Here is a 55613-nt window from a genome sequence, read left to right as displayed (position 1 = left end):
CTTCTCGTTGACATCCATGTCTCGGCTTTGGCTTCCTGCGTCGCACTAACACCTACATCCATGTAGGTGTCCGAGAGTCTCGAACCGGTATACCGCCTGCCCGCCTCAGTGCCAACCTGAAATCCTGCAGTAACGTCTCAACCAGTGGAGACAGACAGTATGAAGCTCATCGGTTGGCACGTAGGCCTCGGCAAGGTGAACCCTTTGGAGACTCTCGGAGGCAGGGAGCCGACGAGAAGCCTACAGGGATGTATTCACGGCGGATCTCCAAAGGGTTCACCTTNCCGAGGCCGGACGCTCCAAGAACCTCGAAGTCACAAAACCGAACCACATTGATAAACCGCCAACGATCACTGACAATGAAGGCATTGTCACCGTTTGGTTAGGGGTTGTCCACGACCACCCACCGAACGACTCAACCAACCGCGACAGGACTCCTATGGCTACCACCGCCCCCTACGGAAGTTGGGCCTCGCCCATCAAAGCCCAGACCCTCACCCAGGGCACCGTCCGCCTCAGCGAACCCGCCATCGACGGCGACGACATCTACTGGCTCGAATCCCGNCCCAGCGAAAAAGGCCGCAGCGTACTCGTGCNGCTCAACGCCCANGGCCTGCGCCAGGATGTTACCCCCCATCCCCACAGCGTACGCACCCGCGCCAACGANTANGGCGGCGGCAGCTACTGCGTNCAGGACGGCGTCGTCTACTGCGTGCTCGACAGCGATCANCGCATCTACCGGCTNATCGGCAAAGAGCTCACCGCTATCTCCCCCGAAGGCGATTATCGCTANGCCGACCTCACACTGGATAGCGAGCGNCAGCGTCTGATCTGTGTGCGTGAAGATCACACCGACAGCGGTACCGAGGAGAAAGCGGAGATTGTCGCCATCGCACTGGACGGCAGTGGCGAAACCCGGGTGCTTGCCTCCGGTGCGGATTTTTACAGCAACCCGCGCCTGAGCCCCGATGGAACCCAGTTCTGCTANCTGTGCTGGAATCACCCCAATATGCCCTGGGACAGCACCGAGTGCCATCTGGCGGAGGTATCCGAGGATGGGGCACTGAAGAATGTCCGGATGATCGCCGGGGGCGAGGACGAGTCAGTGTTTCAGCCGCAGTGGGCCCCGGATGGTGAGCTGTATTTTGTCTCGGACCGCAACAACTGGTGGAACCTGTACCGCTGGACCGGGGAGGATGCGGAAACCCTGTGTCACCTGGACGCGGAGTTTGCCACGCCCCAGTGGGTGTTTGGCATGTCCACTTACGATTTTCTCGGCCCCAATACCGTACTGTGCACCTACACCCAGGAAGGCTACTGGCTGTTGGCGCGGCTGGACCTGACCCACGGTAGTCTGACCCGGATCGAGACCGGTATGACCGATATCAGCTCGGTCCGCTGTGGCGGCGGCAAGGGGCTCTTTCTGGGGGCCAACGCGCAGCACAACACCTGCCTCTGGGCTTTCCGCCCCGAGGGCACCGAGGCGCTGGTGCCGCTGGCCCGTTCAGCGTCNACGGACCCGGACCATCATTACCTGTCCAACCCGGAACCCATGACCTTTGAAACCGCCGATGGCGAAGAGGCGCACGGTTTCTATTACCCGCCCCACAATCCCGACTTTGTGGCACCGGAAAGCGAACGCCCGCCGCTGCTGGTGATGTGCCACGGCGGCCCCACCGGAGCGACCCAGACCGCCCTGAACCTTAAAATCCAGTTCTGGACCAGCCGCGGTTTTGCCGTGCTGGATGTCAATTACCGTGGCAGTACCGGTTACGGCCGCCGTTATCGCGAACGACTCAAGGGCAACTGGGGTGTGACCGATGTGATCGATGTGAGCAGCGGCGCCGAGGCCCTGGCGCAACAGGGGCTGGCGGATCCGGAGCGCTGCGCCATTCGCGGCAGCAGTGCCGGCGGATACACGGTATTGGCCGCCCTCACCTTCCGCGACACTTTCCAGGCCGGCGCCAGCCTTTATGGCATTGGCGATCTGGAAGCCCTGGCTCGGGATACCCACAAGTTTGAATCCCGCTACCTCGACACCCTGGTGGGCCCCTACCCCGCACAGCAAGCCGTGTATCAGGAGCGCTCCCCGATCAGACACATCGAACAACTCCAGTGCCCGGTGATTTTCCTGCAGGGTGAAGAGGACAAGATCGTTCCCCCCAACCAGGCCGAAGCCATGGTCAAGGCACTGACCGACAAGGGCATCGCCAACGCGCTGGTACTGTTTCCCGAAGAGGGCCACGGTTTCCGCCAGGGCCCGAACATCGAGCGAGCCCTGGAGGCCGAGCTGTATTTTTATGGCCAGGTTTTCGGTTTCACGCCAGCCGACAACATTGAACCGGTGCCCATCGCTCACCTGAAGGAGATTCACTGAGTATGGGCCGCTGGCGTCCCCCCGCCCCCCGAAGCTCGCCCTACATCACGCCGACGGGCGCCCGTCGGCTCAAGGAAGAGCTGACCCAACTGTGGAAGGTTGAACGCCCGCAGGTCACCCAGACCGTGCACGAGGCCGCAAAAAACGGCGACCGCTCGGAAAATGGCGATTACATCTACGGCAAAAAACGCCTGCGGGAAATCGACCGCCGGGTGCGCTACCTGAGCAAACGCCTGGAAAACGTGACCATTGTCGATCGCCTGCCGGAGGACCGGAGCAAGATCTTCTTCGGCGCCTGGGTGACCCTGGAAGATGAAGACGGTGAAGAGCGCACCTACCAGATCGTCGGGCCGGACGAGTTTGATCTCAGCAANGGNCANCTCAGTGTCGACTCGCCGCTGGCCCGGCAGCTACTCGGNAAGCGGGTGGACGATGAAGTGGTGGTGCGCACCCCGGAGCATGGAGAGCTGGTGTACTGGGTGGCGGCNATTGAATATCGGGCGTATGAGGATGCNCTTCCGTAGNGCCCCGCGAGCCNGNAGCCCTATTGGTGCACNTCCCTGTGCCGCTTCCCTAACTCTCCCGCTTGCGCAAAGTCTCCCGCACTTCCAGNGCATCGTAGCTGTCGCCTTCGGTGGGACGCACTCCCTTNCCCAGGCGGATTTCCAGGATCACCTCCGACTCNGCTCGATCACCCGAACGAATCTCGGCACNGTAGGTGGTGGAGGGGCGGGAGCGAGTGGAACAGCCGAGCAGACCGCAGCTGCGCTCCCACTCCNGGGTGCGGCTTGCGNCCAATTTGCTTCCTGACTCCCGCTTNTCNCCATCCANNTGCCGATCNACAACGACNAACCAATCGTGGTCCGCCATCAGGGTCAGTTCGGCGGCCCGCAGCAGAGCGTAATCCATGGCTTCGAATTGGGTATCACCGCGCATTTTAAACGACACACGGTAGCGGTTATCGGCAATCTGGCTTTCCCGGTAGCCGTAGCCGCCGTCTGAGGCAGGTTGGTAGACCTCAGGTGCCGCGCAGGCACTGATCAACAGAGCCATCATCAAAGCGAGTATTGGCTTTTCCATACACTACCTCCCGGTTATCTGGTCAAGGGCTTTAACGATTGTCCCGATGGCCTCTGGCTACGGCTGCCAATCGCCTTCAATCAATTGTTTTTCCTGCTCCGGTTCAATAATGCCGTCGTCCATCATCTGGTCCAGCGCACTGTCCAGCAATGAACCACCGCTGGCGGTCTGATAACTGCCGGGCGCTGCGGCCGGCTGCCGAACACTGGCCAACTCTTCCCAGCCGGCATCCGCCTGTTGGGCTCGGCAGGCAATGTGTTCCGAACGCTCTCCCGCACCGGTCACCGAGTACTGCCGGCAATGCTGCCCATCGCGGTTGACGAAGGTGAGGCGGGGAGTGATTTCCCGACCGTCGGGCAGAGTTTCACTGGTGCCGCTGGGCAGCGTTTCCAGACGCTCGGCGACAGACTGGAACGCATCGGCCTGCGGATTCCCGGCGTTGTCGGTGATCTCGGCCAGTCCGAACCCGAACGCCAGCGCAATAGCAGCGGCAATACCGGTTTGCGCATTCAGGGCCTGACGGGCCCGGCGCCACAGGGGAAAGGCAATCACCTGGGCGGACTCGGCCTTGGTGTCGTCCTCCGCCAACAGCTTTTGTACACCGCTCGGCAGCGGCCGTTCATCAATGGCGTGGGCGCGCTCGCGTACGCGTTTGTCCACGGCACTCAGCTCCGCGAGGCGGTCTGCCAGTGCCGGGTCTTCGGCCAGCCGGGCGCGAACCTGCTCCATTTCGGCCGGGGGCAGTTCGCCGTCCAGAAAGGCCGACAGGGTTTCATCGTTGATGTTCATGCGCTGGTCCTCGCAACAGGTGAATTCAGGCTTTGTATGAGAGCGGTTCGGGCGCGAGCCAGGCGGCTCATCACCGTGCCCGGGGGTATTTCCAGCGTGGCGGCCGCCTCCTTGTAGGACAGGCCCTGAACCGCCACCAGCGACAACACCAGGCGCTGGTCGTCCGGCAGTTGATCCATTGCGCGGCTGACCTGGTCGAGTTCGACTTCGCTCGACATGGCCCGCTCTCCATCGACGATTTCGCGCTCCTGCAGTTGCGGATCAAAGGTCGCTTCCTGACGGACCTTCCGGGAGCGGTAACCGTCGATCCACAAATTCCGGCAAACCCGGAACAGCCATTTCGTCAATTCCACTCCTTCGGGTACCGTGCGGTTCAGCGCTCGCTCTACCGTGCTCTGCAGCAGGTCGTCGGCATCGTCCATCGACCCGGTGAGCGAGTAGGCAAACCGCCTCAGTTGAGGCAATACCTCGGTCAATTCGCTTTTCATAGACAGCACCTTTCTGTTGTACCCTGTTAACGGGCCAGCGGTTTTTTTATTCCCGGCCCCAGGAATTTTTTATCGGGTGAGGCCGTTATAGTAACAGGTACCCCACTAGCTTCTTCACCGGATATGCGATTATGAAAGCCAAACGCCGACCCGCCAGATTGACCCGATTGCGCCCACTGGTGCTGTGCCTGCTGGGCTTGGGCAGCGTCGCCCAGGCTCAAATCGGTTTGCCATCGGCGGTGACCGACCGGGTGGAGCGCTCCGTTGATTCGGTAGAGCGCCTGCGCCGGGACTCCCTACCCGATGTCACCAGTGCCCTGGAGCGCCGGTTCACTGCCCCGTTGCCGGAGCAACTGCCAGACAACCTGCGCCCTCCGGAAGAACCCCTGAGCGCCCTACCGAGCCGCTTGCCGATACTGGATTCCCGGGGCGCCACCCTGTTTATGGAGGTGGAAGTGGAAAACGGCTGGCGCGCCGTACAGAGCGAGTGGCTGCTGATGCTCGCGCCCGAAGAACGGGCGCTGTTGGAACCGCTGAATGTCGAAATCCTGGAGCAGAAGCGTCTGCCAAAACTGGGGTTGGAGATGGTGCGCTTTCGGGTACCGGCACGACTGGATTCCTACGCCGCTCTGCAGACAGCCTTGCCGGCCGACTTGGCCGAACGGCTGGACCGCAACCATATCTACAACCCCCAGTCCGACAACCCATCGTCGACACCTGTCGAGCGCCCGCGCAAACCGCTGTGCGAACAACCGGTGAAGGTGGGCATGATCGATACCGCCATCGCCACGGAACATCCGGGGCTGATCAACAGCCGCATCGTGGAACAAGCCTTTTTACCGGACCCCGAGGGCACCGGAGAGCAAGGTCCGCCCACCGGCCATGGCACGGCGGTCGCCGGGCTCATGGTAGGGAGCTTTGACGACGTTCCCGCACGCTTGCCGGAGGCGAGGCTCTATAACGCCTCCGTGTTCTACAGCCGCAATCAATACGCCCAGGGCGCCACCATGATGCATCTGCTGTCGGGCCTGGAATGGCTGGCCGAGCGGGAGGTGAGCGTGATCAATATGAGCCTGACGGGGCCTGACAACCGCATACTCGCCACCGCCATGGAACGGATCACCGCTGGGGGAACCGCCGTGGTCGCGGCGGCAGGCAATGAGGGGCCCGCAGCCTCACCGCTTTACCCGGCGGCCTACCCCGGCGTAATCGCCATTACCGCCGTGGATGCGGACAGGCAGGTGTATCGCTGGGCCAATCGAGGAGAGCACATCGATTTTGCCGGCCCCGGCGTGTCGGTACGCACCACCCGGGGCAATGGGGAATTTGGCCACGAGAGTGGCACCTCCATGGCCGCGCCGACGGTGACCGCTCATGTGGCCTGTGCCCTGGCCAAGCAACGGGCCTCCAGTGAAGAAGTGGTGCACTATCTGGCCGGGCAGGCAAAAGATCTGGGAGAGAAAGGCCGCGACCCGATTTTTGGCCACGGCCTGTTGGAGTAGCGGGCTAACCTCAGAACTCCACACTCAGCAACGCCGACACCCCGGTTTCCCGGTAATCCGCCGCGTCGAAGTTCGATTGGTAATTACCGTGCTCGACCTTGGTTTCCAGCGCCAACCACTGCGTAAAACTCAGCGACCAGATCGCTTCGACCACATGACTGCGGTCATGCCGAGTGCCCGTTCCGGTCGGCGACATGGCGCTACCCGTTCCGGGCAAGCCTCCGTCGCTTACGTTGTCGTAGTCCCGATCCTGATACCGCCAACCCAGCTGTATCCGGCTTTCCTTACCCGCTATCGAGCCTGTGTAGGAATAGCGAGCCCGCAGTTTAAGAGCGGCATTGTCGAACGCCAGCGAACGGGCCTCCTCCACCTCGCGGCCCACGCCCAGTGACCAGAAGCTACGGGCACCGTTGAAAAAGTAATAGACATCGGCGGCCAGTTCTTCGCCATCGGCGTTGCGTTCGCGGTTGTTCTCAAACCGTTTTTCGCTGTCGGTATAGGCACCGCGAACATACAGGCCCTCGCTGAACAGTTTGGCGGCGTAGAGGCTGTCTCTGGTCAGATCCAGCAAGGGCTCGGACGCGAGCTCGGCGTCCGCGACATGCCGACTCAGGCCCCAGGTAATGCCCGCCAGATCAATGGCAGCATCAAGCGAAGCGATGCCCAGATCCTGGTCGAATTCGCTGACCTCGTGATACCGGCGTGAGGACAGACTGTAACTGCCTTTCAGGGTGATCCGCTCGGTCGGATAAAGCTCACCACCGACCCGGCCGTAAAACACATTTGCCGAGTCGCCCTGGTTGGATGTCTGGTCCAGCGACGCAACCGACAGCGTCGAATCATAGGCACCGCCGGCCTGGAGTTTCACGTTGAAGTCCGCCTTTTTATCCGACGTGCCATCATTCTGAGCAAGGGCGGGAACACTGGAAAAAACGGCGGCAACGGTCAGTACCATTCGGGGTAATGTATTCATATTCATGGGAATGACTCCGAAAAAAAGCACCGGTCGGACTGAGGCCCGCCGGTGCTGACTGGAAGTGGGTGTTAGCGGGTGATACTGGCATCGAGTACCTGTTTGACGGAGGCTTCAGCGGCCCCGGCCGCTTCGCCGGCCACCTGGTCGGCCACCGTTGCGCTCACCTGCTGGGCAACCTCCGCATCAACCGCCGTCGCCGTTGCCGCGCTTACCGAGTTGGACACTTCATTGCCAACCGCCTGGCTGACTTCCGCGGCCACATCGGCACCAGCCGCCGCCGTAACGCTGGCCGACTCCACAGCCGCAGCGGCCTGCTCCTCTGCCTGGGCGCCAGCCTCTGCAGCGGTATCAACGCCACCCTGAACAGCGGCTTCGGCCGTGCCCTGCCCCTGTTCCATACGCTCACCGGCTTGCTCACCGACGGACGCCGCCGTGGTCAGCCCCGCCTCGGCGCCGGCATTGGCTTCGCCCTCGACATTCTGTGCAGCCGAGGTAGCAACCTCGCCAGTGCCTTCCAGCAGAGTGCGGGACTCAGCAGTCAGGTTGGAAGCGCTACCGGATGTTTCATCAGCATCGTCGTTGATAGCATCCCCGTTATCGGAAACCTCATTGCCCGTTTCGGCGGGCTCATCCTGGGAAGACGGCTCTTCGGACCGCAGGCTCACAGTGGACGAGCCGCCCGCATCGCCGCGGGCTTCTGTAGACGCCGCGTTCTGCTGATCCTGTTCACCTGCCGGCTCACCGGCGTCACGAGTTCCTGAGGTTTGCATCTGCGCATCGGCGCTAACCCGAGCGTCAGCCTCGGCCTCAGAATTGAAGGTTTGAGCGGAGCTTGGCAGAGCCAAAACAGAAGCGATTGCGAGAACGAGTGTTGATTTTTTCATGACTAAGACCTCCTACTGATTGGGTTTCAACCAGTTAACGTCTTAGCGGGAGTTTTATTCCATTAAGGGGCTCAGAGTAGATTTCACGGCCATTATCATGGTGAGGGATTAGCCAGAGACGGGGCTACGCTTAGGGCGCAGTAAGCTAATGTCCGTCAAAGTGGTGCAAGTTCACGCAGCGGAAAACCAGTCCGACAACATGCGCTTGTTAGGCGATACACCGACCATACCTATACCAGACAACATTTTTTGTACTTTCTTTGACTACCACAGGGACATGGATCATTACGACCTATCTTCTTTTCATTTCGCCTTTTTGTCGAAAAGTTCACTCGGCCACCATTCTTAAGATTCTGGGGCTTTGGAAGATCTTTAATTGCTTGATCCATCTCATCAGATTGCACCCAGTCAAATTTCATCTCAAGACCGAATTTAATTTTTCTACTTGTAGGATCTAGGCAAAGTCCAAACCAAGTATCGGCTTTTAAAGCGTATTTTCTTTTTTCACAGTGATTTTTTAACCTAGGACCAGCAATATTTACCTTGTCACCATTGCAATGGATAGTTAGTCCGGTTTTACCTTGATCTATACCCAAGGTTAAATCATGATGCTTTCCATCCACACTATGTAATTTACATAGCTGATCAATCCCGTCATTAATTTGTTCTATGGTGTCTCCACTCAATGAAAGGAGCAGAAAGCCAAGATCAATGGTCGCGGGATCGTCTAGACCATCAATTTCAGCTATTAGCCGGCCATAAGTGGTATCTTTGTACTTTGTCAATATACCTTCTGGGGTTTGAATTCCTGGGGCACCATTCCTCCTTGTGAGCATAGCCAAGTCTAGATCGGCACAAATATCATCGCCTAACTGGATCATAGAAATATCACTATCAATCCATAAGTTCTGCTTTAAATGATAGGAAAGGATTGTTAACTCATGATTAGATAAAATCCTTTCCGCGTATTCGACCCTTCTATTTACATAGCTCAGAAAATGTAGTGGAGACTGTAGCATCTCAGTCATAACATCCAGAAGGAAAACATCCATGACAAATGGAGGCTTAATCTCTTTCGTCGTTTGATATGTTAAAAACTGACGTGCTTGAAAACTAAGAGCGGGATAATGATCAGAGACTACGCAGAAAGGATATATGCTTTCAAATTCTCTATATATCTTTAGCTCGCTTCCAGAAGAGTCCTGCAGCCGGTAGCTTTCATCATTTAAGAACTCGGCGCATTGGTATGCTTGATCATAAGCATCTTGAACCGCTTTTTTAAAGTCTTCCTTAAGACTATTGTCGTTCCCTTTTCTTGCGGCAATTGTTAATTTTTTTGATTTTGCTTGAAGAACAATTGCCCTATTGGCAAAAATAACAAGTACATCTATTTCTCCAACTCTAGTTTTCTTATCTTTATAAATATCAATATTGGTAAAAACCCTATTTTTACCAAATACGAGATTAAGCCTTTCTTCTGAGAAACTTTCAGTGAATAACCCTCTGTTTTCTCTAGCTTTAACTTTGTAATTATTGTCCGCATTGAACCAAAAGAAAGGCGTTTCATACAAGGCCTCTAGCAGTCCGTAATTTTGAAACAAAATGAACTCACTTTCGCTCACCCTTATAATTGGGTAAGCATTCATAGGGTTGAAGTCATCTAAAGCGGAGAACTGATTTTTATCAATGTCCGGCGGACAAGTAAACGACTCAAGAAAGAATTTCGTGACCTCTAGATCTACACCGGATTTTTCTGACAATTCCTTATCGGTAAAGACGAATCCAGGAAGCATTGTCCAATCTTCCGGCGATAGCGTCTTTAGTTGAGAGGGAATCACATCGCTAATTTTAGTGTTTTGCAAAAGAAGCAAAGAAGATACTATCTGTTCTGCTTCTTGAATTGAATACCCCTTATTCTTCTGGAACCAATCGCTATCATTTTTATACTTTATTAATGCGAGATCTCGATATTGAAAGTTATAGGCGGCCTCTCCTCCATAGAATATCGATTCTCTCAACGCTTTTCCTGTCCTGAAAGGATTAAAGCTAGGGTCTCCAATTTTGCTTTTATCAAATATTTCTTCTAGTGGAGGCATCATAGCCTTATGCAAACTTTTTAATAGAGATTCGGTTTTATCAATATATTCCTGAATGCTTTTCGGTCCTGGATGAGTAATATTAAGTTGGCCTTTACACGCCAAACCTATTAATGTCGAAATTTCAGTACGAACAAGCCTTTCAAATGAAAATTGCTGAATCACATCATCAACAACCATCTCGCCATCTTTATACCGAATAGTGTTATCTCTAAAGCAAAAGTAAGCTATAGCATGTAGGTAGCCCGGAGATCTGCATAGCGACTCCAGCTCATCAAACAATTCCTGCTCAGTTTTTATTACATCATTCATTGATATACACCGATTTTGGGCTGGCGCCTAACGCTCGGCTCTGCGGCTGCCAAAAGTGGCGCTGTTTTTGCGACAGCAAAAGGAGTGACATTATTGGCAGTCGGAAAGCAGCCGCTTGTTATGGCCTCCCAAGGCTAGATGAGGTCATTGAGAGAGCCGAATGCCTGTCTGAACCTGTCAAGCTGCGAATCGCTTAGATCCTTTTTTAGTTCGCTAATCTTTGACGCAAAATACTTGGCAGGACGATAGTGGTTGAATTTAATCCCATTTGGTAGAGGGTGTTTTTCTAGATATTCCTCTACTTTCTTTACTACTCGCCCTTTGCCTTTTCTTAGGTCAGATACAGATATATTTATTCCATATTCCTTATTTACTAGTTTTAGGTAAAACCCCTCGTTAAACATATCCTCCACATCAGCCTCGTCTCCATCAGTAAAATCCGCATAAGTAAGCACGGACTTCTTATGAAGAAGCTTTTTCTTGAATATATTTTCGATGCTTTGCTTATCCTTTTTTTGGTAGTCGATCAGAACTGCAACATTTAGACTTCTCTGGGAGCCAATCAACGAAACAAAGGTCGATACCTTGTCAGATCCGCCCACTGGAGTAATTGTCCACTGGTCACTAAGCCCGTCCTCACCGCTCTCCTGCAACAACGACGAAATTGTTTGCAAATACAGAAGATCAGAAACACCCTCCACTACAAGATTATTTGGTCCTACAAATAATGTTTGATGAATTTCATAGCCTAGAGCACCTTGTAGCGGAAATAGGCTATCCTCAGTGGCCTCTAAAATTTCTGTAGTGACCTTGGTTCCCTCTTTCTCTTTAGGCACTAATTCGTCAGATTTTTCGACACTAATGTCTTGCACAATGCGAACTCGATCAAACCTCGTGGAATCCACAAGAAACGGAGAATGCGTCGAGTAAATAACCTGATGGTGTGGCCGCAACTCTTTCTCAAAATACTCCAGAAGATCTGCTTGCGCCTTTGCATGCAAGGATAATCCTGGCTCATCCAGAAGAAGAATTAGATTTTCCTTATTCCTTTTCAGATCAGAATACCAGGCTAGAAAAGAGAAAAACCATACAAAACCTCTCGAACGAGTCCGCAAAGGGGTACTAACCATGTGCTTGGTGTCTACAACACGGCCCCAGATATTGGTTCCGGATCTCATTCCTTCTGGGTCTTCTGGTTGAGCAGGTCTAATATCAAATTTCAGCCGTATGTGCTTATTTTGCGACCAATACTTGAGCACTCGTGAGGTAAGCTGGTTTTCAGCTGCTTCTAATTTTGATAGTAACGCTTCGGTGCGCTTTGGATCTGAAAGCTCGTCTAGTTTTAACTTTGCAAGAGAGAGCAAGCCAAGCAAGGGGTGATCCGATTCAATTAACGTATTCTCTGCACGCCTTTTTTGGAGCGCCTCTACATTATCTTGGCCTTTCATCTGGTAATAGTCGTCGAAGTACAAGAACTTGGGAATTCTGCTTCTTAATATGTCGTTGTAAACGACGTATCTAAGTCCGTTTTCCTTTATAGGTTTAATCTTGCGTAACAACGACTGTGCAGCATCTGTTTGCTCAGCAACTTCGATAATAGAGCAGACCTCAGTAACAGAGCCAGCTGCCAGCGCTTGCTCATTTACTGTAGCGGATAAATCTGTTGATTTTATCAGGTATTGCAGTGCCTTTTCTTGGTTTAGCTTAAGCTCTCCGAATGTTCGCTTATTATCGTAGTCTTTTGAAAGTGATACTATCGGGTTGCTAGAGGCGAAGCACTCCTCACCATAGATAGCTTCGACTGCCAAAATGTCTTCGTTTTCCAACTCATAAGTAGCAGTGACAACTACTGCAGGCTCACGCTCGCCCTCTTCTACAGCCTCTTCATAGTCGGAAACATCTCTTCTTGGATAGTCATCCGTAACATCGAAATAACCATCCTCTTCAATTATTGGATTGAGCTTGTACAGGGCTCGCAAAATTGCCGTTTTCCCTGACTCATTCTTCCCCACAAGGCAAGTGATATCATTAATTTCGAACTCCGTAGAGTCGTTAATACTACGGAACTCTTTGATATGTGCTTTCGCTAACTTCATCTTGCCTCCAATTGATTGATGTTGCTTCCTATTCTTGATTGAGCATTGCCATAACAGTATATTCAACATCAATCTGACGTACTTAATCGCGTCAGAATGACGTGTTTAAGTACGTCAGATTGACATATATCCCCGGTCTGCCCAGAAAAATCTTTACCTTAAACGTTTATTGCTTTACGCGGATTTTTGCGTCAAAGCCCGCCCATTCACCGGCTAAAGTGTGCACTATCTCACATTTTTTGCAAACCCGGGAAGCTTGTCGCTATGGCGTCGCCGCCCGAAACACCAGCCCCTTTTCCCGGTATTCGGCCACACTGATGCCGTAGGTCCCATCTTTGAGGGCCCGTTGAATCAGGAAATCGTCTTTCAGTTGACCCCGCTCCACATCCGCCAGGTTAATGACCTGTTCTTTTTTGAGTGGTCGCTCGCCTCGCTTGATCAGAATCACCTTGGGCAGGTGGCGGTACTTCTTACTGGTTTCCAGCACTATGCCCACCAGCTCGTTGCGCAGCTGTACGATAGTGCCCGGGGGATAAAGGCCGATGCTTTTGATGAATTCCAGGGCGAGCTTCTCATCGAAATGGGTGCCGCGATCCTTGTAGATATTTTTCAGAGCGGAGGTGGTGGGAATGGCCTCCGCGTAACAGCGGTTGGCGGTCATGGCATCGTAGGCGTCGACCAGCGCGATGATGCGGGCGAAGCGGGATATTTTTTCCGCTGGCAGTTTGCGCGGATAACCGGTTCCGTCGATGCGTTCGTGGTGGGTGTAGGCCACGTCCACCACCACGTTGAAAATGCCCGGCGTGGACAGCAACAGGTTGCGGCCGTGCACGGTATGGGCCCGGATCATGTTGAACTCTTTCGGGGTGAGCGCGCCCGGTTTATTCAAGATGTCCGGCGGTACCCGCATCTTGCCCACATCGTGGAGCAGACCGCACAGACCCAGCTTTTCCAGGTCCGCCTCTTCCATGCCCAGGTGCCGCCCGAAAGCGATGGCCAGTATGCAGACGTTCAGGCAGTGCTCGGCGGTGTATTCGTCTTCATTGCGGATTTTGGTCATCCACAGGAGCGCATCGGGGTTGCGCAGGATGCTGTCGACGCAGGTCCGAACCGTGGCTTTGGCCTGTTCGGTATTGATGGCACCCCCAAGGCGAATGTCATCGACCAGGGTTTTGGTGAGCTGGCGGGCCTGGCGAAACACCTTGATCGCCTGACCGTGCTCTTCCCGGGCCGAAACTTTATTGATGTAGGTGGTTTTGGGGCGGATGGCGGCTTTCAGGCCAGTGCGCTGTTCCGGGGGCCGCCAATTCGTCGGCACGGCGTCGATCCAGACATACTCGGCGTATTCGGCCACGGTGTCGACATCTTCCGGGCCTTCGATCATAAAGCCCTGCACCAGGAACGGCGTATCGAGCCAATCCCGATCGAGTTTGGAAACGAACATGCCGACTCTGAGCTCGGAGACGTGGATTTTGATGGAGCTTGTGCTCCGGTCCATCGAATCCGGCTGGACGTCTTGCCAATTCACCGTTACTTCTCCTGGCCGAGATTCCATCACTTTTATTGTAGTTCACGGATTGGAGGTTAACCGATTTCATTGGGGTGGTCACAGAGTTTTTGTTTATAAGGAGAAGGCTGATTTCGGCGCCAGAGTCATAAGATGGCGTTGCAATCGATTGGTGGAGTGGCTTACCGATTCGTAGGTTGGTTTAGGCCGAAGGCCGTAAGCCCACGTTGTGGGGATCGGGTGGGATTGTCGGATTACGCGCTTTGCGCTAATCCGACCTACGGGGTTGGGTTTTGGCTTGGTTCCAGAGGGTATCGAGGGCTTCGAGAGAGTGATCGTTCAGATTTCCCTCGGCATTCTGCTCGACGTAGCGGAAGCGCTGCTCAAACTTGCGGTTGGCCTGACGCAGAGCCGCTTCGGGGTCGATCTTCAGGTGGCGGGCGGTATTGGTGACGGCGAACAGCAGGTCGCCCAGCTCTTCGGTCAGGTGAGCCTGGTCGCCGGCCTCCAGCGCCTCGGTCAACTCGTCGGTCTCCTCCCGGATTTTACCCAGGGGACCGCGGACGTCCGGCCAATCGAAGCCGACGTTGGCGGCGCGTTTTTGCAATTTGGCCGCGCGGCTGAGGGCCGGGAGATTCAGGGGCACGTCGTCGAGTACACCCCGCACGCCCTTCTCTTCCCGCTCCTGCTGTTTGATGGCCTCCCAGCGCTGTTTGACATCCGCCGGCAATGAGGCCTGGTCGTCCACGCGACTGTCCAGGGTGCCATCGGGGAAGACATGCGGGTGACGGCGAATCAGTTTGCTCACCAAGCCATCAACGATCTGGCCGAAATCAAAGCGCTCCTCTTCCTTGCCCAGTTGGCTGTAGAAAATCACCTGAAACAGCAGATCTCCGAGCTCTTCGCGCAGATGGTCATAGTCGCCCCGCTCGATGGTGTCCACCACTTCGTAGGCCTCTTCCAGGGTGGAGGGGGCGATGGTGCGGTAGGACTGCTTCAGGTCCCAGGGGCAGCCGGTGTTGGGCTCGCGCAGGCGGGACATGAGGTAGAGTAAGTCGTCTACAGTGTGAGGCATGATTGTGATGGTCCCGAGTGTTTGGGTTGCGGCGGATGCGGCCGTTGGCCTTATCCGCCCTACGGGTTGTTTTGGTGCCAGCGCTTAGTGTTTGCGGCGGGCCGAGGCAATGTTGGGTAGCTGGTTGAGGCGCGTGAGGATTCGGCTCAGTTCATCGATGCTTCGAATCTCGGCGCTGACCAGCATATCCACGGTGTTCTTGCGCTTGTCGGACAGCGTCTGCATGGCGCTGATGTTGATACGTTCGCTGTCCAGCAGTGTGGTGATGTCCCGCAGCAGCCCCTGACGGTCGTAGGCTTCGATGATGATATCCACCGAGTAGCTGCTCTGAGGCGTCTCACCCCAGGACACTTTGATGATCCGCTGGGGTTCATCGGCCTGAAGCTGCAAGATGTTGCTGCAATCCTGTCGGTGAATGGACACGCCTTTACCCAGGGTGATATAGCCGGTAATGGCATCCCCGGGGACCGGGTTACAGCAACTGGCAATCTGGGTGAGCAGGTTGCCCACACCTTCGATGTAGACATCCGAATCTTTCTTGCGTTTGCCGGATTTGGCCTTGAACGGGATGACCAGCTCTTCCGGGCGCGAGGCCTTGAGCAGTCGCTGAGCGGCACTCAGTACCTGACCGACACCGATATCGCTGGCGCCTACCGCGGCGTAGAGGTCGTCCAGACTCTGCATATTCAGTTTGTGGGCCAGGGCTTCGAAATCCAGATCCAGCAGCGCCAACCGTTTGAATTCCCGATCCAACAGCGCCTGACCTTCGGCAATGTTCTGGTCCCGTGCCTGCACCTTGAACCAGTGCTGCACCTTGGCCCGGGCCCGGGCGGTGTTGATATAGCCCAGTGCCGGCGACAGCCAATCCCGGCTGGGCGCCTCCCGCTTGCCGGTGAGAATTTCCACTTGATCGGCGGTATTCAGGTGATAGTTCAGGGGCACGATACGGTTGTTGACCTTGGCACCGCGACAGCGATGACCCACATCCGTGTGAATGCGGTAGGCAAAATCCAGCGGGGTGGCGGTTTTGGGCAAATCCACCACGTGGCCTTCCGGGGTAAACACGTAGATGCGGTCCTGATCTACCGCGCGCAGGCCTTCCTTGAGCGGCTGGCCGTCGCCGCCCAACTCGTCGTGCCACTCGAGCACCTGACGCAACCAGGCAATTTTCTGTTCGTAGCTTTTTTCACTGGCATCGGTATCGGTACCTTTATAGCGCCAGTGGGCACACACCCCCAGCTCCGCCTCATCGTGCATGGCGAAGGTGCGGATCTGAATTTCCAGTACTTTGTTGTCCGGACCAATGACCGCGGTATGCAGTGACCGGTAGCCATTTTCCTTGGGCGAGGCGATGTAGTCATCGAACTCGTGGGGGATGTTGCGCCACTGACTGTGCACGATACCCAGCACGGTGTAGCAGTCGCGCACGGTGGGCACCAGTATGCGCACGGCCCGAATGTCGTACACCTGGGAGAAGCTGATGCCCTTGCGCTGCATCTTCCGCCAGATGCTGTAAATGTGCTTGGCCCGGCCGGTGACCTCACCGTCAATATGGGCGTCTTTCANCTCATCGCGCAACACCNTCAGGACGTTGTCGATGTATTCCTGGCGCGCCAGCCGCCGCTCATCCAGCAGTGTGGCGATGCGCTTGTAATCCGCCGGCTCCAGNTAGCGNAAGGCCAGGTCTTCCAGTTCCCACTTGATGTGGCCAATGCCCANNCGNTGNGCCAGGGGGGCGTAGACGTCCGCCACTTCCCGGGCGACCTGCCGCCGCCGCTGGGNGCCTGNGTCCTTGACCGCGCGTATGGCGCAGGTGCGCTCGGCCAGCTTGATCAGCGCCACGCGCACATCATCGACCATGGCCACCAGCATCTTGCGGATATTTTCCGCCTGCTCTTCGGATTGCCGACCGAACACCCGCTCGTCNCCNTCGCCNCGCTGATAGCTGATCGCGGCCATGCGCAATACGCCNTTGATCAGCTTGGCCACCGTCTCGCCAAAGGCTTTCTGGACGGCNTCAAGNGTGAGGCGNTCTTCGCGCACCGCCCGGTAGAGAATGGCNGCCACCAGGGTGTCCTGATCCAGTTGCAGATCCGCCAGCAACTCNGCCATATCCAGCCCGATACTCAGACAACTGCTGCCCCAGTCATACTCNACCTGAGTGTTGACCCGGTCGGCTTCGGCNCTGAGGGCNCAGGCCCGGNGCAGCTGCGCCTGGCTTTCTTCTGAGCGCTCCGCCGCCCCGGGCAATCGCTCAAGCCAGGCNTCAATNTCAATGGTGCCGTCGTCGGCAACGGGATGGTCTTCTCGAACTTTTACCATCGGTCTTGTTCACCCTCGACCCCCGNCCGTCAAAAAGCCCGGAGATCGTCCTGTCGGTGTTAGCGGCGCTCGAACAGCGCCATGGATTCCACATGNTCGGTGTGCGGGAACATATCCAGCACGCCGACGGATTGCAAGTCATAACCCGACTTGGCCAATTCGGCGGCATCCCNCGCCAGGGTGGCGGGATTGCAGGACACATAGACCAGNCGGCCCGGCCGGAGTTTTATCACTGTGTCCANNACCTCGCGCGCGCCNTCNCNCGGNGGGTCNATCAGCACCGCATCCGGCNTNCCCCAACGGCGGCGCATGGCGGGGCTGGGGTCGGCCAGGTTGGCCTGGGCGAAGNTNGCCTCCAGNNNATTGNGCNGGGCGTTCTCNTCGCCCCGGCTCACCATGCTGGCGGCCCCCTCCAGCCCCAGTACCCGGGCGCCGGAGCGGGCCAAGGGTAGCGTAAAGTTGCCGATGCCACAAAACAGGTCCAGCACCTGNTCTCCNGGCCNNGGNGCCAACCAGTCCANNGCCTGGNGNACCATGCGGCGGTTGACCNCGGCATTCACCTGGGTGAAGTCCTGGGGATGAAACGCCAGGNTGAGATCGAANTCAGGNAGCTCGTAGCTCAGNCGGGGATCNCAGGGCTCTCCGCCCANNGTGAGTAGCGTGCTCTGGTCGTTGATNTGGCGCCAGATCCGCTCCGGCGGGACGNNGGGCANNGCNNTNNCCAGNGCNTCNCNNTCAGCGTCTTTCAGNGTTTTNATTTCCCGNAGNACCAGCGCTGGCCCTTCACTCGCCAGAATCAGCTCGATATGACTGATGGCGCCGCGCGCCTGNANNCCNGACAGCCANNGNTTCANNGGTTCAATCANGGCNTTGAGNNCCGGNGCCAGCACATCGCAGTGCCCGATACTCACCAGNTCCCGCTGGCCCCGNCGACGAAACCCGAGGGTGACCTGGCCGCGCTTGTCCGTCCAGACGCCCAGGCGGGCCCGATGNCGATAGCCCTCGCTGGGGGATTCAATGGCGGGGGCGACCTGGCGCGGTACNACGCCNCCCCACCGGGACAACTGGTCCAGCAGGGCCTNCTGCTTGAANGNGAGCTGCGNANCGGGCCGCACNTGCTGCAACTGACAGCCGCCNCACTCCCGAAAATNNGGACAGGGCGGNNTTTGCCGNTCCGGNGCNGGCGNGAGCACTTCGGCGGCGGAGCCNTCGGCGTACCGGCTCTGCTCCCCTTCCAGNAGNACGCGGACCGACTCCCCCGGCAGAGCGCCGGCGACAAACAGGGTCTTGCCCTGCCAGCGGACAATGCCCCGGCCGTCGTGGCTCAGGCGTTCCACGGTCAGGGCATCGGGCAGGTGTCGGGGTTGGAACCGGGGTTTGCGCCCCGAGCGGGGTCGCCGACCGGGACGCGCGGGTGGCCGGCGGCTCATGCCCGGTATACGCCGGACGACAGGTAGCGATCGCCCCGATCACAGACGATGGCCACAATCACTGCGTTGCTGACGTGTCGGCTCAACTCCAGCGCCGCCGCCACCGAACCGCCGGAAGAGACCCCGGCAAAAATGCCCTCCTGACGGGCCAGGGCCCGCATGGTCTCCTCCGCCAGTTGCTGGGGCATATTGACGATATGGTCGACCCGGGACGCGTCGTAAATTTTCGGCAGATAGGCTTCCGGCCAGCGGCGAATCCCCGGGATTTTGGCGTTTTCATCCGGCTGCAGGCCGATGATTTCGATGTTCGGATTCTGCTCCTTGAAATAGCGGGAGCACCCCATGATGGTCCCCGTGGTACCCATGGAGCTGATGAAGTGGGTGATCCGCCCGTCGGTCTGATGCCAGATTTCCGGGCCGGTGGTCTCGTAGTGGGCCTGGGGGTTGGAGGCGTTGCCAAACTGATCGAGTACCCGACCACGCCCCTCGGCCTGCATCCTCAGCGCCAGATCGCGGGCGCCTTCCATGCCCTCCTCCTCGGTCACCTGAATCAGCTCGGCGCCGTAGGCCGTCATGGCATCCTTGCGCTCCTGAGTGCTGTTATCGGGCATGATCAGGATCATCCGATACCCTTTGATCGCCGCCACCATCGCCAGGGCGATGCCGGTGTTGCCACTGGTGGCCTCGATCAGGGTATCGCCCGGCTGGATCAATCCCTGGGCCTCAGCCTGCTGGATCATCCACAGGGCCGGCCGGTCCTTGACCGAACCCGCCGGGTTATTGCCTTCGAGCTTGACCAGAATCTCGTTGCTGGTGTCGCCGGGCAGCCGCTGCAGGCGCACCAGCGGTGTATTGCCAACACAGGACACAATCGTCGGAAAAGGGGATACCGCCATAATCTGAACGCCATAACCATCGATGGGACGGGGCTGGGAACCGCTTCACAGACCCCGCAAAAGCCCGCTATTCTACCGCTGAATATGCTAAGGTGAAACCAAACCAGCGGACTTGGCCGCACACGGAACGGAAACGATAACAAGCCCCATGAGACTGACCGACATCAAAACCCAGATATGGCGCCTGGTACTCTTCCCCGCCCTGGGTGTCACCCTGATCCTCGCCTTCACTCTGACCTACCTGTATCTGGCGCAATTGAACAAGTTTGTCAGCCAGCGCGGAGGCGCGTTGAGTGAGAAACTGGCCGAAATCAGCGCCGAAACCCTGAGCCGGAATGACCCGGACCTAATGCGCTCGGTCATTCAGGCCTCTCTGGAAGAGCCCTACATCCGGGCCGTCGAGCTGTATCTCAAAGACAGCGGCACCACCATTCACAGCGGGCCTCGCATGCTGCCGCTGGTCAATCCCGCACCGGCGGACCTGAGCCAGCCCCAACAGCGGGAAACCCCCAAATCGATCCGCTTTGCCCATCCGGTCCCGGGCCGGGACGGCGCGCCATCGCCCGGCTGGATCGAGGTGGAGCTGCTGGCCTCACCGTTTCTGGTGCTGCGTTACCAGACCATCCTGATTACCCTGGTACTGACGCTGGTGTGCCTGGCGCTGTGTGCGTGGTTCTCCACCCGTCTTTACAAGCACTTAACGCGCCCACTGAACCAGATCCGGGAAACAATCCAGGGCATGGCCCGCGGCCAGATGGACCGCCGCCTACCGAGTATGGGAAGCCGTGAGCTGGACGAGCTGGCCCGAGCGGTGAACGACACCGCCGAATCCCTGGAACAGGCTCACCGGGATATGCAGGTGAACATCGACCAGTCCACCGAGGACCTGCGCGAGACCCTGGAAACCATTGAGATCCAGAATATCGAGCTGAACATGGCCCGCAAGGAGGCCCTGGAAGCCAGCCGGATCAAATCAGAGTTTCTGGCCAACACCAGTCACGAAATCCGCACCCCGCTCAACGGCATTCTCGGGTTCACCAATCTGGCCCTGAAAACCGACCTGGACGAACAGCAGAAAGAGTACCTGGAGACCATCCGGGACTCCTCCCAGAACCTGCTGACCGTGATCAACGACATTCTGGACTTCTCCAAAATCGAGTCCGGCAAACTGACGCTGGACTATGTCCCCCTGCCCTTGCGCAAAGTTGTGGAGGAAGCCGTACACATTCTGGCGCCGGATGCCCACGAGAAAAACCTGCAACTGGTGACCCTGCTCGACGACAACCTGCCGCTGCACCTGCTCGGTGATCCGCTGCGCTTCAAACAGGTGCTGACCAACCTGGTGAGCAACGCGATCAAGTTCAGCCAGCAGGGCAACATTGTCGTGCACACCGCCCTGATCAACCGCCAGGAAACCCAGCTCACCCTCAAGGTCAGCGTCAGTGACAACGGCATTGGCCTCACCGCCGAACAGAAAGAGCGGCTGTTCAGCGCGTTCAACCAGGCGGACACCTCCAGCACCCGGGAATACGGTGGCACCGGTCTCGGCCTGGTGATCTGTAAGGGACTGGTGGAACGCATGGGCGGCGAAATCGGCGTTGAGAGCCAGCCCGAGCAGGGGGCCCGGTTCTGGTTCACCGCCCGTCTGGGTATCGACAAGAGTCTGCCGGAGACCCCGGCCGAACGTCTGCTGTTGGGAGAACGGGCCCTGATCTGCAGCGACAACCCCCCGTCCTGCCACCAACTGGAGCAACTGCTGCACCTGTGGCAGGCCGACACGGACACCATCTCCTCCATTCACGATATCTTCCCGGCCCTGCGCAAAGCCCAGGAGCGGGACGATGCGTTTCGCCTGGTGTTCATGGATATCGCACCGAGCGAGCGCAAGCTCCAGGCGCCCCTGCTGGAAAGCCTGACCCAACAGCTGCGGCGCGAATTCGACTGCATTCTGATCGCCTGCTGCACCCCGGCACACCAGCGCCTGTTCCGCCAGGGCGTGGACACCTGCAGCACCACCTTCATCAATAAACCGATCAGCTACGAGGCATTGCTGGAGACCCTGGCGCGGCAGATGGACATTCCCCTGAAGCGCCCGGGCGACGCCCAGAGCAAAGGCCCGAACGCCGGCGGCAAACCCGCCGCCCGCATTCTGGTGGTCGATGACAATCCCGCCAACCTGCAACTGGCCGGAGAGCTGCTGCGCGGTCTGAACACCGAAGTGGTACTGGCCACCAGCGGCAAGGAAGCACTGGAATGGTGTCGGAAACAGGAATTCGACCTGATTTTCATGGACATCCAGATGCCCGGCATGGACGGCATCGAGACCACCAAACGGCTGCGCATCGATCACCCCCGGCGGCGCACCCCGATCATTGCCCTCACCGCCCACTCTATGACCGAACAAAAAGCGGAACTGTTGATCGCCGGTATGGACGACTGCGTCAGCAAGCCGGTCAGCGAAAACCAGTTGGCCCATATCGTCAATCGCTGGGTACCGCTCAATGGGCGTCAGGCCGTGGAGGGCCCGGTTCACGGCACGCCGACCCAACCCAGGCTGCCCGCCATTGAACTGGCCGAGGATGAACAGCCCAGCCCGGTGGACATTCCCCTGTGCCTCAAGCTCGCCAACCACAAGCCGACCCTGGCCCGGGACATGCTGGAAATGCTGGTCAAGAACCTGGGTGGTGAGCGGGACGCCATCAACCAGGCCTTCGACAACCAGGATTTCGAGCAGCTGGAAGAGTTGGTGCACCGACTGTACGGTAGCTGCTGCTACTGCGGCGTGCCCCGCCTGAAACGGATCAGCGGCCTTCTCGACAAAATACTGCAGGCCCGTCAGTATGATCAAGTCGCCAGCCCGATCAGGGCGCTCGACAATGAGGTGGACGAGATTTTACGCTGGGCTTACGAGCGGGATATCAGCGCTTTATTCGACGTCGACCCGTAAATTTACCGATTCCGGCGCAATCGGTGATTCTCAGACCGCTGCTTTAAATGATATGATAATACTTTAATAAGTAGGTTCCTTCCTTGGGAGCCATCCAATAACGCTATTTCTTAGCCTAAAAAAACCAGGGTGGTAGATAACGATGATTCCATTCAGTGGTCTGGACTGGGCCGTTCTCGGCCTGTTCTTCCTGATTCTTCTTGGGGTAGTGGTCTGGTCCTTCATGGAGAAGGAAAAAGACACCACCGATTACTTCCTGGCGGGCCGCAATGCGGGCTGGCTGGTAATCGGGGCCTCCATTTTCGCCTCCAATATCGGCTCCGAGCATCTGGTCGGCCTCTCCGGCGCCGGTGCCCAGACAGGCATGGCCATGGCCCACTGGGAACTGCAGTCGTGGATTATCATCCTTCTCGGCTGGGTGTTTGCGCCCTTCTACTGGAGCGCCAAGGTCTACACCATGCCCGAGTACCTGGAGCGCCGTTACTCCAGTAGCTCACGCACCTTCCTCTCGTTCATCTCACTGGTCAGTTACGTTCTGACCAAAGTGTCGGTCACGGTCTACGCCGGTGGCGTGGTACTGAAAACCGTACTGGGTATCGATTCCCTCTGGGGCATCGACTTCTTCTGGATCGCGGCCATGGGCCTGGTATTGATTACCGGTCTGTACACCGTCGCCGGGGGCATGAAGGCCATTCTGGTCACCTCGGTCATTCAGACGCCGATCCTGATCCTGGGTTCTCTGGTCATCCTGTTTGTGGGCATGGATAAAGTCGGCGGCATGGAAGAGCTGGAGCGCATCAACGCTGAGCGCATGAGCCTGATGCGGCCACTGGACGATCCGGAATTCCCCTGGCTGGGCGTGATCGGCGGTTCCATCATCATCGGTCTGTGGTACTGGTGTACTGACCAGTACATTGTTCAGCGTGTGCTGACCGCCAAAGGCATTCAGGCCGCCCGTCGCGGTACCATCTTCGCCGGTTACCTGAAGCTGCTGCCGGTATTCATCTTCCTGTTCCCGGGCATGATCGCCTACGCACTGCACGAGCAGGGCCAGATCAACCTGGCCAGTGCGGACCAGGCCTTTGCCACGCTGGTAACCGAGTTGCTGCCCTCGGGTATCAAGGGCATTGTGATCGGTGGTCTGATCGCAGCGCTAATGAGCTCCCTGGCCTCGCTGTTCAACTCCTCGGCGACCCTGTTCACCATCGATTTCTACAAGAAGTACAAGCCCCAGTCGAGCGAACAGCACCTGGTGAAAGTGGGCCGTTATGCCACCGTAGCCGTGGTCGCACTGGGTATTCTGTGGATTCCGATCATGCAGTCCATCGCCGATGTACTGTATGAGTATCTGCAGCTGGTTCAGTCGCTGATTGCCCCGGGTATTGCCGCAGTATTCCTGCTGGGTGTGTTCTCTCGCAAAATCACCCCCGCCGCCGGTATCACCGGTCTGGTCGCCGGTTTCGTGATCGGCATGACGCGCCTGGTGCTGACCATCTTCGAAGACAGCCTGCCCGAGGGCAGTATCTGGCTGGGCATGGTTGACCTGAACTGGCTGTACTTCTGCTCGGTCCTGTTTATTGCCATTGTGCTGCTGGTCATCGGGGTGAGCTTCTTCACCCGTCAGGCCAGCGATGAGCAGGTGGCCGGCCTGACCTATGGGTCGATCAGTAAGGAACAGCGTGCCGAAATCAAGGCCGGCATTGATAAGTGGGATATCATCCACACCGTTATCATTCTCGGCATCACCGCCTTCATTTACATGCGGTTCTGGTAAGGCATTGAACGTTCGGCAAGGATGCCGATGAACATTCCGAAAACGGCTCACCTTTTGGGGTGGGCCGTTTTTTTGTTTGGTTACTTCGTCGTGGAGTGCTGCGGGAGGGTGTCCCCCTTTGAGACACGCCGTAAACCCATCCATGGGGGCTCGATCGCCTGTCATCCAGGCAGGCGACGGTCTCAAAGGGGGACACCCTCCCTCCGCCAGTGCCGGATTAGACCGTGTTAGAAATAGAGAGGGTCGAGGTCGTCGATTTTAAACTCCTCAGGCTGCGTAGGGCGTGGTAAGCGCAAAGCGCGCACCCGCCGTTCCCGCACTTGGACACCCATACAGAACATTGATGTGGCGTAACGCAAGGGTAACGGCGGGTGCGCTTCGCTTACCCGCCCTACGCAGCATGAGGAGGTGGGAGCCAAGCATTCCAAATGATCTATTTCTAACACGGCCTAATTCGGCACTGGCGGAGGAAGGGTACACCGCTTTGGGACCGTCACCCGCCTGGACGGCGGGTGATCGAGCGTACAGGGATGTATTCACAGCGTGTCCCAAAGCGGTGTACCCTTCCGCAGCACTCCGCGACGAAGCACCTGTAAAAAAACCTCCTAATAAAAAAACCGCCCAAGGCCTACAGCCAAGGGCGGTTCATGCGCTCCGTTCTTTCGAACGTTTTACTTCACATCAAACCGGAAGCTCATGCTGGTTTCATACACCTCACCCGGCTCCAGAATGGTGCTCGGGAATTCCGGCTGGTTGGGTGAATCCGGATAGTGCTGGGGCTCCAGGCAGAAGCCGCCGTGGAGGACAAACTCGCGCTCGCCATCGGACAGCGAGCCGTCCAGGAAATTACCGGAATAGAACTGAATCGCCGGCTCCTCGGTCAACACTTCCAGCACCCGGCCAGTGTTCGGATCTTCGGCACGAGCCGCTACGATCAACCCATCCTGACCCTCGCGGTTCAAAATAAAGTTGTGGTCAAAACCACCGCCCACGCGCATCAGTTGTGGATGATCCGCNTTNATGTCNNNGCCAATCGGCTTGGGCTCGGTGAANTCCAGCGGGGTACCGGCAACGGGTGCCAGCTCGCCGGTNGGNATCAGNCCGCTGTCCACGGGNGTGTAGCGATCGGCATTGATCTGCAGAGTGTGATCCAGAATCTTGCCTTCACCNGANAGNTTGAAGTANGTNTGCTGGGTCAGGTTCACCGGCGTCGCCTTGTCGGTTTCCGCGCGGAATTCCGTGATCAGCTCGTTATCATCGGTCAGGACATAACGGGTGGTCACTTCCAGATTACCCGGATAACCCTGATCCCCGTCTTCGCTCAGCAGGAACAGCTCGACCGCCAGNCCCCGCTCGTCGGAGACAAANNTGGCGTCCCACAGCTTCTTATCAAAGCCCACAACCCCACCGTGCAGGTGGTTGTCGCCGTCGTTCTGATCCAGCGTGATGGTCTCACCGTTCAGNTCAAANCGGCCGTTGGCNATACGGTTGCCATAGCGNCCAATCAGCGCGCCGAAGTACGGCGGGTTCTGTTCCAGATANTCGTTCAGCGTCTCAAANCCCANTACCACGTTATCCAGCTCACCGTTCTGATCCGGTACGGTCAGGTGCGTGATGATGCCNCCGTAGTTCATCAGCTTGACCTCCATGCCTTCACCATTGTTCAGGGTGAANCGGNTCACTTCGCGGCCGTCGGGCANCTCGCCNAACGANTCNTTGCTGATNTANGCGCGGCCATACTCAGAGGCGTCCGCANTGGAATCTTCGTACTGCTCGGNGTTCAGGTGGTGGTTGTCCGGNCGGTTCTGNTAGAACTCCGGAAANCCGTCCTCATCCCATCCGATCACCCGCACCCGGGCGTGGCGNTTGGGATCGGTCAGCGGNTTGCCCTTNAGNTCNTTGTAGCTGCGAGNGTGNTAGACCATCAGGTCCGTCTCGCCNTCTTCCGCCACAGTGAAGCTGTTGTGNCCGGGGCCGAAACGCTCCAGAGACTCGTTGGTGTGGAACACCGGCTCGGGGGATTTNTTCCAGGAGGCGGGATCGGTCAGATCGGCGTCGTCATCCGCCCATACCAGACCCACNGCATAGTTGTGATCCGTGGCCGCNGCNGANTAGGTCACGAAAATCCGGCCGTTGCGCTTGAGCACCGNNGCNCCTTCNTTGACCTTGTAGCCCACCTGCTCCCAATCGAGCTCGGGCTCGGTAATGGCGATCACCGGNCCGGTAATGGACGTNGGGCTGTCCATTTCGGCCAGGTAGAGNGCGGAATTGTANCGCNCCTGCTGATCNCNCTGGGCCCANATCAGNTANCGCTTGCCNTTGTGCTCAANGGTNGTGGCATCNAGGGAGAAGCTCTCCCAGGGNGTCTCGATNGCNCCCTCGTCGGTCCACTCNCCGGTCATCGGGTCTTCGTTGGNNTTCGACAGNACATGCATCCGCATGCGGAANGGTTGATCGCCGTGNCCCANCGCNACNTGCACATACCAGACGCCATCAATACGGTGCAGNTCCGGTGCCCAGACGTTCCCNGCNGTGGGNCCTTCGTCCGGACGCTGCCAGATCACNTTGGGCTCGGCGTCNGCCAGNCCATTGAGNGTNTCGGCNGTGACCAGNTCGATCCGNTCNAACTCCGGCGCGGTGGAAATAAAGTAATATTGACCGTCTTCGGTGCGNTGAATCCAGGGATCGGCCCCGAANTCGACCAGGGGNACCTGATACTCAGGCAATCCGTTGTCGACNNTNGCGTTGGCNGAGGAGGNTTCNTCAGGCGCCTCGGAACAGGCAACCAGGCCCAGTCCGGCAGCCACCAGGGCGCCCCCGGCCAACAGCTGTCGCAGAGGAGAGATACTCGTCATAATCCATACCTTCTATCGTTGTCGTTATCAGCGTTATTCGTACCGGTCATTCTACGAAACGCCCTATTATAATACAATAATTAGCTTTGGCACCGGTTGCAAAGCAGCCCAAAGCGATGCCNCTACCATCAGGCCGGGCGGAACAGGTCCCGACTTTTCAATGGCTTACTCCCCAACAGCGGGTGCAGCATCAGTCGGCTGAGGCGCTTGGCGGTCATCAGNGTCTGNGGCTCGGAAAAGTCGGCCTGGGCGCAGGCCAGCAGGTCCGNNCCCACAAACAGCTTGGGNGTNTCCTGCGGNTCACGGCTACTNTAGGTGGGAATGAAGCCGGCTTCGGGGTCGAAGCGATAGAGAGCGTCGGCGCGCACCGGTTCGCCGGTGTCCGCNTCCTCGGTAAAGCTGATCCCNTANCCCANNCCNTCCAGCAGGCGCCACTCGAACTGACGCAATACCGGCTCNGGCGAGGCATCCGCCGGGTTGGTGGACAGGGCATTCATCGTCCANCGGTAATCGTCAAACAGATCNGGGTTGGGNTCCTGCTCTCCGAGCAGACGNACAATCAGCTCATTGACGTAAAAGCCACTGTAGAGCGACAGGCCGGCCAGCCGATGNCCGATACCNTCCGCCTCCACCGCCGTGAGGGTTTTCAGGCTGCTNCGGCCACCGAGCGAGACCAGTATGGGAATGAAGGGGTTGAGCAAGGGGCGACGCTGGCTTTTACCCCGGCGCACCCCNTTGGCGACGGCGCCAATCCGGCCANAATCCGGCGTCAANAGATCCAGNAACAGGCTGGTNTCCCGGTANGGACGGGTGTGCAATACATANGCGGGCTGGAACTCNATGCGCATNNCGCGCCCCCGCCGTTACAGGTCGTCGTAACCCAGACTGCGCAGGGCGCGGCTGTCATCGGACCAACCCGATTTCACTTTGACCCAGAGCTTGAGCATCACCTTCTGATCAAACAGTTTTTCCATATCCAGTCGGGCCTGCTGACCAATCTGCTTGATACGCTCGCCACGGTCGCCAATCAGAATACGCTTCTGGCCATCCCGCTCCACCAGCACCACAGCGGAGATGTGCAGAATCCGGCCATCGTCTTTGAACTCTTCGATTTCCACCGCCATCTGATAGGGAAGCTCATCACCCAGCTGGCGGGTGATTTTTTCACGCACCATTTCCGCTGCCATGAAGCGCGAGCTTTTGTCCGTCAGCTGATCTTCCGGAAACAGGTGTATCCCCTCCGGCAACCGCTCGACAATCAAGTCCTCGAGCCGATCCAGGTTGGTGTTGCGCAACGCGGACAGCGGGATCATTTCCGCCTTGGGAAACCGCTCGCTCAGCTTCTGCAGGTGCGGCAACAGTGTGTCTTTCTGTTCAATCTTGTCGACCTTGTTGATGGCCAGAATCAGCGGACAGGAAAGGTTTTCCAGCCGCTGCGCCACCATTTCGTCTTCCTCGGTCCAGGCCAGTCGGTCCACCAGAAAAATCACCACATCCACGTCCTTGATGGCGGTGGTTGCCGCCTGGTTCATGTAGCGGTTGATGGCCTTGGTTTCCGCCCGATGCAGCCCCGGTGTATCGACAAAGACGATCTGGGTNTCGCCNTCNGTCTTGATGCCCTGAACATTGTTCCGGGTCGTCTGGGGCTTGCGGGAGGTGATGCTGACCTTCTGGCCGAGCATATGGTTGAGCAGTGTGGATTTGCCCACATTGGGGCGGCCCACAATGGCCACATAGCCGCAACGTTGTTTTGAATCTGTCATGGCCTAACCCTTGCGCTTCGGTTTGAGGGTGATTTTCTGCAACTTTTCCAGCATTTCCGCCGCCGCCTGTTTTTCGGCCACTCGCCGACTGCTGGCCTGGGCCCGAACGGCTTCCTTGATGGGCGTCACCCGGCACTCGATCGTAAACTGGTGCGCATGGGCCTCGCCCTCCACCTCGACCACGTCATATTCCGGCAGCGGCAGCTTGTGCGCCTGGAGAAATTCCTGCAAGCGGGTTTTGGCATCCTTGGCGGGCTGAGCCAGGGAAAGTGCCTGAAGGCGGGATTGGTACCAGGCATTGACTCGTTCAGCACAGACCTGAAAGCCGGATTCCAGGTAAATGGCCCCGATCAGGGCTTCCACCGTATCGGCGAGAATCGACTCGCGGCGGTGGCCACCACTTTTCATTTCCCCTTCGCCCAAGCGCAGGCATTCGCCGAGCTCAAACTCGCGCGCCAACATGGCCAGGGTTTCTCCTTTGACCATCTGGGAGCGCAAACGGCTCAACTGCCCTTCCCTTGCCTCAGGAAACTGCCGGTAGAGCGCCTCACCGATAATGAAGTTGAGGATGGAATCACCCAGGAATTCCAGGCGTTCGTTATTGCGGGCACCGTGACTGCGATGGGTCAGTGCCAGGTCAAGCTGGGCCGGGTCACGAAACTCGTAACCCAAGCGGGCCTGCAAGCGTTGTTTGAGAAGGTCGGACACTAATTACCACTGTTGCTTTCTAGGGGTTTACAGCACCGCTCAGGGGCAGAGCTGTCGAGCTGATTATTGAAGGTGAATACCAGCTCAATGTTATGGATGAAGGGAATCCGCTCTTCGTAGGCGATGGTGATCAACACCTTACTGGCGCGCTTATCAATATCAATATTGCGCCGGCCTTCGGTACGGACATTGTTGACCGTATAGAATTTGGTGAGCTGGGAGCGAATATCCGACGGGCTCATGCTGAACAGGTCATTGTTATTCCTGGCCAACGACTTGAGGGCCGCGGTAATGTAACGGTTCTCGGCGTAAACCGGCACCACCTTGAAGGCGGTAAACAGCACGGCCACGACGACCAGCACCACAAATACGAACCCAAGGGTAGAAATGCCGCGTTGAGATTGTCGAAATTGCATGCGTACGCCCTCTTTGGTGAACGCCTAACGGTTAATGGATGGCGCCNGCGCGCTCGAAGCTCGGCACACTGAACANGGAATCCCAGTGCATCCAGATGGCGAACGCCTTACCNACAATGGCATCNTCCGATACAAANCTCAGNTCCGGGCCATTNCCGGGGTTGANTTCGTTCCANCCCCGACTGTCGTGACTGCCATCNCGGTTATCNCCCATCATGAAGTAGTGCCCCTCGGGCACNACCCAGGAACCGTACCGNCTGTAGCGGCTGGGCTCCAGGTGCTTGCGCACAGTATAGGTGTTATCACCCAGAGTTTCCCGGACCACNCGATAGGCCGGNCGGGCGGANCGNTTGACNTCNACGACNTCTTCNTCCACCGGCTCNCCNTTGATGGTCAGNTGGTGNTCNATNTAGGTCACCGTATCNCCGGGCAACCCGATNACNCGCTTGATGAANTAAGTCTCNGGCTGGTGNGGNGGGAAAAACACCATCACTTCACCACGCTCGGGTTTATTGACCGGAATCACTTCGTTGTTCAGCACCGGCANNCGGATACCGTAGGTGAACTTGTTCACCACGATAAAATCACCCACTTCCAGGGTGGGCTCCATNGAACCCGAGGGAATCTGAAACGGCTCNGCNATAAATGAGCGCAACACAAANACCAGNGCCAACACCGGNAAGAAGGANTTGGAGTANTCGACCCACACNGGNTCCTTGCCCGCCGCCTCNAGCGCTTGCNGATAGGCNTCNTTCTGNTGTNTGTCCGCCAGGTTNGCGCGCTCNAACTGNTTNTCNACCGCNTCAAGNTTCTGCTTGCGCGGCTTGGCCANNACCAGGGNGTCATACAACCAGACCAACCCCGTAACGAACACTGCCAGGGTCAGAATCAGGGGTAAGTTAATGCTGCTCATAAGCGTTCCATGATTATGGTTATCAGTTATCAACCTTCAGTACGGCGAGGAAGGCGTCCTGGGGAATCTCCACCCGGCCGACCTGCTTCATCCGCTTTTTACCGGCTTTCTGCTTTTCCAGCAGCTTTTTCTTGCGCGAGGCGTCGCCGCCGTAACACTTCGCGGTCACGTTCTTGCGCAGGGCTTTGACCGTGGAGCGGGCAATCACATTGCCACCGATGGCCGCCTGAATGGCGACATCAAACATCTGCCGGGGAATCAGTTCTTTCATTTTCTCAACCAGCGAGCGACCAATGCTCTGGGAGTGATCCCGGTGCACGATCAACGCCAGGGCATCGACCTTATCACCGTTNATCAGCACATCCAGGCGCACCAGGTTGGCCGGTTCAAACCGGTCGAAGCTGTAGTCCAGCGAGGCGAAGCCGCGACTGGCGGACTTCAGCCNATCGAAGAAATCCATCACCACTTCGTTCATCGGCATGTCGTAGCGCAGCGTGACCTGAGTGCCGGTGTACTGCATGTCTTTCTGCATGCCGCGTTTTTCACTGCACAGGGTGATCACATTGCCGAGATACTCCTGGGGCACCAGAATGTTGGCCTCGACAATCGGCTCGCGCATTTCTTCGATCTCGCCCGGATCGGGCAGGTTCGAGGGGCTGGACACATACAGCGTCTCGCCCTTGGTGGTGATCACTTCATACACCACGGTCGGCGCGGTGGTGATCAGGTCCAGGTCGTATTCCCGTTCCAGTCGCNNCTGGATGATTTCCATGTGCAGCATCCCGAGGAAGCCGCAGCGGAAACCAAAACCCAGGGCATCGGAGCTTTCCGGTTCGAAAAACAGGGAGGCATCGTTNAGCGTCAGTTTGGACAGGGCCTCGCGGAAATCCTCAAAGTCATCGGCATCGACCGGGAACATGCCCGCATACACTTGCGGCTTGACCTTCTTGAAACCCGGCAACGCGGGCGTTTCCGGCGTATTGGCGTGGGTCAGGGTGTCCCCCACCGGCGCGCCCAGAATGTCCTTGATACCGGCAATCACAAATCCCACTTCGCCGGCCTTGAGTTCCTTGAGCTTGGTCAGCTTGGGATTGAACACGCCGACGCTGTCCACCACGTGGGACTTGCCGATGGACTTGGTGATGATTTTGTCTTTGACCTTGAGGGTGCCCTGCTTGACCCGCACCAGCGAGACCACGCCCATGTATTTGTCGAACCAGGAGTCAATGATCAGCGCCTGCAGCGGGGCGTCCACATCCCCTTCCGGCGGCGGTACCAGCCGCACCAGTTCTTCCAGAACATCCTCGATGCCCACGCCGGACTTGGCGCTGCAGCGCACCGCTTCGGTGGCCTCGATCCCGATGATGTCTTCAATTTCCTGGGCCACGCGCTCGGGCTCGGCCTGGGGCAGATCCATCTTGTTCANNACCGGAATCACTTCCAGCCCCTGCTCGATGGCGGTGTAGCAGTTGGCCACGGACTGGGCTTCCACCCCCTGACCGGCATCCACCACCAGCAGCGCCCCTTCACAGGCAAACAGGGAGCGGGAGACTTCGTAGGAAAAGTCCACATGCCCCGGGGTGTCAATAAAGTTGAGCTGGTAGGTTTTGCCATCACGGGCTTTATAGCTCAGGGTCACGCTCTGAGCCTTGATGGTGATGCCCCGCTCGCGCTCCAGGTCCATGGAGTCGAGCACCTGCTCGGCCATCTCCCGATCGGTCAGACCGCCGCAGACCTGGATGAAGCGGTCGGCGATGGTGGATTTACCGTGGTCAATGTGGGCGATGATGGAAAAGTTGCGGATATGGCTGAGATCAGTCACTGGGCGTCAAATTCTTAGGTTGGTGCGGTTGGCAAAACGGCGGGAGGGGCCGGGTGCCCGTTGGGGGCACTACCGGAGCCCGATGGAGCCGCCGGACAAAGGCGGCCAGTTTAGCGTATTTGGCTGACCCCGGCTATGGGGAGCCCGGCCAGCCAGCCCGTCCCTGGGCCGGTTTGTNCAGGGCTACTCAATCCGCAGGGTGGTAAACGCCGGCTGCCCATCGCGCAGGAAGCGCACGGCNACCGGCTTGTCTTTGGGCAGATCGCTGACCAGAGCCCGNTAGCGNCTCACNGAGTCNACNNTNTCATANCCCANCTGNGTNATAATATCGCCGGGACGCAAGCCGGCACCGGCGGCGGCACTACCGCGAGTNACNCGGGTCACCANNACCCCGGNCTCNTGGGCATCGGAGGGNAACGCCTCCACCATCAGGCCGAGGGGGTCTCCCGTNGNGGNGGCATCCGGGCCGCTNTCGGCCACCTGACCGTCCCGGTCCGGCAACANGCCGATTTCCACATCAATGGTGCGCTCATCGCCCCGTCTCATCACCACCACGGGCACTTCCGAGCCGGGCTCGGTACGCCCCACCAGCGGGGGCAGATCNCCGGACTCACCGATGGTGCGACCGTCAAANTNGAGAATNATATCGCCCACTTCCAGGCCGGAGCGGGCCGCCGGACCCTCGGGATCCATATTGGAAATCAGNGCCCCGGTGGCCCGGCGCAGGCCAAANGACTGGGCCAGGTCCCGATTCACGCCCTGGATTACCACGCCGAGCCANCCGCGNTCCACCCGGCCTTTGTCTTTCAACTGAGCCACCACTTCTTTGGCCAGCCCCGCCGGAATGGCGAACGACAGGCCGATGGAGCCACCGGAGCGGGTGTAAATCTGGGAGTTGATACCCACCACTTCGCCGTCGAGGTTGAACAGCGGACCGCCGGAGTTACCCGGATTGATCGCCACGTCCGTCTGAATGAACGGTACATAGGTATCGTTGTTCGGGCCGGGNATGCTGCGACCAATGGCNCTGATGATCCCGGAGCTGACCGAGTAATCCAGNCCAAAGGGCGAGCCGATGGCCAGCACCCATTCCCCGACCTTGACACTATCGGAGTCCGCAAAGCGCAGATACGGCANATCGTCGGCATCCACCTTCAACAGGGCGAGATCAGACCGGGCGTCCGTACCGATCACCTCGGCGGTATACTCTCGCCGGTCGATCAGGCGCACGTAGATATTGTCAGCGTTTTCGATGACGTGATAGTTGGTCAGAATGTAACCATCTTCAGAGATCACAAACCCGGATCCCATGGAACGCACATCCCGCTCCTGGGGCATGCGCCGTTCAAAAAATTCCCGGAACATATCCGGAATGTCTTCCTGATAGGGAATCCGGTTCCCGGTTTCTACGCGGCCCTGAGTCGTAATTTTGACCACGGCGGGAGAATGCGCTTCCACCAGCTCGGTGAAATCCGGCAGGTCGCGCGCCTGTGCCGGCAATGCCAGCGCGAACAGGCAGANCAGACTCATCAGATAAACCGCCAGCGGCGAACGGGACACCTTCGTATGGGGCATGAACCATTCCTCTCAAGTCAATAACGGTAAGTTCAATGGATAGCGCCAGCTTTGACTGAAGCTGGCATCATAAATTCCATGGNTCGTTANATTGATNTGTCNGNATCGACAATGAGGGCGGATATNGAAAGGTCAAGGGCAACTGAGAGGGGTCAATCTGTCCGGGCAGACAGGCGCTCGTCCCGGCGCTCGAGACGGACCGTAACCCGCCGGTTTTCGGCCCGACCTNCCGGGTCGCGATTCGAACCAACCGGATAGCGCTCTCCGTGCCAGCGGGTGATGATTTTTTGCTCGGGAACGCCTCGCTCAACCAGATACTGGGTAACCATTTCCGCCCGTTCCCGGGACAGCTCGAGATTTTCGGCTCTGAGTCCGAGGCCATCCGTATGACCATCCACGTAGAAATGGGTTACCCGATCATCNGCCGAGGCGTACAGCGCGATGCGGTCCAGCTTTTCCAGCTCGGACTCGGGAAGGTCGACATAACCGGCGGGAAAGTACAGGGCATTGCGCTGCACCTGATCAAAGTTGACCGGTAACAATCCGGACAGACAGTCGTTAAANCCATCCATACCCGCGCGGAATCCCACCGGCTCGAGCACNATTTCCGCCATTTGCTCGCGTCCATCCCAGGGGGCATAAGAAATGATCAGGCGTCGCCCGGTGCGCAACTCCGCCGCCAGCCGCTGGGAGCGCTGCCAGTCCACAACCAGAGGCTGGGCGCCGGACTGCACCGATACCGCATCCAACGCCTCGGGCTGAGCGGTCTCGCGCCACTCGGGGTGCTCGGAGCGGATCTGAGCCTCACCGTTTGCCAGATGCCGGTTGGCCTGCTGCAACACAAACCGCTGCGCCTCGCCCGCCCGACGGGTAAATACCGCGCTGCCAAACCGGGGAATAGGCTGAACCAGACGACACTCGAACACGGACGCGTCCAAGTGCCAGCTTGCGTCGGCAACCGGACCGCGAAACTGCTCGGCTCGCGCCCCAACCACCAGCACGCATGCCGACAGCAGACACCATAGCGGTACCCACCGGACGTTATTGCGGTACTGCGGCACAACACGGGGCCCTGAAGGCGTCATCATGGGTTATCGCTCATCGGCTGTCTCACACTCATACCGTCTCTATCGGCACCGGATGGCTGCGCTTTAACGGCAATTTTGGTAGCATGCCCGCTCTTTAGCCCGATTCCAGCCCAACGACGGTGTCCATGACTCAGCAACTGACCCTTACCCGCCCCGACGACTGGCACATCCACCTGCGCGATGGCGATGCCCTGCCGCGAACCGTGGGTGATGCGGCTGCGCAGTTCCAGCGCGCCATTNTCATGCCCAATCTGGTGCCGCCGGTCACCACGGCCGAAGCCGCCGTGGCGTATCGGGATCGCATCCTGGCCGCCCGACCGGCCGGCAGCCAATTTGAGCCNCTGATGGTGCTGTACCTNACCGACAACACGACCCCGGAAGACATTCGCGCTGCCAAGGCCGCCGGCGTGGTCGCGTGCAAGCTCTACCCGGCGGGCGCCACCACCAACTCCGACTCCGGTGTGACCGACATTGACGGGCTCTACCCGGTGCTGGAGACCATGGAGAAAGAGGGGCTGCGGTTTCTGTTACACGGTGAAGTGACCGACTCCGACATCGATATTTTTGATCGTGAGCGGATCTTTCTGGAGCGCACCTTCAGCCGCCTGGTCGCCGACTTTCCGGCGCTGCACACGGTGCTGGAGCACATCACCACGGCCGACTCGGTCGATTTTGTCCGCCAGGCCGGCGATCGCGTCGCCGCCACGATTACCGCCCACCACCTGCGCTACAACCGCAACCATATGTTGGTGGGCGGCATTCGGCCACACTATTATTGCCTGCCGATTCTCAAGCGCAACCGCCACCAGCAGGCGCTGATTGAAGCGGCCACCAGCGGCAGCCCCAAGTTCTTTCTGGGCACCGACTCGGCACCTCACGCCAAGGGCCGCAAGGAAGCCGACTGCGGCTGTGCGGGTTGCTACACCGCCTATTCGGCGATTGAGCTCTACGCCGAGGTGTTTGAAGACGCCGGAGCGCTGGACAAACTCGAAGCATTTGCCAGCCATTTCGGGCCGGATTTCTACGGTCTGCCCCGGAATACCGACACCGTCACCCTGACCCGGACCGAGTGGCAACTGCCACCATCGCTGCCCATGGCGGACACCGAAGTGGTGCCACTGGGTGCNNGCGACGCGCTGCGCTGGAAACTGACGACCACTNGGACTGAGGGGGNGGCGTGAATCAACCGGAAGCCGCCAAAGACCCGAATTCACCCATGGCGAGCCGCTTTCGCGGCTATCTGCCGGTCGTCATTGACGTCGAGACCGGGNGNTTCAACGCCGCCACCGACGCTCTGCTGGAAATTGCCGCCGTCACCCTCACTATGGACGAGGACGGCACGCTGCGCCCGGACGAGACCTTCGACTTCCACGTCGACCCCTTTGAAGGCGCGAATATCGAGCAATCGGCCCTGGATTTCACCGGCATCGACCTGGAGAGCCCGGACCGCCCCGCCGAACCGGAATCCATGGTGATGCCGGACCTGATGAAGGCGATACGCCGCGCGGTACGCGCCCATGGCTGCACCCGGGCGGTGATGGTGGCGCATAACGCCCATTTCGACCTGGGGTTTGTCAATGCCGCTGTGGCGCGCTGCAACATCAAGCGCAACCCCTTCCACCCCTTTTCCTGCTTTGATACCGCGACCCTGGCCGGGCTGGCCTGCGGACAGACCGTGCTCGCCAAGGCCTGCCGGGTAGCCGGTATAGAGTTCAGCAACAGCGCGGCACACAGCGCCGGTTACGACGCCGAGAAGACCGCCGAGCTGTTCTGCTATATCGTCAACCAGTGGAAGCAATTGGGGGGCTGGACCCCGCCCATGCCGGGCGAGACCGAGGATTCTGAACCAGTGTAGGCGGCCCCAGGGCCGCTTATTTCTCCTGTGCTGACCGCTTCGGGTGGCCACTATTGCGCTGACGGCGCTCCTCTTCCTTGCGCTTGCGGGACTCATGGCTCGCCTTGACCCATTCATCCGACCGTCTCTGCCACTGCTTGTCATTCGGCATGGTGTTCATCTCCTGTCATAGTGGGGAACTTTTGCCCCCATGGTAATCCAAATTCGTCGCTAACCCCATGACCCCGGGGGAAAAATTATCTCTGTAAAAACGTTTCTCCGATTGCTATGCTTAGCGTTTAACACTAAAAACAATCAAGGTATCGAATTCGAACCACAGCAGGAGCCACTATGACGACCCCTCAGCAGAAAATTTTTGTCGTTGTCGATCCCAACGACGAGCAGCACATCGCCCTGGAGCGCGTGGCGGTAACCGCCAAGCTGCTTGATGTAAAACCCTACGTCTATGTGTTCGTCGCCGTTGACGGTGACGCGGTGGATACCCGGGCCAGTAACGACAAGCTGTTCCGCGACCAGCGCTGGTTCGATGCCATGATCAAGAAGCCTCTGGAAGATGCCGGCATTGAGTACCTGATCGAAGTGTCCTGGTCCAGCGAGTGGCAGGCCTCCATCATGCAGTCCGCCAAGCGCTTCAGTGCCGACCTGATTTACCTGCCGGTACACGCCAAGGTGAACTACACCCGCTTCACCTTTACCGAATCCAAGTGGGAGCTGCTCAAAGGGGCGCCCTGCCCTGTGGTCCTGATCCGTCCGGGCGCCAAAGAAGCCCGCAAGGTCATTCTGGCAGCGGTCAACTTCCAGGCGCAGCGTGAGGTACAGCGCGAGCTGAACAAAATCATTCTGGAGCAGGCCCGTCATTACGCCCAGCTCTACAATGCCGAGCTGCACGTTGTGAATGCTTACCTGGATTCCATGAACTACCCGGATCGCGGCCGCCTGGTGCGTGAAACCGGTCTGGAGCAGGATCGTATTCACGTGAACAACGGCTATACATCGGAAGTGGTTGCCGAGGTGGCGGATGAGATCAATGCCGACCTGGTGGTGATGGGTACCCTGGGGCAGAACGGTATGACCACTTCACGTCGTGGTAACACCGCCGAGCGTCTGATTGCGGGGTTGGATGACGATGTGATGGTGATTAACCACGAGTAAGGTTTAAGGCCACGTATAGTTACGGCGGATGCGCGCCTGGCGGCGCTTATCCGCCCTACGCGAACTCCGTGCTATTCGTAGGGCGGATAAGCGCGAAGCGCGCATCCGCCGTGACAATCCCCCTACCGACGCAACGCGTCCAACTCCTCCCGAAACCACACCATCCATTCGAGAAACGCCCTCTGAACCTGCATGGCCGTCAGGGGACTGTTGCGTTCATTCAATGAGCGATCGATCGGCTGCCGGCTGGTCATGGTGGCCACCAGATCGCCGGATACACTGTCGTACAGATCGAGCGTCAGCAACATCACAATGGTGCCACGCGGCGCCCCGGAACCTTCCTCCGGCGCCTGAACCGCCTGGCGCAGCTGCCCTCGCACCTCCAGCACACTCGGCCCGGGATCCATGGCGAGAGCATAATCTCCGCGCATCACCAGGGTATGCACCAGGGACTCGGTATAGGTCTGACGGAAAAACTGGCGATCGTTGCTATTCAGGTCTTTGAGCGGTAACTCCCGGCCGGCCGGGCGCCACTGATCCAGGTTCAGCGCCGGCACCCGCAGGGAGTTGTAGCCGCTGAAATCCACCCCCGGCACCACAAACACACCGTCCAGTGCGGGGTCATCCAGGGTGGCCACCAGGGCGTCGTCGTCACCCGTCGACCCGGCGCGCTCACGCTCCTCGGATTCCGGCGTACTGGCGCAGCCCGCCATCAGCAGGCTTACGGCCAGTAAGCCAAGCCAGCAAAAACCACCGGAAATACGACGCTGCATAACCCGCCTCTTCTGATCAGTCTACAAAGACCCGGGCATTGCGGAACATACGCAACCAGGGGCCATCATCGCCCCAACTGTCCGGGTGCCAGGAATTGGTCACCGAGCGGTAAACCCGCTCCGGGTGCGGCATCATGATGGTGACCCGGCCATCGCGACTGGTCACCCCGGTGATGCCTTTCGGCGATCCATTCGGGTTGGCCGGGTAGCGCTCGGTCACCGCCAGGTGATTGTCGAGATAACGCAGGGATACCAGGCCACTGGTGTCACACTGTGACAACTGATCGGCGGAAAATTCCGCCCGACCCTCGCCGTGGGCCACCGCCACCGGCAGATGAGAACCGGCCATGCCCTTGAGCAACACCGACGGCGATTCGTCGATACGGACCAGGCTGACACGGGCCTCGAACTGTTCGGAGCGGTTGCGCACAAAGTGCGGCCAGTGCTCAGTCCCCGGTATCAGGGACTTGAGGTTGGACATCATCTGACAGCCGTTGCACACGCCGAGACTGAAGGTGTCCGCCCGGTCAAAGAAGGCGGCAAACTGATCCCGGGCGCGGGGATTGAACAGAATGGTTTTAGCCCAGCCCTCACCGGCACCCAGCACATCACCGTAGGAGAAACCACCACAGGCCACCAGCCCTTTGAACTCCTCCAGCGAACGACGGCCGGAGAGAATATCGCTCATATGCACGTCCACCGCCTGGAAACCGGCGCGATCAAACGCGGCCGCCATTTCCACCTGACCGTTGACGCCCTGCTCGCGCAGCACGGCAATCGCCGGGCGGGCACCGGTCTGAATATAGGGCGCGGCAATGTCCTCGGCGGGATCAAAGGTCAGCTCGGCGCTCAGGCCCGGATCATCGCTCAGCAGTTGTTCAAACTCCTGGCGGGCGCACTCGGGGTTATCCCGCAGGGCCTGCATGCGGTAGCTGGTTTCCGCCCAGAGGGTTTGCAGAATGGCCCGGGACTGATCAAAGATCAGCTCGCCGTCGGCTTTGAGGTGCACCCAATCNTCATCATTNGGCTGGCCGATNACGCTGGCGGGTACCCCGGCCTGCTCAAAGCGGGCNAGCACNGNATCGCGNTNTTCNCGCCGGACCTGCAATACCGCANCCGGCTCNTCACTGAACAGCGCCGCCAGAGCGTCGTCACCCAGCCCGGTCAGGTCNGCNTCCAGGCCGCANTGGCCGGCAAAGGCCATCTCCACCAGGGTCGCNAACAGNCCNCCNTCACTGCGGTCGTGNTANGCCAACAGCTGCTCNTCGGCCAGACTNGCCTGAACCGCGTTGAAAAANCCTTTCANNTGNTCGGCGCTGTCNAGGTCCGGGGACTGNTCACCCATCTGGTTATANACCTGNGCCAGAATGGAACCGCCNAGGCGATTNTTGCCGTTACCCAGATCCACCAGAATCAGGTCGGTNTCNCCNTTATCCAGNNGCAATTGCGGGGTGACCGTCTGNCGGACATCCAGCACGGGNGAGAACGCNGANATCACCAGCGACAGCGGCGCGGTCACNGCNTTNTCCTGACCNTCNTCCTGCCAGGCGGTGCGCATGGACATGGAGTCNTTNCCNACCGGAATGGTGATNCCCAGNGCCGGNCACAACTCCATACCCACCGCCTCGACGGTGCGGTAGAGTTTTTCGTCNTCGCCCTTNTGGCCCGCCGCGCACATCCAGTTGGCGGACAGCTTGATGTCCGANAGCTTCTCGATGCGGGTCGCNGCAATGTTGGTNATGGCTTCGGCAATNGCCANCCGACCCGAGGCCGGCGCNTCCAGCAGCGNCACNGGCGTGCGCTCGCCCATGCTCATGGCTTCGCCCCGGTAGCTGTCGTAACTGACCGTGGTCACNGCGCAGTCCGCCACCGGCACCTGCCAGGGGCCGACCATCTGGTCNCGAGCNACCATGCCGGTNACCGAGCGATCACCAATGGTGATCAGGAAGTTCTTGCTGGCCACCGCCGGNTGCTTGAGCACCCGCTCGGCNGCNTCATTGAGGTCCAGCTCGGCNGTGCCNAANCTCTGGGTGGCCGCCTGATAGCGCTCGGCGCTGCGGTGCATNTTGGGCGGTTTGCCAAACAGCACGGACATGGGCANATCNACCGGCTTGGCATCGAAGTGNTTGTCGTTCACCAGCAGGTGCTTCTCGCTGGTNGCCTCACCCACCACNGCNTAGGGGCANCGCTCGCGCTGGCAGANGGCTTCAAAGCGCTCCAGNTCTTCGGGCTGAATGGCGAGTACGTAGCGCTCCTGGGATTCATTACACCAGATNGCCAGNGGGCTCATGCCCGGCTCGTCNTTGGGNACATTGCGCANCTCNAANGCGCCNCCGCAGCCACCGTCTTTCACCAGNTCGGGGAAGGCGTTGGACAGACCNCCNGCACCCACATCGTGAATAAAGGCNATAGGNTTCTGGGCGCCCTGCTGCCANCAGCGGTCAATCACTTCCTGACAGCGACGCTCGATTTCCGGGTTCTGNCGCTGCACCGANGCGAAGTCCAGATCNTCNGTGGAGCTACCCGAATCCATAGAGGAAGCAGCACCACCACCCAGGCCGATCAACATGGCCGGGCCNCCGAGCACCACCAGTTTGGCGCCNGCNNTAAACGGCGGCTTGTCGACGTGTTCGGTTTTGATGTTGCCGTAACCACCGGCCAGCATGATCGGCTTGTGGTAGCCGCGACGCTCGCCGTCAAAGTCGTCCTCGAAGGTCCGGAAGTAACCATTGATGTTGGGACGGCCAAATTCGTTGTTAAAGGCGGCCCCACCAATCGGGCCCTCCAGCATGATGTCCAGGGGGCTGGCGATACGGCCGGGGCGACCGTAGCTCTGTTCCCAGGGCTGCTCAAAATCGGGGATCTGCAGGTTGGAGACGGTAAACCCGTTCAGGCCCACCTTGGGCTTGGAACCCCGGCCCACGGCGCCTTCGTCCCGGATTTCACCACCGGCACCGGTACCCGCTCCCGGGAAGGGGGCAATGGCCGTGGGGTGATTGTGAGTCTCCACCTTCATCAACAGGTTGATCGGCTCCTGATGGAAGCCATAAGTCTGNGANTCCGGGTCCGGNTAGAAGCGCCCGGCTTCCGGCCCCTCCACCACCGCCGCGTTATCGGCGTAGGCGGACANCACCTGCTCGCCGCCCTGCTCGTGGGTGTTCTTGATCATCTTGAACAGGCTGCGCGGNTGATCTTCGCCGTCCAGGGTCCAGGANGCGTTGAAAATCTTGTGGCGGCANTGCTCGGAGTTCGCCTGGGCAAACATCATCAGCTCGACATCCACCGGATTGCGGCCCAGGCCCTGGAAGCTCTCCACCAGGTAATCGATCTCATCGTCCGCCAGGGCCAGGCCCAGCTCCCGGTTGGCCACCACCAGNGCCTCGCGGCCACCGGAGAGGATATCCACGCTGGTTTGCGGCGCNGGCTCCTGCTTCTGGAACAGACGGCTGGCCTGCTCCAGCTCCGACATCACGGTTTCCACCATCCGATCGTGCAGCAGCTCGGCGATGGCCGAGTGATCCGTGTCGCCAAATTCACCGTTNACATAGAACGCTGTNCCGCGCTCCAGGCGACGAACCTGAGTCAGACCGCAGTTGCGGGCGATATCCGTCGCCTTCGATGCCCAGGGCGAAATGGTGCCGGGACGGGGCACCACCAGAAACAGCTGGCCGTCGTGACCCGCCTCGGTTTCCGGTTTGGGGCCNTAGGTCAGCAGTTGGGCCAACGTCTGTTGCTGGTCGTCCGACAGGGGACTGTCCAGGTCGGCAAAGTGCACATATTCGGCGCTCAGGCCAGTAATGGCGGGAACCCGGGCCTGCAGGCCGGCCAGGAGTTTTTCGGAGCGGAAAGACGAAAGTGCGGGGGCGCCGCGCAAAATCAGCATGTCGATCAGGACCTCAGAGGTTCGGAGGGTTTTGAAGAGGGCGCAATTGTACTTGAAATGTCCGCCAATGGCAGCTCTTACCGGGCGCCCACCTCGCACGCCCNACGGAACCGTTCGTCGGGAATCTGGCACCCAAGTCGACACAGTCCGCCTGATCGGCTAAAATTTGAACAGNTGNCANGCCGCATAACCCATTTTTGATCAGAAAACAAGCTAGCAGTTCACAGCCACAAGCTTTAGAATTGCGCAAATTTTGCACGGGCCAGATGGGATCTGGCGCCACATCCGACAACATCGGAGAGGAGAAGCCGTAAATGGAAGTCCGCAAAACCCCCCGCCTTATCCAGGCGGCCGCCAAACATCTTTTCAGCCTGACGNTCATCAGCGTCAGNCTGCTTCTGGTCGGCAGCAAACTGCCCACCACCCTNGAGCGTGTTTACGCCTTGGGCGAATTGCGCGTGATCTCCCGCAATGGCCCCACCACCTATTATGAAGGTCCCCACGGCCAGACCGGTTTTGAATACCTGCTGCTGCAACAGTTCGCCAATGAACTGGGCGTGCGTTTGGTGATTGAGGATGAAGAGAGCCTCGACACCATGCTCACCAAGGTCGGCGGGGGCCAGACCCACTTTGCCGCCGCCGGACTGAGCATCACCGAGCGTCGCCGCCAGCGCGTGCGCTTCAACCAACCTTATATGACCATCCGCCAGCAGGTGCTGTATAACAGCCGCAAGCCGGCGCCCCGTTCGGTCGAGGACCTGATCGGCAAAGACATTCTGGTCATCGCCAACTCCTCCCACGCTGAGCGTCTTGAAGCCATCAAGACTCACTACCCGGCCCTGACCTGGCGTGAGTCCTCCTCAGTCGAAATGATCGACCTGCTGGAAAAAGTGCACAGCGGTGAAGTGGACTATGCCATTGTCGACTCCAACGCCTATGAACTGAACCGCCATACCTTCCCGCGCGCACGGGCAGCCTTTGACCTGGGCGCACCTCAGGAGCTGGCCTGGGCCTTTCCCCGCAGTCGGGATGAAAGCCTGTACCAGGCGGCCGAGGAATATCTGGACCGAATCAAACAGGACGGCACCCTGGCGGCCATCAGCGAGCGGTTCTACGACCACATTGATGAAGTCACCACCGGCGGTGCCCTGCTGTTCTCCTACCGACTGGAAAAGCGCCTGCCCCAGTGGCAGACCCTGCTGCAGGAAGCCGCCGACGAATTTGACCTGGACTGGCAGCTGCTTGCCGCCATCAGCTACCAGGAAAGCCACTGGAACCCCGACGCCCGCTCCCGCACCGGCGTGCGCGGGCTGATGATGCTGACCATGGCCGCCGCCAGCGACATGGGCATCGATAACCGGATCGACCCCAAGCAGAGCATTCACGGCGGGGCCAAATACTTCCGCAACCTGTACGATCGCCTGCCCGAGCGCATCCAGGGTGAAGACCGCACCTGGCTGGCACTGGCGGCCTACAACGTGGGCATGGGNCACCTGGAAGACGCCCGCAAGATTACCCANGCNNTGGGCGGCGACCCGGACCGCTGGGTGGATGTGCGCGAACACCTGCCNCTGCTNGCCAAGCGNTCCTACTACAAGTACACCCGNCACGGCTACGCCCGNGGCTGGGANCCGGTGACCTACGTGCGCAACATCCGCAACTTCTACAGCATCATNGCCTGGCATCAACAGCAGGAACAGCGACAGATTGCCGCGCAGGAAGCGGAAACCGAACAGCAACGCATCCAGCGTAAAGTCAGCAGTAACCGNACGCTGAANATGCCNCTNTCNGTGCTCTGACTCCNNTACCACCNGNCACCAGAGCGGGCGCCATTTATGGTTTAATGGCGCCATGAACGANACCCCTCCCCCACAAGCCCCCTACCGTGTGCTGGCNGAACCCTGTCAGCACACCCTGGAAGAAAAGCGCAGCCTGTTCCACACCTACCTGTTTCCGGTTCAGGAGCGCGACCAGGCACTGGCCCATGTCGAGGNACTGCGCCANTCCCAACCCGGNGCCTCCCACTATTGCTGGGCCTATATTCTGGGCCCNGCGGACCANCCNCGCAGNCAGGCNTTCAGCGATGACGGTGAACCTTCCGGCACGGCGGGNAAACCCATGTTGCATGTNCTGACCCAGCGNGGCGCNGGCGATACCCTGGCGGTGATTGTGCGGATTTTNGGNGGCGTGAAGCTCGGCGCTGGCGGGTTGGTGCGCGCTTACGGCGGCGCGGTATCCCAGNCGCTGGATCTCGCCCNGTGGCGAGAGATCACCCCGAGCACCGAGATCAGCATTACCGTGGACTTCGCTCTGGAGGAGCGGATTCGACACTGNGCCCAACAGCGCGGGCTGGNNGTNATTGANGTCGACTANCAACAACAGGTNCGNCTGACCCTCGCCGTGCCCCAGGCCGAGGTGGGNGCNTTACAGGACGAGGTTCAGCAGCTGACCAGCGGCCAATTTCAGTGGCAACCATAGTCGGCACGGGGAGCGGTTTCATGCCGCGCCCCGGCCAACTCAGGTAGATACCGCCGGCGCCGAGGACCGTATCTGCCAGACGCAAAGCGCCACCACCACAGCGATAACCAACGGCACCATGGTCAGGTTCAACACCACCCATCCCCACAGATGGAACAGCGTGCCCGCCAGCAGNGAACCGATNGCCACCAACGACAGNACGATCAGGTCATTGATCCCCTGAACCTTGCCCCGCTCGGACTCCGAGTGAGTGCCGGCCAACATCACGCTGCCNCCNACAAACAGAAAGTTCCAACCNATGCCCAGCAACACCAGGGCCACCCAGAAGTGGGCAAAGCTCNCCCCCGAGGCCGCCGTTGCGCTCGACAGNAGCAGCGCCCCGGCACCGGCCATCAGCACCCGNTAAAGCCCCAACCGGGCGATCAGNCTTCCGGTGAAGAACGAGGGCACGAACATACCNAGNACNTGCCACTGCATGATNGTGGCNACCTGCCCCATCTCGAACCCTTTGGAGAGCATGGCCANAGGCGTCGCGGTCATGACCAGAATCATGATCGCGTAGCCGACCGCGCTGGCCAGCACAGCCACCTGAAANCGACCCTGNCCGGCAATGTCCNTCATGGGCCGCANCACNTCGTCGGNNNGNGGCTCACCCTGNGGNGGCACNCGCAATAGGGCCAATAACAGGCTCGCCANCACCGCGAGAAACGCCATCACCAAATAGGGCCCACCATCGGGTACCNAGGTCAGCCACTCATAGTTGGCGCTGGCATTCCACGGNCCNAGAAAGGCNGCCGCNACACCCCCGGCCATGACCCAGGANATGGCGCGACTGCGAATCGCCGGACGGGCCACATCCGCNGCGGCAAACCGGTAGTACATGGCAAANCCCTGATACANCCCCACCAGNANGTTACCCAGGCAAAAACCGATGAAGGTGCCCTCCGCAATGGACCAGAATGACAGAAGGCTGCCNGCCAANCCNCCCAGCAGTGCCCCNACCAGAAAGCCCGGNCGGCGCCCTACCCGCTTCATNAANAGCGACGCNGGCAAGGTGGACACCACCGCGCCNACCATGGTCAGGGCAATCGGCAGNGTGGCCAGTGACGGAGTGTCGCTCAGNCGGCCACCGACCACGCCACTGAGCGTCATCACGGTAATGGCCGCCACCATAAACAGCGTCTGATTGACCACCAGAATCGCAATATTGAGTATTTCCCGGCGTGTTTCAGATCCTGTCACTCGTCGTTCTCCATCATTTTGAATTCCTGTTTGCCAGCATCACAATCNGGACGCGGGCAAAGATTTTTTTGACCCAAGCTGGCATCATGCGCACACAGCTTACCCGCAACCGAGAGCTTCCAATGCGCCGCCCTTACGGACCAACCCCACCNCGAGACGCCAGCATACCCCGCCTGAACCTGCGGGAGGTATGGGGTTATCTCTGGCCCTACCTCTGGGACTTCAAAGGTCGGGTGGTCCTGGCCATTACGGCATTGCTGGCCGCCAAAGGGGCNACNCTNGCCATGCCCTGGGCGCTCAAGCATATCATTGATGGNGTGGACCGAAGCCTGCAGCCCGAACTGGTACTGCCCATCNCCTTTCTGTTGATCTACGGGTTTTTGCGCTTTGGCGGGGTATTCTTCGGNGAGCTGCGGGACGCCATCTTCAGNCGGGTCACCGAGCGGGCCATGCGCCGGATCGGGCTGCGGGTGTTCGAACACCTGCACCGGTTGGAGCTGAACTTCCATCTGAGCCGACAGACCGGCGGCATCAGNCGGGATATTGAGCGCGGCACCAGTGCCANCAGTTTTCTGATGCGCTTTCTGATGTTCAANATCGTGCCGACCCTGTTTGAAATCGTCATGGTCNCCGCCATTTTTACCCTGGCGTTTTCCGTCTGGTACGCCCTGATCATTCTGGTGGCGGTGATCATCTACATCGGCTTTACCGTGGTCACCACCGAGTGGCGCACCCGCTTTGTNCGCGAGGCCAACCAGGCCGACTCCTCCACCAANACCCGNGCNGTCGACAGNCTGCTCAACTATGAAACGGTGAAGTATTTCAACAACGAGACCTTTGAGGCCCAGACCTACGANACCTTTCTGGAACAGTGGGAAAAAGCCAAACTCAAAAACCGTCTGTCNCTACTGGCNNTGAACTCCGGGCAGGCATTGATNATCGCCGCNGCCATTACCGGGATGATGATCATGGCCACCCANTCGGTCATCGACAAAACCATGACCCTGGGTGACCTGGCCATGGTCAACGCCTATATGATCCAGCTGTTCATTCCCCTGAACTTTCTCGGTTTTGTGTATCGGGAAATGCGNCGGGCGCTGACGGANCTGGAAAACATGCTGGGCCTANTGCANCGCGAACCTNNCATTGAAGATGCACCCGANGCTCGCGANCTGACGGTGCAACGAGGCGAGGTGCGNTTNNACCAGGTGTCGTTTGGCTACCACACCGATCGGCCGATTCTCAAAGGCCTGGACTTTCANGTGCAGGCCGGGCAACGGGTCGCCATCGTCGGCGCCTCNGGCGCCGGGAAAAGCACCATNGCCCGACTGCTGTACCGGTTTTATGACATCGANGACGGNCNCATCACCATTGATGGNCAGGACATTCGCNAAGTGACCCTGGACAGCCTNCGCCGTGCCATTGCCATCGTTCCCCAGGACACGGTTCTGTTCAATACCAGCATTCGGGAGAACATCGCTTACGGNAANCCNTCGGCNTCNGATGANGCCATNGANCGGGCNATTCGNATGGCCCACCTGGANGGNTTTATTGCCGCCCTGCCCCAGGGNGATCAGACNNTGGTNGGNGANCGGGGNCTGAANGTNTCNGGNGGCGANAANCAGCGNATCGCCATCGCCCGGGTNCTGCTCAAGGGCGCACCGATTCTGATTTTTGACGAGGCCACCTCCGCCCTCGACTCCCGCGCGGAAGCCGCCATTGTGGCCGCCATGCGGGAAGTGTCTTCCGGGCATACCAGCCTGGTCATCGCCCACCGGCTGTCGACCATNGTCGACGCCGACACCATTCTGGTTCTGGACGAAGGNANACTGGTGGAACAGGGNGATCATGCCCAACTNCTGCAGCGCGGCGGGCGCTACGCCGAGCTTTGGGCTCTGCAGCAGTCAGAACACGAGAAAGCGCCGGGGCCGATCAACGGGGANTAACCCCGAGCCNCATCANTCCTGCTCAGCGGCTTCGCGCAGCGCATCGTACCGCTCGACGGCGTTGCGGTGCGCCTCGAATGCCGCCTCCCGGTTCTCGAACTCGTACATCTGGCGGATCGTACAGTGATCNCCCCCGGCATAGACCTTGTGCATGCCGCCCCCGCACACNTCGCTGAAGCGCTCTTCAAACAGCGCGGACGGCGAGGTATCCAGCGCGTTNCAGCCCGGCATCACNGTNGCCAGGTAATAATTGCGCCGCCCGTCGATGGAAATCACGTCGTGATCCAGAACGCCATAGCCCCGGATATCACTGTGACGGACGCAGGCACGGCCATTCTGCCCCGCCGTCTCNGCCAGCACGTCATAAAACGACGGGACCGACTCACCGGTCGTGGTACAGGCGGACAGCGCGGCCAACAGCGGCGCGGTGGCGCACAGCTTCCATAGTTTCATAGCTCACCTCTCTGAATCATCGACATCAAACTGGCGCANGAAATCATTTCTCTTGACCCTTTAAATGTTAATCACTATCATTTGCATCATCNTTGTCATGTATTTCTGTTCNACACACCNTAGGAGTATCACTACTGTGTCTTTGTTCCGTCCTTCNCTGTTGGCCGTNGCNGTGGGCTCGCTGCTGGCTTCCGGCTACACCCACGCCCAGTCTGCTACCCCTGAAATCCAGGAAATTCAGGAAATTCAGGTGACGGGGCAACTGTCCCGCTATTCCGCCCTGAAGTCCGATACCCCGATCATGGAAACCGCNCGCTCGGTGTCGATTGAAGGGCTGCAGGACATCATCGACAAGGGNGCCATCACCCTGGACGATGTCTTCACCTACTCTTCCGGTGTTTACGGCAAAANCTACGGCTTNGCCACCCGGGGCGACTGGGTAAAGGTGCGGGGCCTGGACGTGCCTCAGTATCAGGATAGNCTGCAATCGCTGTTTGGCAATTACAANAACACCCGCCCGGACGTCTANACCCTGGAACAGGTNGANGTNCTCAAAGGCCCGGCNTCGGTATTGTACGGCCAGGGTTCTCCCGGCGGTATTGTCAATGTGGTAAGCAAGCTGCCCAAAGCCGANTCCGCGCACGAANTCCTGGCNGAACTGGGCAGCTTCGATCGCCAGCANNTGGCNTTCGACAGCACCGGCGCCATGGANTCTGACGAACAGTGGCTCTATCGGGTGGTGGGNGTCTACCGCGATACCGACACCCAGGTNGATCAGGTGGATGAAAATACCCGGGTATTCGCGCCGTCGATCACCTGGCAGCCGANNCAGCAGACCCGGGTCACCGCCCTGCTCAACCGCACCGAGACCGACAGCGACGTCGGCGCCCAGTTTCTGCCGGTGTATGGCACCCTACTGCCGGCACCCAACGGCCAGTTTATCGACAACGACACCTACACCGGCGATCCGGACTTCAACTACTACGACACCGAGACCACCTCGTTCACCCTGCTGGCGGAGCACCAATTCAACTCGGTATGGAGCCTGGAGCTGACCTCCCGCTACACCGATGCGAAGGCCGACTATCAGCAGGCCTGGACCGCGTTCATCGGCGGCGACCGTTACGTGCGCAATACCGATGGCAGCCTGTATGGCGACGGGCTGGTCCCGCGCTCCTTCTATGGCAGCAAGTCCACCTCGGAACAGGCGGCACTGGACGCCCGCCTGCGCGCCAATTTCCAGACCGGTGCCCTCTTCCACGAAGTGCTGATCGGCACCCAATATCAGGATGTGACTCTGGGTGAAAGCGGCTTTTATGACTATGCCCGTGGTTACGATGTGGCAACCGGAGCCGTGCTGGATGACAGCACCTGGATCAACGTGTTTGATCCTCAATACGGCAATATTCCCCCCGCCAGCGAGTTTACCTACGCCGCTTCACCGGACAGCACCACCGAAGACCTGGGCCTGTATATCAATGACCAGATCAGCGTGGGCAACTGGCGCATCACCGCCGGGGTACGTTTCGACGATACCGAAACCAACAGCGGCACCAGCTCCCAGAGTGACGATGCGGTCAGCACCAGTGTCGGCGCCCTGTATCAGTTTGATAATGGCCTGTCGCCCTACGTGAGCTTCGCCGAGTCCTTCGATCCGGTGATCGGAACCAACGGTCGCGGCGAACCGCTCGAACCGCAGGAAGGCGAGCAGTGGGAAGCCGGCTTCAAATATCAGCCCAGTGACTTCCCCGCCATGGTCACCCTGGCCTACTTTGACATCACCCAGTCCAACCTGAACGACCCCAGCTCCCTGGTGGGCGAGTATCAGCAAAAACGGGGCGAGGCTTCAATCACCGGTGTGGAACTGGAAGGTATTGTGTTCATGGGTGACTTGAGCCTTGAGCTCAACGCCAGCCAGTTGGATACCGAGAGCGCCGAAGGCTATCGACTGGCCAGCGTACCGGAGCGGCAGGCGTCCACCTGGCTGACCTGGCGCCCCGGCGGTTTCGAAGGCTTCAAAGCCGGTGCGGGCATTCGCTACGTGGGCGAGAGCTGGGACGGCATCGATCAGCTCCGCACGCCCTCTTACACCCTGGGCGACCTGATGATCGGCTACCAGACCGGCCCCTGGGACCTGACCCTGAACGCCCGCAATGTCGCCGATAAAGAGTTCCAAGCCACTTGCCTGGCTCGGGGCGACTGCTTCCCCGGCGAAGCCCGCTCAGTGGTTGGCCGGGTCCGCTATCAGTTCTGATTCCCCCTTCACGCCGCAGGGATGCGGCGCTACTTCTTGGGAGCCGGCGGCACAAACACCCGCCAGGGCTTGCCCTCACAGCGATCAAAGTTCTTGCAGGTCGGCAGACAGCCACGACAGGGAAGGCGGTGCGGTGATTCCGGCTTGGATACAGGTTGGTTCACATCAGACTCCGATTGAATGACTTGCTGGCTCTGTTTACGTTCCGGAACCGCATACAGATAACTGTAGCGTATAAGTCGGGCCAGTTATCAGGCCAGACACTGATCTTGCACCCGCCCGACACCTCCCTGGCCCGACCTCCCCTCTGCGCTCGATTCCCAGCCGACGGCCCTACCCTGGTATACACTGAAAGAAGTAATGGCAGGTAATCTTTTCCCAAAAATCGTACGTAAAAGTCGTGTCGTCTGAGCAATCGTGCTATGCCATTACATACGGGGGGACACTTACATGAAAACGTCTACAGCTTTACTATCGGCCGCGCTCCTACAGGCCCTTTTTCTGCAACCCGCACTGGCGCAGGACGGAAACACCGCCCTGGTGCCCCTGCCCTCGATTGACGACTTCACCCAGGGTGAAGATGGCTTCGCCTTCGGCCTTGGCCTGGCTGTTGAATACGAAACGGCCTACGAAGGGTCCGATGAATTCGGCGTCGAAGTCGACCCCGCAGGCGCGGTGCAATGGCGCAACGACGACGATATTTTCTTCTGGGCCGGAGAGGCACTTGGATGGCGTGGTCTTCGCTCAGACACCTGGCTATTTGAGGCCGTTGTGGGCTTCGAAGAAGGTCGAGAGGAAAGCGACTCCGATGACGGCCGGCTGGATGGCCTCGGCGCTACCGATGAGTCAATGGAATTTGCGTTGCAAGCGCGCCGGGCGTTCGATGCCGACTGGCGTTACTGGCTCGATGGCCGATTGGTGACCAGCGACAACGGAACCCTGGGCATCTTCGGCGTGGGCCGCCGCTTCGGCGACCAGATGGACGGCACCGGCTCTGAACTGGCGATTGTAGCGGTGTACCACGACAGCGACCTCGCCAATACCGAGTTCGGCATAACCCCCGCGCAGTCCGCCGCCTCGGGACTGGCCGAGACGGAACTGAGTGGCGGCTTTCGCTCAATTGGGCTGAATTACAGCTACCGCAACTACATCCGTGAGAACTGGCAGATCTTCGGCGAAGTGCTCTATGAGCATTTCAGTAGTGATATTCAAGATAGTCCGATCGCGCGTAGTGACTATGAAGCCGAAGTGGGGGTTGGGTTTATTTACGTGTTCTAACTGACGGCGCTGCCAACCTGGCAACGCTCAGCGTGTACCCGCCATCAATTGCGCGACGGAAGGAATGGCAATTGATGGCGGCGTCAACCGCGCTTGTAGATGTGCTTTCGATGGCCAACCTTCACAACCGTTACGACAAGAAGCTCATCCACCACTTCATAGATAATTCGGTACACACCCTGCCGGATTCGATAACGCTCCTGTCCCGAGAGTTTTTCACTGCCGATTGGGCGAGGATCATCCTGCAACGCCTCCACGCGCTGAAGAATGCGAGCAACATCTTTGTTGGGGATTGAGCGAAGGTCTTTCGAAACGGATTTCTTGAAAACAAGCTTATAGTTTGCCATGAGCCTTCAAATCGTTCAGCAACGCCTCATAGCTCATGGTTGGTTCAGACACCCGCTCTTCAAACGCGGCCAAGTCTTCCTGATCCTCCGCCAATGCCGCCCGAACCGCATCGTTAACGATATCGGATAAGGAGCGGTGCGTATGCGCCGCCTTCAGCCGCAGCGCCGCATGTAACTGAGGGTCAAAATAAACCGTAGAACGCTTTGATGGCTCGCTCATGGAATTCTCCAGATATAACGACATTGACGCACTATAGCGTCATGACATCAAAGCGTCAAGCGTCACCAACGTTAAGTCCGGAATGGAGAGAGGCGACTAACGGGCTTTTCTTTGCGCGATGTACTCCAGCGCCTCTGGGTCGGCGTTGATCTGTCGCTCCAGAACTTTTAGCAGCGTTGCCCTTGAGACATAGCGATGCGAGTCTGCGCCGTATGTGGAGGTTCCCATAATGAACGCCGCCAACACTAAATACTTCGTGTAATCATGAAAGTCCGGCAGGAAGGTCGACAAAGCCGCCATTGCCGCAATCAGTACCGCCAGCGCGTATATGACGTTTGCGTAGGAGAATTTGTCTTTAGCTTTTAGGTACAGCTCTATGTCATCTTTTGTCATAACCGGCTCCCTGATGAGCAACACTGTTTGCCGAAAACCCTGTAAACACAAAGCACCAAATCCGACAACGACACCAATTCAGAAATAAAACGCTAGAGGGGGTTATCTACTTATCGAACTGGCGGTTTTTTAACATTATTTCATCAATCTCTTTTTTGATTTTACTGGCGCCGCCAACACGCGTAACTATGCAATGAGGGCGTAGCAGCAACGGAAAAGTTGTCGTGATAACTGACTTTTTATAATACGATTTTATTTTTTGAAGTGATTTTGCACATACTCGACGAGCTTCGGCCCTTCAAGCTTATCCGTAGCTGGGTTTGTGCGAACATAAAACTCTTTACCGTCGAGATAGCACGGAGAGGTCGCTGGTTTGCAGTCAACCATCAACACATTAGCATTACCGAGCCCCACCAGTCGATGATTAATATAAGGGTAATTTTGTTCGCCTACTCGTTGCTTAAGCTGGTTTTTAAAATGTAGCAGGAATGCATCTGTGCTCTTGTGAAACTTTTCCACCTCGCACCTAACCCCAGGAATGTCTCCCGAGTCAGCCACGCCAATCAAAAGGACTCCCCCATTCGTATTAAGAAACGCAACTATTGTCTTTAGTGCTGAAAGCTCGATGTACTTTTCCTTTGTTCCCTTTCGTACATCAAGGCTGAAACTTTCCTTAAACTCAAGGGTTTCAGACTCTCCCTCCCGAGCCAAGCTCATGACCTTATCTGCTTCGGTAAGACCGCCAATCGTTTCCAGCATACCGTCTACTTGCCCCCGGATTGCGGAGGCACGTCCGGGATTCAGAGCGAGTTCTCTTTGAAAGTTCGCAATAGCCGTTCTCAACGCTTGAAGCTGGCTATGCGAGCGCACAATTTCCTCCTGTTCCTTTAAGCTTGGAACTGCAAATTGCGCTTGAGAAAGATCAGATTTTGTTATCCGCGGTATTACTGTCCCACGCGTCAGAGATCGCAATATCAAAAGGCCTAGCTCGGAGCGAAAGAGGCTGTAGCGTACTGACTATTGACTGCATCCGACAAAACAACCTGAATGAGGTTGTGATGCTTTATCGTCACCGATGAGAGGTTGTCGGTAACGAGGGACGTCCCGACAGTTGGCACATAAATCGAATTGTCCTTATGCTCGAACGACTCTCTGGACCGAACCGAATTTATTTCAAGAGAGACCTCACCTAGCGCAAAGCTCTTGTAGTCATTATATTGGGTCTTGAGGCGATCAATCTGAAGCCGCGCCTTCAAGCTTTCGAAGCCATCAAATCTCCCATCCGCAAGCGACATTCCTTCATACAGAGAATTCGACTCCGGCTCATCGCCCCGACTAAACGCTTGAGCGATTTCGACAGCTTGGCTCTCATCCCCCAACTCAGCAACAAAAAGGCTCGAACGATCTTGTCGACTAAACGCGACAATTACTGGCCGAATGGCGGATCTAGTCAGTAGCTTTGGAGGAGCATTAAAGACACCATTTAAATAGAAACCCTCGTTCGCCAATGCTTTCTGAAACCTTGGCCCCTCCGAGATCCCAAGCGCGGTTGTAGTGGTCAAGTGTTTTAGGCCACCGTCTTTTGAGTTTTCCAGTAGGTCTGCTCTGCCACATTAGGCGGCAGACCGTCGTTGTGCTTATGCGGCCG

At 58.4% G+C, this 55613-nt stretch carries 43 protein-coding genes and 2 pseudogenes; 13 read left to right on the top strand and 32 right to left on the bottom strand.

Going from position 1 to position 55613, the window contains the following annotated elements:
• Window positions 1-439 precede the first annotated feature (439 nt).
• Together CMG77_RS00965 and greB are read left to right on the top strand one after the other, a co-directional pair.
• The gene (locus CMG77_RS00965; protein ID WP_286903450.1) at window positions 440-2377 is read left to right on the top strand and encodes a S9 family peptidase; all 1938 of its coding nucleotides are present in this window, start codon (window positions 440-442) and stop codon (window positions 2375-2377) included.
• 2 nt (window positions 2378-2379) lie between these two features.
• The gene (greB, locus tag CMG77_RS00960; protein WP_286903449.1) at window positions 2380-2901 is read left to right on the top strand and encodes a transcription elongation factor GreB; all 522 of its coding nucleotides are present in this window, start codon (window positions 2380-2382) and stop codon (window positions 2899-2901) included.
• A gap of 49 nt (window positions 2902-2950) precedes the next feature.
• Here greB and CMG77_RS16065 read toward each other — a convergent pair whose 3' ends face one another.
• The 3 genes from CMG77_RS16065 to CMG77_RS00950 form a co-directional block, all read right to left on the bottom strand.
• Window positions 2951-3433: a CC0125/CC1285 family lipoprotein gene (locus CMG77_RS16065; RefSeq protein WP_502691711.1), complete on the bottom strand. Its 483-nt coding sequence runs from the start codon at window positions 3431-3433 to the stop codon at window positions 2951-2953.
• A gap of 81 nt (window positions 3434-3514) precedes the next feature.
• Window positions 3515-4246, bottom strand: a complete 732-nt coding sequence (locus CMG77_RS00955; RefSeq protein WP_286807450.1) for an RT0821/Lpp0805 family surface protein — start codon at window positions 4244-4246, stop codon at window positions 3515-3517.
• A complete protein-coding gene (locus tag CMG77_RS00950; protein ID WP_024460518.1) occupies window positions 4243-4734 on the bottom strand; it encodes an RNA polymerase sigma factor in 492 nt (163 codons plus the stop codon). The genes CMG77_RS00955 and CMG77_RS00950 overlap by 4 nt, the downstream gene beginning before the upstream one ends.
• 131 nt (window positions 4735-4865) lie before the next feature.
• On the opposite strand from CMG77_RS00950, the gene CMG77_RS00945 reads away from it, so the two are divergent.
• The gene (locus tag CMG77_RS00945) at window positions 4866-6236 is read left to right on the top strand and encodes a S8 family serine peptidase (RefSeq protein WP_286807451.1); all 1371 of its coding nucleotides are present in this window, start codon (window positions 4866-4868) and stop codon (window positions 6234-6236) included.
• A 10-nt stretch (window positions 6237-6246) separates the two neighbouring features.
• Here CMG77_RS00945 and CMG77_RS00940 read toward each other — a convergent pair whose 3' ends face one another.
• The 9 genes and pseudogenes from CMG77_RS00940 to cysM all read right to left on the bottom strand — a co-directional run bounded on the left by CMG77_RS00940 (window position 6247) and on the right by cysM (window position 19830).
• Window positions 6247-7215 carry a hypothetical protein gene (locus tag CMG77_RS00940; RefSeq protein ID WP_286807452.1) on the bottom strand — a complete coding sequence of 323 codons (969 nt, stop codon included), beginning with the start codon at window positions 7213-7215 and terminating at the stop codon, window positions 6247-6249.
• Window positions 7216-7280: 65 nt separating this feature from the next.
• Window positions 7281-7982 carry a hypothetical protein gene (locus CMG77_RS00935; protein WP_286807453.1) on the bottom strand — a complete coding sequence of 234 codons (702 nt, stop codon included), beginning with the start codon at window positions 7980-7982 and terminating at the stop codon, window positions 7281-7283.
• Window positions 7983-8326: 344 nt separating this feature from the next.
• The gene (locus CMG77_RS00930) at window positions 8327-10504 is read right to left on the bottom strand and encodes an SEC-C metal-binding domain-containing protein (protein WP_286807454.1); all 2178 of its coding nucleotides are present in this window, start codon (window positions 10502-10504) and stop codon (window positions 8327-8329) included.
• A gap of 134 nt (window positions 10505-10638) precedes the next feature.
• Window positions 10639-12600 (bottom strand): AAA family ATPase, encoded by a 1962-nt coding sequence (locus tag CMG77_RS00925; RefSeq protein WP_286807456.1) that lies wholly within the window; start codon window positions 12598-12600, stop codon window positions 10639-10641.
• 262 nt (window positions 12601-12862) lie between these two features.
• On the bottom strand, window positions 12863-14128 hold the full coding sequence (locus CMG77_RS00920; protein ID WP_339619157.1) for a cyclic di-GMP phosphodiesterase: 1266 nt from the start codon (window positions 14126-14128) through the stop codon (window positions 12863-12865).
• Between the two features lie 247 nt (window positions 14129-14375).
• The gene (gene mazG, locus CMG77_RS00915; protein WP_286807458.1) at window positions 14376-15182 is read right to left on the bottom strand and encodes a nucleoside triphosphate pyrophosphohydrolase; all 807 of its coding nucleotides are present in this window, start codon (window positions 15180-15182) and stop codon (window positions 14376-14378) included.
• Window positions 15183-15266: 84 nt separating this feature from the next.
• On the bottom strand, window positions 15267-17504 hold the full coding sequence (relA, locus tag CMG77_RS00910) for a GTP diphosphokinase (protein ID WP_286903448.1): 2238 nt from the start codon (window positions 17502-17504) through the stop codon (window positions 15267-15269).
• 59 nt (window positions 17505-17563) lie between these two features.
• Window positions 17564-18934 (bottom strand): annotated as a pseudogene (locus tag CMG77_RS00905) (methyltransferase domain-containing protein).
• On the bottom strand, window positions 18931-19830 hold the full coding sequence (gene cysM, locus CMG77_RS00900; protein ID WP_286807464.1) for a cysteine synthase CysM: 900 nt from the start codon (window positions 19828-19830) through the stop codon (window positions 18931-18933). Before cysM ends, CMG77_RS00905 begins: the two are co-directional and overlap by 4 nt.
• A gap of 148 nt (window positions 19831-19978) precedes the next feature.
• Between cysM and CMG77_RS00895 the strand changes: the two genes are divergently transcribed.
• Together CMG77_RS00895 and CMG77_RS00890 are read left to right on the top strand one after the other, a co-directional pair.
• Window positions 19979-22777: a response regulator gene (locus tag CMG77_RS00895; RefSeq protein ID WP_286807465.1), complete on the top strand. Its 2799-nt coding sequence runs from the start codon at window positions 19979-19981 to the stop codon at window positions 22775-22777.
• 142 nt (window positions 22778-22919) lie between these two features.
• Window positions 22920-24551, top strand: a complete 1632-nt coding sequence (locus tag CMG77_RS00890; protein WP_286807466.1) for a sodium:solute symporter — start codon at window positions 22920-22922, stop codon at window positions 24549-24551.
• Between the two features lie 671 nt (window positions 24552-25222).
• On the opposite strand, the gene CMG77_RS16060 is transcribed toward CMG77_RS00890, so the two are convergent.
• From CMG77_RS16060 to CMG77_RS00845, 9 genes and pseudogenes are all read right to left on the bottom strand, one after another.
• A complete protein-coding gene (locus tag CMG77_RS16060; RefSeq protein WP_502691707.1) occupies window positions 25223-27406 on the bottom strand; it encodes a galactose-1-epimerase in 2184 nt (727 codons plus the stop codon).
• A 128-nt stretch (window positions 27407-27534) separates the two neighbouring features.
• Complete coding sequence (recO, locus tag CMG77_RS00880) at window positions 27535-28254, bottom strand: DNA repair protein RecO (protein ID WP_286903447.1); 720 nt, start codon at window positions 28252-28254, stop codon at window positions 27535-27537.
• A gap of 15 nt (window positions 28255-28269) precedes the next feature.
• A complete protein-coding gene (gene era, locus CMG77_RS00875) occupies window positions 28270-29169 on the bottom strand; it encodes a GTPase Era (RefSeq protein WP_286903446.1) in 900 nt (299 codons plus the stop codon).
• Window positions 29170-29172: 3 nt separating this feature from the next.
• Window positions 29173-29877: a ribonuclease III gene (rnc, locus tag CMG77_RS00870; protein ID WP_286903445.1), complete on the bottom strand. Its 705-nt coding sequence runs from the start codon at window positions 29875-29877 to the stop codon at window positions 29173-29175.
• Window positions 29877-30293: a DUF4845 domain-containing protein gene (locus CMG77_RS00865; protein WP_286903444.1), complete on the bottom strand. Its 417-nt coding sequence runs from the start codon at window positions 30291-30293 to the stop codon at window positions 29877-29879. The genes rnc and CMG77_RS00865 overlap by 1 nt, the downstream gene beginning before the upstream one ends.
• A 31-nt stretch (window positions 30294-30324) precedes the next feature.
• Window positions 30325-31206 (bottom strand): annotated as a pseudogene (gene lepB, locus CMG77_RS00860) (signal peptidase I).
• Between the two features lie 22 nt (window positions 31207-31228).
• Window positions 31229-33028, bottom strand: coding sequence for a translation elongation factor 4 (gene lepA, locus CMG77_RS00855; RefSeq protein WP_286903443.1), 1800 nt, complete (start codon window positions 33026-33028; stop codon window positions 31229-31231).
• A gap of 183 nt (window positions 33029-33211) precedes the next feature.
• Complete coding sequence (locus CMG77_RS00850; protein WP_502691710.1) at window positions 33212-34558, bottom strand: Do family serine endopeptidase; 1347 nt, start codon at window positions 34556-34558, stop codon at window positions 33212-33214.
• A gap of 197 nt (window positions 34559-34755) precedes the next feature.
• Window positions 34756-35688, bottom strand: a complete 933-nt coding sequence (locus CMG77_RS00845) for a MotY family protein (RefSeq protein ID WP_502691709.1) — start codon at window positions 35686-35688, stop codon at window positions 34756-34758.
• 128 nt (window positions 35689-35816) lie between these two features.
• Between CMG77_RS00845 and pyrC the strand changes: the two genes are divergently transcribed.
• The gene (gene pyrC / locus CMG77_RS00840; protein ID WP_286903440.1) at window positions 35817-36872 is read left to right on the top strand and encodes a dihydroorotase; all 1056 of its coding nucleotides are present in this window, start codon (window positions 35817-35819) and stop codon (window positions 36870-36872) included.
• 35 nt (window positions 36873-36907) lie between these two features.
• Window positions 36908-37546: a ribonuclease T gene (gene rnt / locus CMG77_RS00835; RefSeq protein WP_286903451.1), complete on the top strand. Its 639-nt coding sequence runs from the start codon at window positions 36908-36910 to the stop codon at window positions 37544-37546.
• A gap of 16 nt (window positions 37547-37562) precedes the next feature.
• Here the strand turns inward: rnt and CMG77_RS00830 are convergent, their stop codons facing one another.
• Complete coding sequence (locus CMG77_RS00830; RefSeq protein ID WP_255327662.1) at window positions 37563-37697, bottom strand: hypothetical protein; 135 nt, start codon at window positions 37695-37697, stop codon at window positions 37563-37565.
• 179 nt (window positions 37698-37876) lie between these two features.
• Here CMG77_RS00830 and CMG77_RS00825 point away from each other — a divergent pair, with 179 nt between their 5' ends.
• Window positions 37877-38698: a universal stress protein gene (locus CMG77_RS00825; protein WP_286805709.1), complete on the top strand. Its 822-nt coding sequence runs from the start codon at window positions 37877-37879 to the stop codon at window positions 38696-38698.
• A 122-nt stretch (window positions 38699-38820) separates the two neighbouring features.
• Here the strand turns inward: CMG77_RS00825 and CMG77_RS00820 are convergent, their stop codons facing one another.
• Window positions 38821-39471: a DUF3313 domain-containing protein gene (locus CMG77_RS00820; protein ID WP_286805708.1), complete on the bottom strand. Its 651-nt coding sequence runs from the start codon at window positions 39469-39471 to the stop codon at window positions 38821-38823.
• Between the two features lie 16 nt (window positions 39472-39487).
• A complete protein-coding gene (purL, locus tag CMG77_RS00815) occupies window positions 39488-43354 on the bottom strand; it encodes a phosphoribosylformylglycinamidine synthase (protein ID WP_286903439.1) in 3867 nt (1288 codons plus the stop codon).
• A 314-nt stretch (window positions 43355-43668) separates the two neighbouring features.
• On the opposite strand from purL, the gene mltF reads away from it, so the two are divergent.
• The gene (gene mltF, locus CMG77_RS00810) at window positions 43669-45153 is read left to right on the top strand and encodes a membrane-bound lytic murein transglycosylase MltF (protein ID WP_286903438.1); all 1485 of its coding nucleotides are present in this window, start codon (window positions 43669-43671) and stop codon (window positions 45151-45153) included.
• 52 nt (window positions 45154-45205) lie between these two features.
• On the top strand, window positions 45206-45832 hold the full coding sequence (locus tag CMG77_RS00805; RefSeq protein ID WP_286903437.1) for an IMPACT family protein: 627 nt from the start codon (window positions 45206-45208) through the stop codon (window positions 45830-45832).
• A gap of 39 nt (window positions 45833-45871) precedes the next feature.
• On the opposite strand, the gene CMG77_RS15670 is transcribed toward CMG77_RS00805, so the two are convergent.
• Window positions 45872-46453, bottom strand: coding sequence for an MFS transporter (locus CMG77_RS15670; RefSeq protein WP_353743436.1), 582 nt, complete (start codon window positions 46451-46453; stop codon window positions 45872-45874).
• A 743-nt stretch (window positions 46454-47196) separates the two neighbouring features.
• Here CMG77_RS15670 and CMG77_RS00800 point away from each other — a divergent pair.
• Complete coding sequence (locus CMG77_RS00800; protein ID WP_286903436.1) at window positions 47197-49020, top strand: ABCB family ABC transporter ATP-binding protein/permease; 1824 nt, start codon at window positions 47197-47199, stop codon at window positions 49018-49020.
• Between the two features lie 12 nt (window positions 49021-49032).
• Here the strand turns inward: CMG77_RS00800 and CMG77_RS00795 are convergent, their stop codons facing one another.
• On the bottom strand, window positions 49033-49473 hold the full coding sequence (locus CMG77_RS00795; protein WP_286903435.1) for a DUF6491 family protein: 441 nt from the start codon (window positions 49471-49473) through the stop codon (window positions 49033-49035).
• 64 nt (window positions 49474-49537) lie between these two features.
• Between CMG77_RS00795 and CMG77_RS00790 the strand changes: the two genes are divergently transcribed.
• The gene (locus CMG77_RS00790) at window positions 49538-51727 is read left to right on the top strand and encodes a TonB-dependent siderophore receptor (RefSeq protein WP_502691706.1); all 2190 of its coding nucleotides are present in this window, start codon (window positions 49538-49540) and stop codon (window positions 51725-51727) included.
• 29 nt (window positions 51728-51756) lie between these two features.
• On the opposite strand, the gene CMG77_RS00785 is transcribed toward CMG77_RS00790, so the two are convergent.
• Window positions 51757-51891 carry a hypothetical protein gene (locus CMG77_RS00785; protein ID WP_286903433.1) on the bottom strand — a complete coding sequence of 45 codons (135 nt, stop codon included), beginning with the start codon at window positions 51889-51891 and terminating at the stop codon, window positions 51757-51759.
• Window positions 51892-52177: 286 nt separating this feature from the next.
• On the opposite strand from CMG77_RS00785, the gene CMG77_RS00780 reads away from it, so the two are divergent.
• Entirely contained in the window at window positions 52178-53005 is an 828-nt protein-coding gene (locus tag CMG77_RS00780; RefSeq protein ID WP_286807228.1) for a MipA/OmpV family protein, read from the top strand.
• A gap of 83 nt (window positions 53006-53088) precedes the next feature.
• On the opposite strand, the gene CMG77_RS00775 is transcribed toward CMG77_RS00780, so the two are convergent.
• From CMG77_RS00775 to CMG77_RS00755, 5 genes are all read right to left on the bottom strand, one after another.
• The gene (locus tag CMG77_RS00775) at window positions 53089-53352 is read right to left on the bottom strand and encodes a type II toxin-antitoxin system RelE family toxin (protein WP_286874945.1); all 264 of its coding nucleotides are present in this window, start codon (window positions 53350-53352) and stop codon (window positions 53089-53091) included.
• Window positions 53339-53572, bottom strand: coding sequence for an RH3 domain-containing protein (locus CMG77_RS00770; protein ID WP_024460554.1), 234 nt, complete (start codon window positions 53570-53572; stop codon window positions 53339-53341). Before CMG77_RS00770 ends, CMG77_RS00775 begins: the two co-directional genes overlap by 14 nt.
• Before the next feature lie 96 nt (window positions 53573-53668).
• Entirely contained in the window at window positions 53669-53965 is a 297-nt protein-coding gene (locus CMG77_RS00765; RefSeq protein ID WP_024460555.1) for a hypothetical protein, read from the bottom strand.
• A 252-nt stretch (window positions 53966-54217) separates the two neighbouring features.
• The gene (locus CMG77_RS00760) at window positions 54218-54937 is read right to left on the bottom strand and encodes an RNA-binding domain-containing protein (RefSeq protein ID WP_286807229.1); all 720 of its coding nucleotides are present in this window, start codon (window positions 54935-54937) and stop codon (window positions 54218-54220) included.
• Between the two features lie 11 nt (window positions 54938-54948).
• Window positions 54949-55527 (bottom strand): hypothetical protein, encoded by a 579-nt coding sequence (locus CMG77_RS00755; RefSeq protein WP_286903432.1) that lies wholly within the window; start codon window positions 55525-55527, stop codon window positions 54949-54951.
• Window positions 55528-55613 lie beyond the last annotated feature (86 nt).

The organism is Marinimicrobium sp., assembly GCF_002695945.1.
Lineage (GTDB): Bacteria > Pseudomonadota > Gammaproteobacteria > Pseudomonadales > Cellvibrionaceae > Marinimicrobium > Marinimicrobium koreense.
The sequence above is the reverse complement of the archived record's forward strand: the minus strand, read 5'-3'. Positions and strand labels throughout refer to the sequence as shown.

Excerpts from the sequence above, each read along its gene's own strand:
- CMG77_RS00830 (WP_255327662.1), bottom strand. The coding sequence starts at position 37,697 with ATGCCGAATGACAAGCAGTGGCAGAGACGGTCGGATGAATGGGTCAAG.
- CMG77_RS00820 (WP_286805708.1), bottom strand. The coding sequence starts at position 39,471 with ATGCAGCGTCGTATTTCCGGTGGTTTTTGCTGGCTTGGCTTACTGGCC.
- CMG77_RS00940 (WP_286807452.1), bottom strand. The coding sequence starts at position 7,215 with ATGAATATGAATACATTACCCCGAATGGTACTGACCGTTGCCGCCGTT.
- CMG77_RS00865 (WP_286903444.1), bottom strand. The coding sequence starts at position 30,293 with ATGCAATTTCGACAATCTCAACGCGGCATTTCTACCCTTGGGTTCGTA.
- cysM (WP_286807464.1), bottom strand. The coding sequence starts at position 19,830 with ATGGCGGTATCCCCTTTTCCGACGATTGTGTCCTGTGTTGGCAATACA.
- CMG77_RS00770 (WP_024460554.1), bottom strand. The coding sequence starts at position 53,572 with ATGAGCGAGCCATCAAAGCGTTCTACGGTTTATTTTGACCCTCAGTTA.
- CMG77_RS00930 (WP_286807454.1), bottom strand. The coding sequence starts at position 10,504 with ATGAATGATGTAATAAAAACTGAGCAGGAATTGTTTGATGAGCTGGAG.
- CMG77_RS00775 (WP_286874945.1), bottom strand. The coding sequence starts at position 53,352 with ATGGCAAACTATAAGCTTGTTTTCAAGAAATCCGTTTCGAAAGACCTT.
- CMG77_RS00945 (WP_286807451.1), top strand. The coding sequence starts at position 4,866 with ATGAAAGCCAAACGCCGACCCGCCAGATTGACCCGATTGCGCCCACTG.
- mazG (WP_286807458.1), bottom strand. The coding sequence starts at position 15,182 with ATGCCTCACACTGTAGACGACTTACTCTACCTCATGTCCCGCCTGCGC.
- CMG77_RS00955 (WP_286807450.1), bottom strand. The coding sequence starts at position 4,246 with ATGAACATCAACGATGAAACCCTGTCGGCCTTTCTGGACGGCGAACTG.
- CMG77_RS00765 (WP_024460555.1), bottom strand. The coding sequence starts at position 53,965 with ATGACAAAAGATGACATAGAGCTGTACCTAAAAGCTAAAGACAAATTC.
- CMG77_RS00780 (WP_286807228.1), top strand. The coding sequence starts at position 52,178 with ATGAAAACGTCTACAGCTTTACTATCGGCCGCGCTCCTACAGGCCCTT.
- CMG77_RS00925 (WP_286807456.1), bottom strand. The coding sequence starts at position 12,600 with ATGAAGTTAGCGAAAGCACATATCAAAGAGTTCCGTAGTATTAACGAC.
- CMG77_RS00890 (WP_286807466.1), top strand. The coding sequence starts at position 22,920 with ATGATTCCATTCAGTGGTCTGGACTGGGCCGTTCTCGGCCTGTTCTTC.
- CMG77_RS00950 (WP_024460518.1), bottom strand. The coding sequence starts at position 4,734 with ATGAAAAGCGAATTGACCGAGGTATTGCCTCAACTGAGGCGGTTTGCC.
- CMG77_RS00895 (WP_286807465.1), top strand. The coding sequence starts at position 19,979 with ATGAGACTGACCGACATCAAAACCCAGATATGGCGCCTGGTACTCTTC.
- CMG77_RS00935 (WP_286807453.1), bottom strand. The coding sequence starts at position 7,982 with ATGCAAACCTCAGGAACTCGTGACGCCGGTGAGCCGGCAGGTGAACAG.
- CMG77_RS00825 (WP_286805709.1), top strand. The coding sequence starts at position 37,877 with ATGACGACCCCTCAGCAGAAAATTTTTGTCGTTGTCGATCCCAACGAC.